Consider the following 57,394-nt stretch of genomic DNA (forward strand, 5'->3'; position numbering starts at 1 on the left):
AAACGCTCAGCGACCGTCTCCTGGTGCACCGAAGCGCGATGGTCGGCCTGCTGGACGAACTCGAGTCCCGCGGCTACCTCTCCCGCGAAAGAAATCTCGAGAACCGGCGCGAACACTCCCTCGTTCTGTCCGAGGACGGCCGCGACCTGCTCGACTCCCTGCGCGAGACTGCCGCCACGTTCGAAAAGGACTTCCTCTCCAGCCTCACCAACGCCGAAGCGAAAAAACTCAAATCACTCCTGCAAACCGTCGCCACCGCACACGGCATCGAAACAACCACACCCAACCACGAACTGGTTGTGGTGAAGGAATGACCGTACACGTGGGGTTCCCTGCATTTTTATTGCAGAATTTCAGACGGGCATGGCGGTCCTAGGGCGTTACGCGGTCGTGTCCAAAGGGTCGGCCCGGCCGCTGCCCGGGCGAAGGGCGGATGTGGGTTCTTTGCGGGTCTGCAGTCGATTAATTTGGGGCACTCAGTAATTTATCCGCATCCAATCTCCTGAACATCCGAGGAAGTCGGCTGACCCTAACGTGCCACCTGTTTTTCCCCTGCGCATCCCGGCGGAGCGGAGTAACGTGGGAGCGTCATTGCCCGGGTGGGTTCCTCAGATTGAAGGAGAAGCGTCGTGTCCATCGTCGTTATCAACGCACTGAAGGTCCCGGAGGGTTCGGGTGCGGAGCTGGAGTCCCGCTTTGCTGCACGCAAGCATGCGGTTGATTCCGCTCCCGGATTCGAGGGTTTCCAACTGCTTCGTCCCGTGGCGGGGGAGGACCGCTACTTCGTGTACACGCAGTGGGCCACGCGCGAGGACTTTGAGAACTGGCGCGACAACCGGGCGCCGCGGGACCACAACAGTGACCAGCGGCCGGTGGCCAGCGGCGCGGAGCTGCTTGAGTTCGAGGTTGTCGAACTCGCAGATTAGGTTGCGGACCGCCGTCTACGGATCAGTCCGATAAGGCCGCCGAGGACGAGGATGCCGGCGGCCAGGGTTGCGAGGACAACGGGTGGCGTGGTGCCGCGGGTCAGTCCGAAACCGGCGGACCCTAGTGCTTGGCCGGTTGCCAATGCAATGAACAGCATGGACGTGCCGGCTCCCGCGCTGCCAGGCCACAGGTTGCGGGCCCACAGGATGAGCACGCCGGACAAACCCATGTACCCGGCGCCGAAGACGGCCATGCTGGCATAAGCGATCCAAGCGCTGACTGTCAGCACGGACACTGCAACGCCTGCGCTGGCGAGGGCCAGCACACCGGCGAAGAAGCACCATCCGCCCCGCGTGCCCAGATGTCGGACCAGCGCTCCGGTTAAAATGCCGAGGAGACCGCCCAAGCCTAGGGCGATCCACAGCACTCCGGCCCGCTCGGGTGCAACGGCTCCGGCGTCGGTGAGCAGCAGCGGTCCGAACGTCCAGATCAAAGCCGAGCCGGCGCCGGCAATGACCGCCGCTACACCGGGGACCGCCAGAAGACGCCACGGCCCGATGCGGGCTTGGAGTATCGACGCGGGTCCCCTGTCCCTGCTGGCCGGGAGCCCCGCCGTCGGTCCCGCAGTAGCGCGGGCGGCGGCTCCGAGTTCTCTACGTGACTTGGCGTAATGCCAGACGGCCACCGCCGTCGTCGCACACATCACCGCCATGAATACCCAGGCTGGACCGACCGATGCTGCTGCCGATGCCACCAGCCCGGCTCCGATCACTCCGACAGCTGTTCCCGAATTCACCAGCGACTGCGCCGTAGCGGAGGTGCGAGGTGGAACCGCCGCGTCTATCACGGGCACCAAGGCCGGGGAGGCGAAGCCCCCGCCCATGCCGCCGATAAAGACGGCCAGCACAAACATGGAGGGCGACGGCGCCGCCGCGACCCCTAGACATCCAAGGGCAGCGGTGGCGCCGGCGAGCAGCAGGCCGGCACGAGGCGCGCGGTCAACGAACCGTGCGGCGGCCAGCGCAGCCAGCGAATAAGAGGTGAACTGCGCTGCGGCCGCCCATCCGAGGACCTCGGCTAGTTCCGGCCGCTGCACTGCCAAGAGCGGAGCGAAGAGGCCGACTCCAAAGCGTGCCATGCCGTAGGTTGCAGCGATCAACAGCATCCCGGCGAACGCCACCCCGAGCCCGGGCGTCCGGGTCTTGCGCCCGATAGTGTCCCTGCTCATCGCGCCTCCGAACGTATAACGACCGTTACACCATAACGAGCGTTATACTAGTCCCATGGCTGCCCGTTTGAATACCCGCGACCGCATCCTGAATGCGGCCGAGGAGCTGTTCTTCCAGCAAGGCATCAGTGTGACCGGCGTGGACCGAGTGGCGGCAACGGCCGGAGTGGCGATCGTGACGCTCTACAAGCACTTCGGCTCCAAGGACAACCTGCTGCGCGAAGTGCTTGCTCGGCGGCTGGAGAACTGGACCTGGCACTGGGACGAAGCGATCGCGCAAGCAACCACCCCTGAGGAGCGGTTGCTGGCGGTCTTCGATGCCATTGATAGCTTCCGGGCCTCGGCCAATCCGACCCAGTGGTGCAGCTTTCTGGCCACGGCGTCGGAACGCCCCGCGCCGACCGAGGGCCAGGATGACCCGGTGTTCGAGCTCATCCGGCAGGATACGCAGATGATCACCGATCGGCTGGCGAGGCTGGCGAAGGAGGCTGGCTGCCCGGATGCGGCCTCGGTTGCCGCGGTCCTGTTGCTGCTCTACAACGGCGTGCTCGCCAGCCTGCTCCGCGGCGAACCCAGCAACCCCGTGGCGCACGCGCGCAATGCGTCGCGCGCGATCATCCAGGCCAGCGCCGAAGCGCCCCGCACGGCGCGGTCCTAGCGGCGCCGAACAACCAACGCCGGGCAGCGGCACCCGTCTCAACCACGCACTGGAAAACAAGCGGCCACGCGCCGAGAAAGCCTAAACGCTCCTCCCGATCAGGTTTTGTTCGGTATAGGGTCGGGCGGTATGGCGCTGCGATTGGTTCAGGTGAATTTCAAGGCGGGGGACGCCTCGGCCCTCGGCAGGTTTTGGGCGGAGGCGCTCGGCTGGGGTGTCTCCAGCGAGGGGCCCGGGGTGACCAATGTTGAGCCGGTGGGGTTCGACTGGCCGGACCCGTCCGCCGTCTGCCTCGACGTGGTCAAAGTCCCGGATCCGGAGACGGTGGACTACCGCGCACATCTCGATCTCGCCACCACGTCGGAGGCCCATCAGGCGGAACTGGTCGCACGCCTGCGGGGGTTAGGCGCGACGCCCGCCGACATCGGCCAAGGTGACGTGCCGTGGACGGTGATGGCCGATCCGGAGGGCAATTTGTTCTGTGTGCTGGAGCCGCGGCCGATCTACCGGGACACCGGGCCGATAGCCGCGGTGATGGTCAGCTGCTCGGATCCCCGGGCGATGGCCCGGTTCTGGGGCGAGGCTATGGACTGGACCCTGCACAGGGTGACCGACAATCATGCGCGGCTCCGCTCGAGCGAGGGCGTCGGCCCGTATCTGGAATTCCTTCGCACGCCTGATGGTGCGGCGTGCGGCCGGGTCCACTTGGACCTGAAGCCGTATACCGGTGACGACCAGGCGGCCGAGGTGGCCCGGCTGCGCGCGCTGGGCGCTACCGAGGCCGGCCTCGGCCAAGGCGATGTGCCGTGGGAGTGCCTCGCCGATCCCGAGGGCAACGAGTTCTGCGTCCTCACCCCCGGCTGAGCCAAGGGCGGGAAGGGCCGCCTACTTCCGGGACTTCGCCAGTACGCGCAGTGCCACAGCGGCGGCGGCAGTGCCGGCGAGTAGCCAGGGGCCCGCGACGATCACCGGGTCCAGCCATTCGTGCTTGACGTCGGCGCGGTTGCGGCCGAAACGCGAGCTGAAGGCTTTGCTCCCGATTTCGCCCAGTACGCCGGTCTCGGTGACTGGGTTGTCCGGACGGAGCGAAGCGAAGGACCGGAGGTGGCTTTCCCAAGCATCCACCCGGTCGGCGGCGATCAGGGCCAGCCAGTGGGCAGCGCGTCCTTCGCTGTAGCGGCGGTAGGCGTACTTGCGCATGGCCCCGGAGAGCAGCTTTGGGGGAGCGGACGTGCCGAACACCGGCGTGAGTTGCTGGTGTTCGATGGAGCGTTCGCGCGGCCATTTCTCTTCCTGCCGCTCCGGGAAGTCCCAGTGCGCGCCGGACGCGCCCGGGTCGAACCGCTCGCGGGGTACGGCCGGCCGGTCCTTGGGGTCCAGGTCCGCGCCCCAGCCGGGAATGCGGGCGCGGAGTTCATCGCTGCTGGGTCGGGTGCCGGGTTTCTCGGCGCGGTAAGGCATCGCGTCTTCCTTTCCTTAGCCCGCGTTCGGGACGATGACGGGTTTGATGCAGTTATCCAGCTTGGCGGAGAAGATGTGGTATCCCTCGGCGATGTGTTCCAGCGGGATGCGGTGCGTGATGATGTCGCTGGGCTTGAGGTAGCCGTTCCGGATGTGCTCGAGCAGCCGCGGCCACTGGCGTTTGACCGGGGCCTGGTTCATCCGCAGCGTCAGCCCCTTGTTGAAGGCGTCGCCGAACTTCACCGCGCTGAACATCGGACCGTAGGCGCCCATGACTGAAATGGTGCCACCCTTCCGCACCGAGTCGATGGCCCAGTTCAGCGCGATGGGCGAGCCGCCCTGCAGCTTCAGCTTGGCGGACGTGACGTGCTGGAGGAAGTTGCCGTCGGCCTCCGCGCCCACGGCGTCGATCACCACGTCCGCGCCCAAGTAGTCGGTGGTCTTTTTCATATGTACGACGACGTCGTCGTGCTCGGCGAAGTTGACCGTCTCGGCGTGGGCAAAAGTTTTCGCCTTCTCCAGCCGGTAGTCCAGGTGGTCGATCACGATGACCCGCCCGGCACCCATCAGCCAGGCCGACTTGGCCGCGAACAGACCCACCGGTCCGGCACCGAAGACCGCCACCGTGTCGCCCTCCGCAATGTCGCCGAGCTGGGCACCGAAGTAGCCGGTGGCCAGCGCATCGGTCATCAGCAGGGCATCCTCGTCGTCGAGCCCTTCGGGGATGATGGAGGGCCCGACGTCGGCGAAGGGCACGCGCACAAACTCGGCCTGGCCGCCGTCGTACCCGCCGCAGGTATGGGAGTAGCCGTAGATTCCGCCCACGGCGGTGGCGTTCGGGTTGACGTTGTGGCAGTTGGAGTAGAGGCCGCGGGCACAGAAATAGCAGGATCCGCAGTACACGTTGAAGGGCACCATCACCCGGTCCCCGGCCTTGAGGTTCTGTACCGATGGGCCCACCTGCTCCACCTCGCCGATGAACTCGTGCCCGAATGTCATCCCCACCCGGGTGTCCGGCATCATGCCGTGGTAGAGGTGCAGGTCCGACCCGCAAATCGCCGCCCGCTGGACCCGCACGATCGCATCGTTGGGATGCTCGATCGGGGGCATGTCCTTCTCTTCAACGCGAACCTTATACGGTCCGCGGTACACCATTGCTTTCACTATCGCCGCCTAGGAGTGGGTCGCCGGTGACGGCAGGCCCTTCGGCAGATTCCCTCTGCCCGGCCTGCATGCCCTAAATACTAAGCATGCTTGCCTCTTGCCGTCGAGGCTTGAGGGGCCGAGGGGCGGGTGCGGCCGTCAACAGGTGAGGAGCCGGGGTATGCGGTTCGCAGACAGGCGGGCGACTGGACGAGGGATGGGGAGCGCGGCCAACGCCCGTCGAAGGCTACGTCTACGAATGTCGTAAGCCGCCGGTCAGCGACTTAGGGCCCGGCAGCCACCTGCCGGTCGCGCAGGCAATCTGGGCGCCAACATCCTTGACGCGGTCGGCTTTGACCAACTCGCCGCCGAAGCGGACGCGATCATCGTGGGCGAAGGCCAGTTGGACTCGCAGACCGGACAGGGCAAGATCATCTCCGCCATCCTGGCCCGCAACCTTGGCAAGCCGGTGCATGCGGTGGTGGGCTCGGTCAGCCCGGATCTGGGCAGCTACTCGGAGAACTTCGCCAGCATCGTTGTTGCTTCTGACTCGGATGCCATGCGCGTGGCCCGAGCGGCATCGGCTTCGTGAACTTCGGCGCCATCGACCTGCTCGAGGTCAGGGACACCATCCGCACCACAGGCAAGGGCGCGAGAGGGTTCAACCTCTACGATGGGTCGCTGCGCGAGGCCCGCTTCGCCTCGATCGAAACTACCGGCGACGGGTCGGTCGGCGTCCAGGTCAGTAAGCCGCTCGGATCCCTCAGTATCTCCGGTGACGTGACCACGACCGGGGGAGAGGGTATGAGTCTGGTCAAGGGAGTCCAGCTGCCGCTCAAGGCCGTCGCGCTGAGCATCAAGGCCGGCGGCAAGGTGGAGCGCATCGAGGTCGGCGGGCTGGCCACGCAGGGCGATAACGTCACCACCACCCTCGAAGTCGAAGGAGAGCTCTCAGCGCTCCGGGTAGCGGGCTGGATCCATGCGGCCGGGCGCGGCTCGGATGCCGCCCGGGTGGCTGGCGGGCCGCTCGACGCTACGGATGCCGCCCATGGTGAAGTCATCCGTCTTCAGCTGCGGCGTTCAGGGGCCGCAGTCTCTGGAGGCGTGGAACGTGGGAGGTGTTCCTTAATTGGTTCCCGAGTCTTCCCACTTATACGTGAGGTCAAGGCGAGCACCAGCAGCAGCAGGACCGCATTGCCTGCGACGCCGACCCAACTGCTCCACCCACCCCAGCCCTCGGGGAGCGGACCCGTGAGCCGCAGCAGTGTAGGCTCGCCCTCACGGAGCAGATAGGCACCGGCATTCCATCCGGCGTGCAGTCCCAGCCCCAGCCACAACGAGCCGGTGCGCACGTAGGCGATGGCGAAGGCCAGCCCCGCCAACACCAGGTGCAGCGCGTACGGACCGCTCGCCAGTTCCTGCCACCGAGGGGCATGGAAGAGCACGAACACCCCGGTGGAAACGACGACCGCCGTCCGGATGGGCACGGACCGGGGCAACAGAGTGAAGACTGCCCCGCGGAAGACAACCTCCTCGGAGAATGCCTGGTATCCGGCGACGAGCAGGGCGGTCGCCACGACGAGGGGCACATCGGCGCCGTGCACTCCGGCCGCGAGTCCGCCCCCGCCCAGCCAACGGACGCTGAAAACGGCCAGATAGGTCAGCGAACCGGCAGCGAAACCGGTCAGAAGCAGGCGGCCCGCGGGGCGGGCCAGGGACAACCCCCACGAGGACCGGCGGTCCGGTGGTGTCCGCCGGACCGCCCAACACAACACGGCAATGAAAAGCACCACCCCGGCAACCGTTGCGGCCGGGCCGCCGGCCAGGCCTGCGAGCATCCACGGGGCCCACTGCGTGACGGCCAGCGCCGCGAAGAGGATGAGGCGTTGCACGCTGCCGGTCTCCGTTCGAATCGTCCTGCTGCGGTGCAGCCGCCGACCTGCGCATTTGAGGTTCCGAAGGGGACGGGTCTGCTTGACTGTTGGTGCTTGTTCTCACCGAGGGGAGGGCCGGTGCCTGGGCGGGACGGCGGGGTGTCCGTCCTTGCCCGGGCAGTGGGAAGGCAGAGGTGGAAGCCTGCCTGGAACGGTGCCGCTGAACCGTACCGCTGGCGAGATCGGCGGTACGGTCATTCCGGCAAAGAGTCATGACGGATGGTGCATTTTTTCAACCTTAATACACCGGCAGCATCGGCTACGCGAAGGCACGCCCGGTCCCGAGACGGACTCCCGCCCATGTTCACTCTTTCAAACTTTGCACGCCGCGAAGACACGGGCGGGGCAGTGGCGCAGACGGACCGGCTTCACGGGTGGGGGGAGCGGTCGCGGGCCGGGTGGTTCACGCCGGCTACGAAAGAATTGCGGAAGGAGCGTGCTGGGGCAGCCGGCGCCTGTCAGGCGCAGGTCGTTGGCTTCGCCGGCCTCCAGCCGATGGTTGGGTTGTATCCGCCAAGCCGGCGGTCACGCGGGCGACGGTACCTGGGCGGGGGCCGGGTTGGCCAAGCGGCGCAGTTTGGGGATGGGGATGCGGTAATTGAGCGCGACGGCGGTGCTGGTGCCGTCCGGGTGCGTCCAGCGCATGAGCGCGGGGCCGCCGTCGGGGCCGCCCTCAAGGTACTCGGGTGCGCCCTCGAGGGGGAGATGGCCGATGGCTTTGAGGCTGAGCCCGAACTGCTCGGTCCAGAAGTAGGGGTTGAAGTTGAGTTCGGGTGCGTCGTTGCCGTTGAGCAGGGCGAGGGCGGCGGCCTTGCTCTGCTCGATGGCGCTGGTCCAGAGCGGGATCCGGGCGATGCCACGAGAGGTGGGGAAGGCGGCCACGTCGCCGGCGGCAACGATGTCCGGGCCCAGGCGGCCGCGGCTGTCGACTTCCAGCCGGCCGCCGGTCAGGAGTCCGCTGTCCGCCAGCCACTCGGTGTTCGGGATGTCGCCAATGGCGCTGACCACCAGGTCGGCAGCAAGGTTGAAGCCGTCGGCCAACTCCACCAGTGGATGTCCGTCTGTTTCGCGCAATCCGACGGCCTTGGACGGGGCGAGCTTGAGCCCGTGGTCCAAGCCTGCGGCGAGGAAGACCTCGGAAAGGTGCGGGCCCAGTTGCTGGGCCATCGGAAGATGGTGCGAGGCGAGCGTGACGTCGCAGCCCGCGGCCAGGCAGCCGGAGGCGATCTCCATGCCGAGCGCGCCGCCGCCGACCACCACCACCGACGGCCGGTCGGCGATCCGGCGCCGCAGTTCCAGCGCGTCCTCCAGGGTGCGCAGGGTCAGTTCATGCCGGCGGGCAGCCGGGTCGGCGCTGGCCAAGCGGCGTGCCCGTGATCCGGTGGCGATGACCAGACCGTCGTACGGAAGGATGCTGCCGTCGTCGAGCACTACGGTTTTGAGGTTCGGGTCCAGCTGCAGGGCCCGGCGGCCCAGGAGTTCGCGGGCCTCGTGGGTGGACGGCGGCAGCTGGTGGGAAGTCATCTCCTCCGCGTCCAGCAGCGCTGCCTTGGAGAGCGCCGGCCGGCTGTAGGGTGCGTGGTGCTCGTCGCCGACAATGGTCAGCTCGCCGTCGAACCCCGCGGCGCGCAGGGAGTCGCTGGCCGTCAGGCCGGCAATGCCGTTGCCGACGACGACGATGCGTTCCAGCTGCACGGTCACGCCAAGCGGAGCGCGGCGACGGGGCAGACCCGGGCGGCTTGTTTCGCTGCGTCGAGCTGGTCCTCGCTGACGTGCACCACGTCCAGCACCAGTTCGCCTTCATCGTCCAGGTGCATCAGCTGCGGTGCGACTTCCTCACACAGGCCGTGCCCTTCGCAGCGCGGCCGATCCAGGATGATTTCCATTGTGTCCTCCACTCGAATCTGTGTGGCTTGCTTCACAAACCGGGTTATTGAAATCTTGGCAGCCTCGCTAGTGTTCGGCAAATGAATAGTTTTTATCCGTGGTGTGCATCGGATGAATAGGTGGCTAGACTGGTGCGACAGCGCCGGAGGTGCCCGCGCTCACCCCTGAAGGAGGTTGCGATGTCCTCACTCGATCTGTCGGCGGATGCCCGGCCGGAGACTGCGATGGATGCCGATCTGGCGCGGCTGGCCTCCATCGACCTGAACCTGCTGGTGCCGCTGCTGGCGCTGCTGGAGGAGCGGTCCGTCACCAAGGCCGCCGGCAAGGTGGGGCTGTCCCAGCCGGCCATGAGCCACGGGCTGAACCGGACCCGGCGCCTGCTCAACGACGAACTGCTGGTGCGGCAGGGCCGGGGGATGGTGCTCACGCCTCGCGCCGCGGAGCTAATCGCACCGCTGCGACAGGCGCTGCACCAGGCGGCGCGGATTGTCAGCGCCTCCTCCTTCGACCCCGCCGTAGACACCCGTCTGATTACGGTGGCGATGACCAACAGCACCGCCTTCGTGATCGGCAGCGAACTCAGCCGGCTGTTGGCGGAACGAGCGCCGAACACCGTGCTGAAGTTGCGCACCACCAGCGTGGCCACCAGCGCACCGTTTGTGGAGGACGCGGCCGACGTGGTGCTGTTGCCCGAGGCGTTTCCCACGCCCCATCCGCGGGAGCGGCTGTACGACGACCGGTGGGTGGTGGTGGCGTCGTGGAACGAGCCGCGGGACGCCGACGCCCTGCAACTGCTGGAGCAGGTGCCGCATGTGTTTCCCGATTCGCCCTCGGAGCGGCTGCGCCCGTATGAAATCCTGGACGAGAAGAGCATCCCGTACCGGGTGCGCCAGCGGGTGTCCGACCACCTGTTCGTGCCGCACCTGATTGCGCAGTCCGGCAGGGGCGTGGCGATCCACCGGTACCAGGTGGGGCTGGAATTCGAAGGCCGGTTCGACCTGCGGGTGGAGGAGTTCCCGTTCCCGGTGGAGCCGCTGGGCATCGACATGGTCTGGAATCCCTGGCTTGCCGACGGCGCCTTCAAGACCTGGCTGCGGGAAATCCTGCTCGAGGCGGCCGAGCCGCTGCGGGCCCGCTACAAGTTGCCCAGCTAGCCCCTTCCTTCCCCGGGGCGCACTGACAACGACGACGGCGGCGCCCACCCAGGTGCGCAGAAACGCCGGCGGCGGTGCTCGTCAAGGCGAGCACCGCCGTCGTTGTCCCTCTGGGGTTAGCGCGTGGTGAAGGGCAGGACCAGCCGGGACTGGTGCTCGGCGTCGCGGTAGATCTTGTGCGTGACCGGGCGGCCCACCGGCAGGTGGAAGGCGTCCGGCGGGAGCAGCGCGTTGTGCTCGTCGGCCAGCGGCTCGGCGTTGGACAGCTCCACGGTCAGCTTGTGGCCCGGCTTGAACGTGTTGGCGAACGGGTAGAGGCGCACCACGTACTCCTCGATCTTGCCCGGTTCCACCGGCACGGAGCGGGTGTGCGGGTGGTACGGGTTGCCCTCGGTGGTCCGCTCGTCGAGCTCGCGGTGCGAGGCCTTGAGGTAGCCGCTGGTGATCAGCTGGCGCTTGCCGTTGGGTGCGTAATCCCAGAGGCGCAGGATGAAGTTCGTGTCCGGCTGGTCGATCTCGGCGAAGATGTGGGCGGCACCGGTGCCGATCATCTCCGTGGCCTCTTCGAAGGTGTCGGTGCTCCAGTTGATGATCTGGACCTTGTCCGTCACGGTCAGCGGGGCCTGGTAGAAACCGTCCGGGGCGGCGTACTCGGCACCCATCAGCTCCGGCTCGGTGGAGAGCTTGTGGCGCGGGCGCAGGTACAGGGACTTGTACTCGATTTCCTTCGGCGGCCACGCCTCGGCGGTGACCACCTCGCGCGAGCCCTCGACGAACACGCTCACCGCGGGCTCGTCCATCACGCCGTTGTCGATGCCCTTGATCCAGTAGTCGTACCAGCGGAACATCTTGTCGTGTTCCTCGATGAACGGGCGCGACTGCATGGGCGGGTAGGGGCCGATGTCCAGCTTCTTGGGGCCCTTGAGCGCGTTGTAGAGCTCGATGGTGCCGTCCAGCGTCCAGCCGCGGCCCTGGTCCAGCTGCAGCCAGACCGGGATGTCGATGTTCGGGGCCAGCGTGATCGGGTTGCGTTCCTCGTACCATTCGCCGTCGAGCTCGTTCATCACGATGTCGAACCAGGCCTCGTGGTTCTTCGGGTAGTTCAGTACGTGCACCAGGTTGGGCCAGGCGGCCACGTCTGGATCCTGCAGGCGCTGGGCGACGAGCTTCTTCAGCTCTTCGGGGGAGTATTTCTCGATCATCCGGGACTTCACGCCGTCGGTGAAGGCCCAGCCAGAGTCACCGCCGCGGCCTTCGCGGGCGGCCCGCGGCATGAACCACATGACGCCGCCGTGGTAGGTGGTCTCGTAGAAGTCGTAGTGGCCGCCGGAGACGAAGATGGCCTTCAGGTGCGGCGGGCGTTCGGCCGCGGCCAGCACCTGCATGGAGCCGAAGTAGGAGATGCCGACCATGCCGACGTTGCCGTCGCACCACGGCTGTTCGGCGACCCACTCGATGAAGTCGTAGGCGTCCTGGCCCAGCGAGACGCCGCCGGCGTTGTAGTTGCCGATGTGCTCGCCGCCGGAGTCGCCGGAGCCGCGCAGGTCGCCGATGACGTGGACGTAGTCTTCCTTGACGATGCGGGCGATGTCGCCGGCCTCGATGCAGCCGTCCCACATGGGGCTGGGGCGCCGCTGCGGCGGGGTGGTCAGCGCCAGGGCCTGCAGTTCCTTGCCGTAGGGGCTCAGGGCCACCAGTGCCGGCCGCGGCTTCTCGTCGATGCCCTGGTAGGCGTCCGCGGCGAGCTCAACGCCGTCGCGCATCGGGACCCGGAGGTCCTTGCGGATGGCGATCTTTTCCCCACCGGCATTCCACGTCGTGAAATCAGTCATGTGTGCAACTCCTTGTCAGCGGCCGAGTGCCCTCAAGACTCTTCGGGCGGGCATTCGCTCTGATCGATCATATTATTATAATAAAGTGCTTGTGGGCAAGGGCACAAGCCTAGGGCGCCGGTTCACGGGCCCACAATGGTTGAGAACCACCCAGCCGGTTTCGGAGTTGAGGAGATCAAGTTGACTAACGAAGTGAAGGTCCATCCGCTGGTGTCGCCGTGGGGGCGGTTCGGCCTCTACAGTTTCTTCATCGACGCCCCCGAGCCGGCCATTGTGGATACCGGGATCGCCTCGTCGCCGGTGGAGGGAATGATCCCCGAACTCGAGAAGCTCGGCCGCCGCATCGAAGACGTGCGCTGGATCCTGCTGACCCACGGCCACATCGACCACCTGGGCGGGGCCCAGGCGCTATGGGAGCTCACCGGCCGCAAGGCGCAGGTGGTGATCCATGAGGGCGACGCCCCGCTGCTGCGCTCCCGGCGCGCGCACGTGGACAACTACGTTCAGGTGCGCCAGCAATACCTGGACAACCCGAACGCCATTGAGGAACAGACGCAGGCGGCGGAAAAGGTTATCTCCGGCGAGATGGAGCCCACCCTGTTGGTGAAGGGCGGCGAGAAGCTGGACCTCGGCGGCGGTGTGACCGTTTCTGTGCACCACATTCCCGGCCACACCGCCGGCTCAGTGGCCTACGTGATCGGCGGGCAGAACGACGTTTTCGTGGGCGACGCGGTGCAGGCCCACGGTGCCGCCAACGGCTTCCCGGGCTACGAGGAGCCGGCCGCCTACCGGAAGAGCCTGGAGTACCTGCGCGATGAGGTCCGGCCGAACCGCCTCTTCCTGGGCCACCCGTACCGCGACGCGAACGGTGAGCCCTACGAGATCGGCCTCGACGCCGAGCGCGCCCGGGAGGCTCTGCAGTTCAGCATCGATCTGGAATCCCGCATCGCCGGCGCCGCCCTGGACTGCCTGCAGGCCGGGCTGCAGACAACCGACTCCGCGTACTCGCCGTTCCAGCCGGTGGCCGAAGCGATCGGCTACACCGGGAATCCGGCGCTGGAGCCCTCCCCGTTCTTCACTACACTGCACGGCTACCGCCAGGAGTTTGAAGCGGCCCGCTGACCGTGTGGGTGCGGGGACTCGACGCTTGCACGGCTCGCACGGCCCCCATCCCGATCCCACGGCCCCCGTCCCCACCCAGCTCCTGCAGCCCCACCGCCAAAAGCACTGTGCAGATATAACCCCTTTTCGCGTCGGCGAGGGGCCATATCCGCACAGTCGTTTCGGCCATGAGGTGGAAGGACAGCGGGCGCACCTTTGCGTGGTCGCGCCGCTTTTGGTGCCGGGCGCCGGGAGGCGGGCACCGCCGTCGTGGTGTTCATAATGGTGCGCGGATGGCGACAAAACACGAAAGCGGCGGCACCGTCCGAAGACGCGTGCCGCCGCTTTGTATACCGGAGGAGTCCTGAGTAGGGGTCAGCCCTTGTTCAGGAACTCCGCTGTCTCCTGGAAGGCCCGGTAGAACTCCGGGATCCAGAAGAAGTTCTGGACGAAGCCGTGGTTCGCCCCGGCGTAGCGGCTGACCGTGGTGTCCACGCCGGCGTCCTTCAGGCGCTGGCCGTAGAGTTCACCCTCGTCGCGCAGGGGATCGTACTCGGCGGTGATGACCAGGGCCTTGGGCAGGCCGGAGAGGTCCTCGCGCTTGATCGGCGAGACCAGCGGATCGGCGGGATCCGCGCCGCTCTCAAGGTAGAAGGAGTTCCACGGCTTCAGCGCCGGAGTCTCCAGACCGTAGCCGGTGGCGTTCTCGCGCAGCGAGGCGTAGCGGTCCTCGTCGAAGTCCAGGTCCACGGAGGGGTAGTACAGCACCTGGTGCGTGATCCGGTCGAATCCCTCGTCATGCGCCATCGCGGTCACCGCTGCCACGAAGTTGGCCCCGGAGCTGTCACCGGCCAGGGCCAGGTTCTTGCCGTCCCAAACCAGGTCCCCGCCCTGCTCGGCGGCCCAGCGGACCACGCCGTAGCACTCCTGCAGGCTGGTGGGGAAGGGCGCCTCCGGTGCCAGCTGGAAGCCGACGGAGATGACCTTGTAACCGCTCTCCTTGGCCAGGGCCCGCGCGACGTGGTCGTGCGTCTCCAGGCTGCCGGAGAAGAACGCGCCGCCGTGGACGTACACCAGCAGGCCGTAGGACTCGGTCTCGGCCGGGGTGTAGATCCGCACCGGGACGTCGCCCGCCGACGTGGCTGCAACCGAATCCTCGACGGCGTGCAGCGGCAGCCGGTCTTCGAGCGGGGCGACGAACTGCAGGTCACCCGCGCGCTTGCCCTCCGGGTCCGGCCGCGTGCTGTGGTCGAACGGCGGCAGCGTGGCGAGGAGTTTGCCGATCTCGGGGTGGATGCTCACTCGACGCCCGCTCCCTTCTCGAAGGACGTGGTCTCCGGGAAGGAGTCACCGATGTCGAACGGCTTGCGGGAGATGTCCTGCAGCACATCGGTGATCGGCTTGCGCTTGGCCTGGTAGGTGCGCAGGGCATCCTGCAGGTCGGCGCCGTCCTTGATCGCGTCGGCCAGCCAGGCGGCGTCCTGCATGGCGGAGTTGGCTCCCTGGCCCTGGTGGTGCAGCATGGCGTGCGCGGCATCGCCGACCAGGGCAACGCTGTTGGTGTGCCAGTTCGGCTGCTTGTCGATGTCGTAGACGCCGCGGTTGGTCATCGAGGCGATGTCCAGTTCCTGGCCGATCTTCTGCAGCCGCTCGTCGAAGCCCTCCAGCAGCTGGCCGATGTACTCGTGCGTGACCTCCGGCGCCCAGGCGGTGTCGTTGCTCGGGGCGGTGATGTCGAAGGACACCTGGTTGCGGTGGCGCAGCGGCAGGAAGTACACGGTGGTGCCGTTGCGGCCCACGTACACGCGGAAGTTGTCGTTCTCCACCAGGCCGTAGGCGTCGTCGGCGGAGATCACCGCGCGCATGGCGATGGTGTGCGAGAACACCGGCTGGACTTCGCCGAAGATCTGGTTGCGGACGCTGGAGCGGATGCCGTCGGCGCCCAGCACCAGGTCGGCGGTGACCTCCACGCCGTTCTCGAACTTCACGGTGGCGGAGTCGCCGTTGTCGGTGACGGTGATCATCTTGTGGCCGATGTGCACGCGTTCGGCCGGCAGCAGCCGCAGCAGGGTCTCGATGACGTCGCCGCGGTGGACCATGCGGCAGTGGTTGGTTTGGGCATATTCGTTGATGCCCGGCCACGGATCGCGGGCAATCAGCTCGCCGTTGGCCTGGTAGACCTCGATGGCGTCGGAGGGGGCGGAGACCTTGGCGAACTCCTCGAACACGCCCCACTTGCGCAGCACCTCGACGGTCGGCGGGCGCAGGCCGATGCCGGCTCCCACTTCGCCCAGCTCGGGGGCCTGCTCGTACACGTGGACGTCGGCGCCGAGCTGCAGCAGGGCCAGGGCCGCGGAAGCGCCGGCGTAGCCGCCGCCGACGACGGCAACCTTCAGGTTCTGGATGTCGGAAGTCTTCATGATTCTGGTTCCTTCACTGGACGCCGCGGGGGCGACCTCGGGGGTGAAATTAGTGGTGGGGTCCCGCCGTCGTCGTCTGTGGCGTGGCGGGGGTCATGGATGGTTGCGGCTAGGCCTTGATGGACAGGAAGTCGGCCGGGTTGTCTTCCAGCAGCAGCTTGATGGTGGCGTCGTCGATGCCGGCGGCGCGCATGTCGGGCAGCATGTCCTCGAAGATGTAGTTGATGGTGTGGCCCTTCACGCCGGGCCAGCCCAGCGGGCTGCAGTTGGCGTCGGCCGAGACCAGCAGCTTGTCCGCGTAGCCCTTGTTCACCAGGTTGACGAAGTGCTCCATCCGCTCGGCACGCTTACGGCCCCAGAACGGCGGGTCCGGCAGCTCGAGGTCGTAGCCGAACGTGTCGAAACCGATCCGGCCACCCTGCTCGTAGATCCAGTCGTGCGGGGTGATCGGCGCGTTCAGGCCGTCGTCGGCGTGGCCGAAGAGCACGCGGTCCAGCGGCAGGCCCTCTTCGTTGAAGATGTTCACCGCCGGCTCGGGGTCAATCGCCAGGTGGGTCAGGATCGGCACCCCGGTGAGGACGGCGGCGCGCGCCGCGGCCCGGTAGATCCGCTTGTCCAGCTCGGTCATCTTGCCGCCGCGGCTGACGCCCACCTTGATCACGCCGGCCTTGGCACCGGTGTCGCCGATGCCCACGGTGATCTCGTGGATGAACACCTTCGCCAGGTAGTCCACCGACGCGCGCGAGAAATGCGGTAGCGCGGTGTCGCCGCCGACAAAGCCGGTGCAGGCCACAATGTGGACGCCGGTCTTGCGGGACAGCGAGCGGTAGTAATCGATGTCGCGGCCGTTGCAGATGCCGGTGGCGTCCACGAACGTGCCGCCGCCGTACTCGCGGAACTTCCGCAGCTTCGGCACGGTTTCCTCGTAGGCCTGCTCCGGCGACTTCCACCACTTGGTGTCCAGCTCGGATCCGGGCATGCCGTAGCCGATGTGTTCGTGGACCGCCACGATTTCCAGTTCTTCAGCCGGGATGGTCCCCAGCACGGTGTTTACTTTGGTCAAGACCCTCACCTTGTGATTAGAGAAGCTTTGTTGATGTACGACGGCGGTGCGCGCCCAGGCGCTCAGCGCACCGTCAGCAGGCGGCGCGGGTTGTCCACCAGGATGCGCTGCGCGTCGTCGTCGCTCAGGCCTTGGTCCTTGAGGAAAGGCACGAAGGTGGCCAACACGTGGCTGTACGGCAGGTTGTACTCCGGCAGCCCCTTGGCCACGCCGATGGAGTTGCCGGAGAGGATGATCTTGTCCGCATGCCCGGTTCTGGCGAGTTCAAGCACCAGATCGGCGCGCTCGCGGTCGGTGAGGTAGTCCTCGTCGTCGTCCAGGCCCACGTGGTCGATGCCGAGGAAGGCCCCGCGGCCGGCGACCTCAAGGGCGAACTTGGCGGCGTCCTTGCGATCCACGTCGCCCACCAGCACACGGTCGGCGCCGATCTGCTCGTCCAAAACGATGTCCAGGTCGTGCAGGACGTCGGCGCCAAAGCGGATGGAGACCGGCACGCCGGTGTCCTTGGCGGCGCGGGCGGAGCCGCGGAACAGGCTTTCCTCGGTGGGAGTCATGCCGGAGCGGTCGGCCGTGGTGGTGACGATCCCGGCGGCGGCGCGGCGTTCAACCCGGGGGACCACCATGCCTTCGGTGACCTCCTTACCGAACAGATCCGCGAACTTCTCGGCCGGCCACGGTGTGGGCGGGTTGGTCTGCGGGGTCAGGAAGTAGCCGCCGAGTTCCTCCTCGGGGCCCAGACCGGTGGAGGCGACGATGTGCACGCCGGTGGAGCGAGACAGCGCCTCGTAGAGCTTGAGGTCGCGACCGTGGAACATCCCGGTGCTGTCCACGATGGTCTTGCCGCCCTTGTCGCGGAAGTCGGTGAGTTTCGCGGCCAGCGCCTCGAAGATTTCGGCCCGGTCCATCGAGATGTCCGGGGCGTACTGCGCGCCCGGCAGGACGGAGAGCAGTGCTTCGTGGACCGCGACCACGCCCAACTCGTGAGCGGGAACGGGTCCAAGGACCGTGTTGACGGTTTCGGTGGGGGAAGTCGTTGTATCCGTCATCGGGACAACCTTTCGTTCTACGTCACGCCGGGGCGCCACGCGTTGGGAAGGATCATGCACCGCGACCTGAAGGACTGATTCCTCGCCGAACTCGGTGCAAGCGGCGGTAAGCGGAGGATGCCGGTGCAGCCGGTTGGATTGCCGGCTTCTTAAGGATGTGACCCCGATTACCTGTAAACTAGGTTTACACGATGTCAGGTGAAAGTCAATGCCAATACTGACCGATTGTTCTGGGCACCTCGTTGATATGTGAACGGCGGGGATCTATCAGTGCAGCTGTCGTATGATCGGCGTGCACCATCGCTCAAGATGCGACCGTCCACCACCTGACGTCGCGAAAAGGGAGACCACCATGACTGCGAGTTCGATCAGCGAGTACATCGACGGGTACGACGGTGATGTGCGGGATCGGCTGCTCTCCGTGTATGAACTGATCCGGTCGGCTGTGCCCGAGGAAGCGGAAGAATCGATCAGTTGGCGTATGCCGACCTTCAAACTCGGCACCGAGCCGTTGTTCTTCTTCACCGGAACAAAGCGCCACATCGGGTTCTATCCCACTCCAGACGCGATCGCGCATTTCTCGGCAGAGCTGGCCCCATTTGGAACCACGGAGCACCTTATACAGCTGCGCCATGATGCCCCGCTCCCGACTGAGCTCATCCGCGAGATCATCGCGTGGCGGCTACAGCAGCTGCCTTCAGACACGGTTTGAGTCAGTCTCCTCGACACACCGCTCCGCACCCCCTCCGGTTTAGCTGAATGACTCGTGGGGATGGAGTTCCAGGCGAAGACCGCCGGAAGCTACTGCGTGAAGCGGTATTTGAAGTTTTCGGCGTGGTGCAGGGCAGAGCGCCAGCCGATCGGGCGCCCGCCAGCGGTGCGGAAGATCGTGTCGATGACAAGCAGCGGACTTCCCACGCTGACACCCAACGTGGCAGCGTGGTCGGCGGTCGCCGCCGTTGCCCAGGCTTCGTGCTCCGAGCGGCCCAGTGTGATGCCGTAGCCCTCCTCCAGCAGTTCGAAGGCCGAGCCGCTCTCTTCCAATTCCTGCACCGTGGGGTTGAAGTCCCTCGGCGCGCGGATGTACACGTTCGCCTCGGCCAACGGCGCGCCCTCAACCGAAATCAGCCGGGTGAAATGCAAGAGCCGCTCGTGCTCGTCCGTGCCCAGCAGCTGGCCGACTTCCGCGGGCGGTTCCACCCATTCGGGTGCGGAGACTTTCGACGACGGGCGCATCCCGCTGTCCACCAGGAACTGGTAAAAACGGCCGGACCTGACATCGGCCGGCCGGTGTACCCGCAGCCCCTTAGCCGGGAAGGTGCCTTTGCCCTGTTTGCGGTAGACGTACCCGTCATTGGTTAATTCCTGCAGCGCCTGCCGGATGGGCGCCCGGCTGACCTCGAACCGGCTGAGCAGTTGCGCCTCGGTGATCGGTTTCTGGAGATCTACGATGCCCTCGGCGACCTCCCGGCGCAGGATCTCCTTAATCTGCCGGTACAGCGGGACCCCGGACGAGTAGTCGAGTTCGCCAGAAGCCATCGGTGGTCGGTCCTCCAGTTCATGTGGTTCTCAAGCAACCCTATGCGGTGGACCAGAAGGCGCAACTTCGGCAGGCGGCGGTGTCTATTTGGTCAGCGAGCGGCTGGCTTCGGGCAACTGCACTTTCTTCTCGCCCTTGAGCGCGCCGTCCATGGTCTCCTTCCACACCGGGGCTGCGACTTCGGAACCGGTCAGGTCTCTGTAGGTCTTGCCGTAGGCCGTGAGTTTGGTCAGCGGATACTGGGCCCCGCCGCGGGGGTCACCAAGCCACACGGCGGTCATGAGCTGGGGCGTTCCGCCGACAATCCAGTTGGCTGTGAAGTCGTTGGTGGTTCCGGTCTTTGCTCCGGCCTCCCGGTTGCCCTTGAGTTCAATGCGCGGTCCCAGGGTGCCTCTGGGGTTGAAGGGTTCCTTGAGCACAGCCGCGACGGTATCCGCGACAGCGGGTTTGATGGCGCGGTGACAATCTGGGTCCGGAACGGGCAGCTTCTTTTGTGTGTCGGTAGCGACTGCCTTAATCACCATGACCGGTTTGCAAACCGTGCCGTTGCTCATGAACGCGGCGTAGGCGCTGGCCATTTGCAGCGGCGTGACTTCGTAGGCGCCGAGGGCGAGGGATCCTTCCCTGCCGCTCAGCTTGTCGGGGTCGATAGAGGTGATGCCCAGCTTGTTGGCCATTTTCGCCGCGTTGATGACGCCGACGCGCTCCACAAGTTTGATGAAATAGATATTCACCGAGGCGCGGATGGCCTCCTTCGCGTTGATGACTCCATAGTCGACGTTGTCGTAGTTGATGTAGCCGCCCTTTGGATTGTCCAGTTTGGGTGATCGGTAGGGGCCGTCGGCACGGAACTCCGTGGAGGTATGGATGCCCTGCGTGAGCGCGGTGGCCAGCACAATCGGCTTCATCGCCGAGCCGACCTGGAAGGCATGGCGGACGTAGACCACCTGGGTCTTGCCCTTACCCTTGCCCCAGGCGCGGTTCTGCGCGATGGCGGCCACGTGCCCCGTTCCCGGCACCACGACGGCGGTGCCGAGCGCGGCGCGGTTGCCGTTGCCGAGCGCTTTCTCAACCGCTTTTTGCGCTGCGTCGGCCGCCTTCCGGTCCAAGGCGGTAGTCAGGGTCAGCCCGCCCGTGGTGAAGCGCTGCTCTCGGATTTTTGCGGTTTTTCCGAAAGCCGGGTTGGCGAGTAGTTCTTCCCGGACCGCCTCACAGTAGAACGGATACTTGGACCCGGCGCAGCCGGACTGTTCGGAACCGCGCTTAACGCCAAGCGGTGCCCGGCGGGCGGCCTGTGCCTTGTCGGCCGGCAGTACCCCCTGCCTTTCCAGCACATCCAGTACGGTGTTGCGACGTTCCGTCGCGGCGTCGGGGTGGGTGAACGGGTCGAAGGCGGTCGGGGCCTTGAGCAGCCCCACCAGCAGGGCCGACTGTTCATAGTTGAGTTTCGATGCCGAGGTGCTGAAGTAGAAGCGGGCCGCGGCTTCCACCCCATAGGCGCGGTTCCCAAAATAGACGGCGTTCATGTAGCGCCGCAGGATCTCATCCTTGGGCAGCTGTTTTTCCAGAGCGACGGCGTACTTCATCTCGCGGATCTTGGCGTTGTAGGTGTCGCCGACAGCCACCTTGTCTTCCTCTGCGTTCCGCGCATTGTTGACCAGGATGTTCTGGACCAGCTGCTGGGTGAGGGTGGATGCTCCTTGGACATCGCTGCTGGCGATGTTGTGGAACAGGGCCCTGGTGATGCCAAGCGGGTCCACGCCGCCGTGTTCGTAGAAGCGGGCGTCCTCGGTGCTGATCAGCGTCTTCTTGAAGGCCTCCGACACCTGGTCCAGCTCAACATCAACCCGGTTCTCGCTGTAGAACCGGGCGAATTCCTTGCCGTCCTTGTCCAGCAGGACGGTGTGCTGCGCCAACGGGCGATTCACCGGCAGATCGGTGGGCAGGTTTTGCCACATATCCAAGACGGAGTTTCCGACGACGGAGACCCCGACTGCCGCCGGTGCCACGAGTGCGCCCGCGGCAAAGGCCGCGACTGCCACGCTGACCAGCCACAAGTCGAGGCGACGGCGCCGGAGCTTTTGTTTCGGCCGCCGGGCGGTCGCCATCAGCTCATCAAACTCGACCTCTTCAGGCCTGTTGCGTCGAAAAGGCCACATGATTCGTTGTGCGGAAACGGCCGACGGATCCGTGTGAAATCCGTCCGGCGGAGCGTCGGACAGGCATGCCAGACGCCGGCGGTTCCCACACCCCTCCTTCCACACAGACGGAGCAGTAAAGAAAAGGGTAGAAGCCTTCGGGGCCCTGCGATAGGGGTTCGGGCACCCTGATTTGCCCATTCGGTTCCCCTCCCTGAAAGCCCGGGTTTGCCGGTGGAAAGTTGGTCCGGGCAGGGGTGTCAAACGCCGCCGTCGTACTCCGCGCAGAGGGCAAGAAAGGCGGGGGGTCGGCCATACGCGACCCCCCCCCATCCCCCCCCCCCGAGGGAAACCGCACGGACCAAACCGCCCCCCCCCCCAGCCCCCCCCGTCGTTGGTTCACCCGCCTGGCGGCCGCGGATCAGGTCGGCGCAGCGCTCGCCGATCATCATCACGGTGAGGTTGGGGTTGACGGTCACGTGCTCGGGCATCACCGAGGCGTCGGCAACCCGGAGCCCGGTGACGCCCTTGACCCGCAGCTCGGGGTCCAGCGGCGACATCACGTCGTCTACCGGGCCCATCCGGACGGTGCCGACCGGGTGGTAGACGGTGTTGTGCGTTTTCCGGATGTAGTCCTGCAGCTCCTCGTCGGTCTGCGCCTCGACGCCCGGGGACAGCTCGCGGCCGGCCCATTCGGCCATCGCCGGCTGGGCGGCGATTTCGCGGGCCTTGCGGATGCCGGCCACCATGACGCGCATATCGTGGCCTTCCGGGTCGGTGAAGTACCGCGGGTCCACCATCGGCTTGTCCCGGAAGTCGCGGCTGCGCAGCCGGACGGTGCCGCGCGAGCGGGCGTGCGTGACGTTGGGCGTGAGGCTGAAGCCGTTCTCGGTGGTCGGGTAGCCGTGCCGGAGCGTGTTCATGTCGAACGGCACCGAGCCGTAGTGCATCATCAGGTCCGGGCGGTCCAAGCCCTCCTCGGTGGGCGTGAAGATGCCGATCTCCCACCACTGGGTGGATTCGGTGACCATCGGCTGCTTCGCCTCGAACTGGACCAGGCCCTCGGGGTGGTCCTGCAGGTGCTCGCCGACGCCGGGGGAGTCCACCACCACGTCGATGCCGTGCTCGGCCAGGTGCGCGGCCGGGCCGATGCCGGAGAGCATCAGCAGTTTCGGCGAATCGATCGCGCCGGTGGACAGCACCACCTCCCGCCGGGCGGAGAGCGTGTGCGTGCGGCCGAAGGCGTTGTCCACGATCTCGACGCCGGTGCAGCGCTTGTCCGCGTCGAACACCAGCCGGCGGGCGCGCAGCCCGGTCAGCAGGGTGAAGTTTTCCCGCTCGATGATCGGGTGGATGTAGGACACGGAACTGGAGGAACGGGTGCCGTCGGCGCGCCGGTTGATCTGGAAGAAGTTGGCGCCGTTGACCACGGTGCTGCCGTCGTTGAACTTGGCGCGCGGAATGCCCACCTGCTCGCAGGCATCCAGCAGTGCGACGCCGGTCGGGTCCACCGGGGGAACGTTCATCACGTGCACCGGGCCGGAGTCGCCGTGGTGCGGGGCATCCGGGCCGGCATCCTCGTTGGTCTCCAGCCGCTGGTACAGCGGCCAGGCGGCGTCCGCGTTCCAACCGGTGGCGCCGTGCTTGGACTCCCATTCGTCCAGGTCCTCGCGCGGGGCCCAGAAGGCGATGCAGGAGTTGTGGCTGGAGCAGCCGCCCATCACCTTGGCGCGGGAGTGGCGCATGAAAGAGTTGCCGTTCTCCTGCGGCTCAATCGGGTAGTCCCAGTCGTAGCCGGACTCCAAGAGTTCCATCCAGCGGTCCAGCTGCAGCACTTCGGGCACGCCGCGGTCGTCCGGGCCGGCCTCCACCAGTGCCACGGAGACGGCGGGGTCTTCGCTCAGCCGGGCGGCGACGGCGGCCCCGGCGGAACCGCCGCCGACCACAATGTAGTCAAACTCCCGGTCGGTCAGGTTCTCGATGTTGTCGGTGTGCATTCAGTTCTCCTTGCCGCGGTCAGCGAACCAGCCGGTTACCTGCGGGCTGGTGTTCTGGTAGATGTGCTTGGCCTCCTGGTACTCGGCCAGGCCGGTGGGGCCGAGTTCGCGGCCGACGCCGGACTGGCCGAAGCCGCCCCACTCGGCCTGCGGGAGGTAGGGATGGAAATCGTTGATCCAGACGGTGCCGTGCCGCAGCCGGCCCGCCACGCGCTGGGCCTTGCCGGCGTCCTGGGTCCAGACCGCTCCGGCCAGGCCGTAAACCGTGTCGTTGGCGGTGGCCACTGCCTCGTCCTCGGTGCGGAAGGTTTCCACCGTCACCACCGGGCCGAAGGCTTCGTCTACTACAACGGACATGCCGCGTTCGACGCGGTCCAGGACGGTCGGCAGGTAGTAGAAGCCGTCGTCGTACTCAGAGCCCTGCGGTGCGGCGCCGCCGCAGCGCAGCCGTGCGCCCTCCTGCACGCCGCGCTGGACGTAGTCGTCCACCTTCTCCCGGTGCGCGGCGGAGATCAGCGGACCGGTTTCCGCGGCCTCGTCGAAGGGGCCGCCCAGGCGGATGCCTTCGGCGCGGCGGACCAGCTCGTCGACGAAGCGCTCCGCGATGGACTCCTCGACCACCAGCCGTGCGCCGGCGGAGCAGACCTGGCCCGAGTGGACAAAGGCGCCGTTCAGCGCGTTGTCGACGGCGGCGTCGAAGTCCGCGTCGGCGAACACCACGTTGGGGTTCTTGCCGCCGAGTTCCAGCGCCACCTTCTTCACCGTGCCGGCCGCGGCTGCCGCGACCACCCGGCCGGTCACCAGTCCGCCGGTGAAGGAGACCAGGTCGACGTCCGGGTGCTCGGAGAGCGGTGCGCCCGCCTCGGCGCCGGGGCCGGTGACCAGGTTGGCGACGCCGTCGGGCAAGCCCAGGTCCTGGAGCAGCTTCATGGTCAGGATGGCCGTGGAGGGGGTCAGCTCGGCGGGCTTGAGCACAAAGGTGCAGCCGGCGGCCAGCGCGGGCGCGATCTTCCAGGCCGCCTGCAGCAGCGGGTAGTTCCAGGGCGTGATCATGCCGCAGACGCCCACCGGTTCGTGCACTATGCGGCTGACGACGGCGGAGTCTCCCGCATCGACCATCCGGCCGGCCTGCTGCCCGGCGATCTTGCCGAAGTAGTCGAAGCAGGCGGCGATGTCGTCCATGTCCATCCGGCTTTCGACCAGCCGCTTACCGGTGTCCAGCGACTCGGCGCGGGCGAACTCTTCGCGGCGCTCGCGCAGCCCGGCGGCCACCTTGAGCAGGAAGTCCCCGCGCTCGGGCGCCGGGACGGATGCCCAGACGCCGGAGTCGAAGGCGGCGCGGGCGGCGGCGATAGCCCGTTCGGTGTCCGCGCGGCCGGCCTCGGACACTGTGGCGACCAGTTCGCCGTCGGCCGGATTGCGGATTTCGCGCACGTCGCCGGAAGCGGCCGGCTCCCACGAGCCGTTGATGAACAGGGTGGAGGCGGTGGTGGTCATGGTGTCTCCTTCGGAAGTGCGGCGACGGGTTCGTCAACCGTGTCGTAGTCGGTGTCCCAGTCCGCCTTGGCCGGGACGCTTTCGGCGGCCGTGGTGTACGGCAGGGTGGCGCGGTGCTGGTGCAGGAATTCCAGGTGTACCTCGTAGTGGTCCAGCACGTCGGCGATGACCTCGTCCTTGCTGTACCCCATCAGGTCGTAGCCGTGGCTGCCCTCCAGCGAGAACACCTCGAGCCGGTAGTACTTCCCGGCGGCCGCGGAGGAACGGGCGTAGGACGGGACGTCGTTCTGCACCGGGAAGACCTGGTACTTGAAGGTGCGTTCGCCGTCGAGCTCCACGCAGAGGTCGGCGCTGTCGATGCCGAAGGCCTCAACGGTGGTGGTTTTCAGCGTGGCCTCCAGCCCGCGGGCGGCCAGGTCGGCGCGCACGTCGGACAGCGCGGGCACCGCGACCTCGGACACAAAGCGCTGGGCCTGCCGGCGGCCCGGGTAGTTCATCGCCCGGGAGAGGCGCTGGCGCCAGCCGCGGCGGCTGTCCGCGCCGGCCGGCACGTTGGTGCGGGAGTTGAGCACGGCGTGCAGGCCGGCCTGGTAACTGTCGGCCAGGGCAGTCTCCAGCCGCAGCGCCTTGTAGAGGCCCAGCATGATGAACACCAGCACCACCGAGAACGGCAGGCCCATGATGACGGTGGCGCTCTGCAGCGTGGGCACTCCGCCCACCAGCAGCATGCCAAGGGTCAGCAGGCCGGTGGCCACGGACCAGAAGACGCGCAGCCACTTGGGGCCGTCCGAATCGGCGTCCTTGAGGTAGGAGGTGAAGTTGCTCATCACCAGGGCGCCGGAGTCGGCGCTGGTGACGTAGAACAGCAGCCCGGTGAAGGTGGCGATCGCGGCGCTGAGCGGGGCCATCGGGTACTGCTCCAGCAGCCCGTAGAAGGCGCGTTCCGGCTGGCTCATCGCCACTTCGCCGAAGGCCGCGTTGCCGCTCATCACGATTTCGAGCGCGCTGTTGCCGAAAATCGAGATCCACAGCAGGATGAACGCGAAGGGCACCACCAGCACGCCGATGACGAACTCGCGCAGCGTGCGTCCCCGCGAGATGCGTGCCAAGAACAGGCCCACGAAGGGTGCCCAGGCGATCCACCAGGCCCAGAAGAACAGTGTCCAGCCGTTGAGCCAGTCGTCGGGCCGGTCATAGGCGAAGGTGTCCAGCGCCATCGCCGGGAAGCGGGACAGCGTATCGCCGATGTTGGTCACGATGCCGTCCAGCAGGAACCGGGTGGAACCGGTAATCAGGACGAAGACCATCAACGCGATTGCCAGGATCACGTTGAGTTCGGAGAGCCGGCGGATGCCCTTCTCGATCCCGGTGAGCACCGAGACCGTTGCCATGATCACGGCCACGGCGATCAGGGCGATCTGCACCATGGTGTTTTCCGGGATGCCGAACTGGAAGCTCAGTCCAAAGTTGAGCTGGGCGACGCCGATGCCCAGGCTGGTCGCGATGCCGAAGATGGTGCCCAGCATGGCCGCGATATCGACGGCGTGACCCAGCGGCCCGTGGATCCGCTTGCCCAGGATCGGGTACAGCGCCGAGCGGATGCTGAGCGGCAGGTTATGCCGGAAGGCGAAGTAGCCCAGTGCCATTCCCATCAGGGCGTAGAGGCCCCAGCCGAGAATGCCGTAGTGGAACAGGGTCCAGACCACGGCTTGGCGCGCGGCCTCCACGGTGGAGCCGTCACCGGTGGGCGGTGCCAGATACTGGGTCACCGGTTCCGCCACCGAGAAGAACATCAGGTCGATCCCGATGCCGGCGGCGAAGAGCATTGCCGTCCAGGTGAAAAGGTTGAACGTGGGGCGCGAGTGGTCCGGCCCCAGCCGGGTCTTGCCTACTCGAGAGACGGCCACGAAGAGGACGAAGACGAGGACCGAGACCACAATCAGCGAGTACCACCAGCCGAAGGTCGACCCCACCCAGGTGACGGCGGCACCGATGACGGCGTCCGCCGATTCCCGATCAAGAATGGCCCACAAAGCGATGCCCAGCACGCCAACAGCGGAGCCGATGAAAACGGTCTTGTTGACTCTGGTGCGCGGCTCCGGCTCGGGTGGGACCTCGCCCGTGGGCAGGACGGTCTCCGGCTCCGGGTGCCGAATGGTCCCGCTGTCGGGCCCGGGCGCGGCGGGCTTGGGCGGCGTGCTCATATCGGTCTCGTACCTCGCATCGATGGTTCTGCTGGTCGCGGTCTCGCTGGTTGCAACGGCCCCTCGGGGCCAACCCTCGACGCTAGCAACGGCAGGAATTAACTCAACTTCGCGCGAGTAACACACTTATTAAGTGGGCAGGATCACGCGTGTCTTTGAGCAGTATCACCATGGAAAACCCTTGACGCGTGGTTCAATACCGGGCCGCGGTGGAGCAGGAGGGAAGGAAAGGGGAGCAGTTTCCGGGCCCGGTACGCCCTTTTTTGCGTTACCGTGAGGGCATGCCGGAGATGCCTGAGGTGCAGGGACTGGTTGATTTCCTGCGGTCCAAGCTACTGCCGCCGGACGGGCCGGCGGCCCGGATCGCCGACGTCGAGGTGCTGTCGTTCTCGGTCCTGAAGACCGCAGACCTTCCGCTCGACGTTCTGGGGGCCGAACCGGTGTTTGGAGTGACCCGCTACGGCAAGTTCATCGCCATCACCGCCGGCAGCGCGCACTTGGTGATGCATTTGGCCAAGGCCGGCTGGCTCCGCTGGTCCGATGCGCTCAAGCCCGGCCGGCTCCGTCCCGGCAAGGGGGCGATGGCGTTGCGGGTCCGGTTCGCGGCCGACGACGAAGCGGCGCCCGGCTTCGACCTGACCGAGGCCGGGACCAAGAAGTCGCTGGCGGTTTACGTGGTCAAGGATCCCCTCGATGTGCCGGGCATCGCCCGGCTGGGACCTGACGCGCTCGACGTCGATGCGGCCACTTTCGCGCACATCGTCGCCTCGCATAACGGCCAAATCAAGGGACTGCTGCGCGACCAGTCGGCAATCGCCGGCATCGGCAACGCCTACAGCGACGAAATCCTGCACGCTGCCAAGCTCTCCCCCTTCGCCAACGCCGCAAAGCTGGACCCCGAAGACATGGACCGGCTGTACTGGGCAATGCACCAGGTGCTCGAGTCCGCCATTGCCGCAGCTTCCGGCCGTCCGGCCAACGAACTGAAGGACTCCAAGCGCAAAGCCATGCACGTGCACGGCCGCGCCGGCGAGACCTGTCCCGTCTGCGGGGACACCGTACGCGAAGTCTCCTTCGCCGACTCCTCGCTCCAGTACTGCCCCACCTGCCAAACCGGCGGCAAGCTGCTGGCGGACCGGAGGATGTCCCGCTTACTTAAGTAGGCGACCTGATTCCCGGTGGCCCCGGCGGGCCGGTGCTTTCGCCTGAACGGGACGGCGTCCCTCCCGCGGAAGGGGAGGGACGCCGTCGTTGTTGAAGAGAGCGGGTATTAGTTGTAGAGCATGCCGCCGTCGACCAGCAGGACCTGGCCGGTGACGTAGTCGGAGTCGGGGCCGGCGAAGAAGGAGACGATCTTGGCGACGTCTTCCGGGGTTTCGATCCGGCCGAGCGCGATCCCCTCCACGTTCTCCTTGAGGTTCTGGCCGATCGGCTTGCCGTTGATCTTGCTGAGCTCCTTGTCGATGAGCTCCCACATGCCGGTTCCGACGATGCCGGGGGCGTAGGCGTTGACGGTGATGCCCTTGGGAGCCAGTTCCTGGGCCGCGGCTTGGGTGAAGCCACGTACGGCGAACTTGGAGGCCGAGTAGGCGCTAAGGATCGGGAAGCCTTGAATGGCAGCGATCGATGCGGCGGAGATGATCTTGCCGCCGTGGCCGAGTTCTTCGAACTTGGCGGCCGCTGCCTGGATACCCCAGACAACGCTGTTGGCGTTCACGCTGAAGATTTGGTTGAGCTCTTCCTCGGTGATCTCCAGGATGGGCTTGATCTGCGCAATGCCGGCGTTGTTCACGATCACGTCGAAGCCGCCGAGGGCTTCTGCGGCCGCGTCGACGGCGGCGACAACCTGGTCCTTCTTGGACACGTCGGCGGCCACGAAAACAGACTTGCGGCCGAGGGCTTGGATCTCGGCGACGACGCCTTCGCCCTTCTCACGCTGCGGCTCGATGTCCGCAATGGCGACGTTAAAGCCGTCGTTGGACAAACGAAGTGCGATGGCCCGGCCGATGCCCTGGCCTGCGCCGGTAACGAGTGCGACCTTGTCTTGAACAGTCATGTAGTTGTCTCCTTTTCACTGCTCCGGCGGTCTGTGCCCGGTTCGACGAGCGTGATAGACCGCCTGTTTGTACACCAGCCCTCAGAGGGGGTGTCACTTATTGGAACGGCAAGGAGCCTAGTTTCATTCCTTTGCATATAAATGACCGGGGTGGTAAGGGCGCGATGGTGCGCACTGGGAAGTTGGCGAAGCGACGGGCGCTCAGGCGCCGTCGTCGTAGTACCGGCTGTTCTTGCCGTACTCCGGATCCTGTTCGGAGCGGACCATGCGGTGGTCCTCGGGGTGGTCCAGGCACGGGCTGCTGAAGGAGAGGACGACGGCGTTAATGCCGCCGGCAACGTGGTGGGCGGCAGTGGCGCCGAGCTCGCCGTTGCGGAAGTAGAGGGTGCGGACGTTGCCGGATTGGGCGGTGGCCTCGTTCTTTTGCTCCCAGCCCGATCCGGTCAGGTAGCCGGCGGTAGCGTCGAGGGCGGCGTTCGCCTGCTCAACGTCGGCGACTTTGCCGGTGGCACGGCCGATCCAGGCCGTCTGGGTCTGCGGTTGCTCGTCCTCGGGGCGCAGGCAGGTTTCCTCGCGGAGCAGGTCCACCTTCAAGTCGGCGGCGGAGGACGCCTCCGCTATCGCCTGGGGCAGCAGCTGCTCGAGCTGGCGGCCGTAGTCCTGCGATGACGATTGGTTCTGTTGCGGCTGGTTCTCCTGCGGCACGGCGCAGCCTCCTAGGGTGGTGATGGCCAAAGCGGCAGCGGCGGTGAGGGGAGCAGCGTAGCCGCGCCTCCGCCGTCGTACTGTGCCGCGGTGCGGATGCGGAGCGTCTGCGGCGGGGCGAAAGCGGAGCCGGGCCCGCACGCTCATTTCTCCAGACTTTCCACCGTCACGGTTTCAAGATTGCCATAGGCATAGTCCTCGGGATTCTGCTCGAGCAGGCTGACGATGCGCGGACCAGAGGGGGAGTAGGTCTGGTGGACCTGGTCCTCGACGTACGGACTGACCTCGGTGCCTTCGATAACGCCCTGGATGTTGGTGGCGGAGGTGGAGTCCTGCCGGAAGTAGTCGGTGTGCCCGCCCATCAGCGAGTCTGGATCATTGGGGGAGAGGAAACCGGTCTCCAGCCGGACCGGATTCATCACCGTGGGGCTGCCGCCTCGCCAGAACGAAGGCCCGTGGTAGCCGCCGCCGAGGAGCTGCGCGGCGGAGATCGGGTCGTCGCGGGTCTGCAGCCAGTAGCGGTGGGCGTTGGGGTTGGCCGTGTCCTCGGGACTGCCCACGTTGTGCCCCGTGCCGGCGGGAGCCACGTAGACGATGTTGGTGGAATCCAGGCCTTCGCGCTCGCCGGTGCCCAGCAACGAGCCGCCGGCGCTGTAGCCGATGTAGGTGGTGCGGGCATCGGGCCTGACTTCCAGGTCCAGGGCATGGTCGAACGCCGCGAGCAGGGGGCCGCCGTTTTCGTTGAACGAGGTGGTGATGTTGTCGCTAATCTCATCCGGCAGGTCGGTGCCTTGCCAGTAGAAAGAGACCGCGTCCGTGGCGCGCTCGCCGTTCACCGCGTCCAGGCGGCGCGTATACGCTTCCAGCTGGCCCAGGTCCGCGCCGGTGCCCGGCACCAGCGTGGCGATGGTCCGGGTGCCCGGGCCCAGCGCGCCGTCCATGGTGACGATCCGGCCGTCGCCGTCCAGGCTGAGCATCACCACCTGCAGGTCATGGTCGACGGCGAAGTCCAGTCCCGTGCGCAGCGTCGCCAACCGGTTGTGCTCGGCCTGCCAATTTTCCAGCTCCTCGGTGTACTCCAGGTGGGCCCGCTGGTAATCCGCGCGGTGCTGGTTCCGGCCGGAGGGCAGGTAGTCGTTGAGGACCGGCTCCGCGCCGAGCCGCTCCTGCTGGGTAGCCACCGTTTCGCGGTAGCCGGCGGCGGTGATGGTGTTGGCACGCACCCGGCCGGCGAACGGGATACCGTTCAGGGCGCCGAACACCGCCGGATAGAGCAGCAGCAGGCGTTCCTGGTCTCCCGGCGCCAGCCCCTTCCAGGCGTCCCGGATGTTGCTGATCCCGGCTTCGGTCAGCGCTGCATCGTTGGCCATCGCCCGCGCCAGCACTGCCTCGGCTGAGCCGGGCATCCGCCAGGCCGGCAGCTTGTTGGCGGCCAGCACGGCGGCGCCCTCGGGGTTTGCCGCCGCCCAGTCGCGCAGTTCCTGGTCGGTGAGCCCGGTCAGCGAGGCCAGATATGCCTCAGGGGTCAGCGGACCGAAACGCTCGTTCAGGCCGCTGGTGAAGCCGGCCCACGGCGGCGCGGCCGGGAGCGCTGCCGATGCGGCCAGCAGCGGGGTGGCCGGCAGCGAGTCGAGGGTGCCGCCGCTGATGGCCTGGAGCGCGGCAGCGGTTTCGGAGCTCAGCGCCTGCCAGTCCGCCCGCAGCGACGCTACCCGGCCGTTGAAGGCTTGGGCCCGGCGGATGGCACGCTCCGCTTGATTGTCGTCCAGCGGTTCGTCGCCGCCCAGCGCGGCGTTCAGAGCCGCCATCAGGCCGGGCCGTACCGCACGGAGTTCTTCCGCTTCCGCTTGGAGCGGCCGTCCTGCGGCGACGAAGGCAGCCACGGCATCGCGGGCGGCGGCCAGAGCCGCGGTCCATTCCTGCATCGGGCCATCCAGCTCATCCAGCGCGGCGTGGACTTCCAGCTCGGTCTCTGGCTGCCGGTACGCGTCCTTCAGCCCCGACCACGCGGCTTGGGCATCCACCAGGTAGCTGGCCGTGGCAGCAGCTCGGCGCGACATTTCCTCCACCGCGTCCGACAGCTGGTCCCAGGGCACATCGAGCTCCGGGACACTTGCTAGCCTGACGGTCACGGCTGCGGCACCGGGCCGAAACCGCGGGCGGCGAGGACCGGCGCGTCACCGGCGTTCAGGGTCTCGGCGAAGTCAGTGGCGGCAGCGGACATCTCCCCGTCCGCGTCGATGAACAGCTCGGCCGTCTCCGCGACTACCCGGGACTTGCCGTAAACCAGTCCGGCGATCCGCTGGCCGACGTCGCTCCGCGGCGACCAGAACCCGGCGAACGCCTCCGCCACATCGGCGGCGCTGCCAAACAACGACGACGCCGCCTCACCTGCCGCTGCCGCGTCGCCTGCCGCCTTGTCCAGCGATTGCCCGTCCGCGGCCACATCCACCAGAACCGCATGGAGCTGCCTGGGACTGATCCGCCAGCTGCCCATGCCTGCCCCGCCCTTCGTGGTTAACCGTTCCTGGGTTACTGTCCCACGGGAAGCTGCGGAACTGAATGGGGAGCACTCCCCATCGGGAGATGGCTCCCCAGTCACTCCCCATCGCAAAATTGCTCGCTCATCAATCCCGAACTGAGGAATGCTACACAGCATTCCCATGGGGGATGAGGACGGCGCCGCTAGCTGGCCGGCGGCGAGGCGGCAGCCAGGATGCGGTGCAGCACGTCGCTGCGGGACCCGTCCGCGTCGACGACCTGCCAGTCCAGCGACCCGGCCATTCGCAGGTAGGCGCAGCGGGCCGCCCGGAGATAGTCCACGGACTCGGAATCCTCCCCCCGCGCCGTGATCCGGGCGTGCGCCGTCTCCGCAGGCACATCCAGCAGCACCACCGCGTCGGGCCTCGGCAGGATGCGGACCAGCCGAGGCAGGACGCGTCCCGGTGGCAGGCCGCGCACAGTGCGGAGGACCTGCTGGCAGTGCAGGTGCCGGTCCATCACCGTAGTCCCGTGGAATGTCGCGGCACGGATCTCGGATACCAACACGTTGAGCGTGCGCACGTGGACTCGAACCGGTCCGCCCAGTGCGGTGCCACAGTGATGCCAAGGCGTGCACTGGCCCGAGCCAGCCAGCGCCGCCCGGCCGGATTGCGCAGCACCCGCGCCGGCCGGCCCGCTGCCCGCTCGGCGGCGACCAGCGACGCGGCTGCCGTCGTCTTTCCAGCCCCGTCGATGCCGAGGACGAGGACAGTGCGCCCCGCTCTCCGCCGCGGTCGGCCGGTCTCAGCGGACAAGGTTCCCTGCTTTCGGTCGGTGATCTCGCTTGGCACAACGAACACCAGGCCGGAATCGGTGCCCCGGTTCAGCTGTGACTTTGCTGAACTACCGCAATCCTTGCGGCGCCTTGCCCGCCCGGATCCGGCAGCAGCTCGCCATGCTTGCCAAACAGAAGGACGACGGCGGCCCGTAGGTCGTCGTCGTCCTTCCTCTGCAGTGGTGGTGCCGCGATTCTCAAACAGCTGCGTGCGGATACTCCGCCGAGCGGTGCTGGAACGCAAGGACCGCCGGGTTGACGATGACGCCGTCACGGATTTCAATGGCGCGGCTGATTGTGTTGTCCGCGGTCCAACTGCCGGGTCCGCTCATGACAGTGCGCAGGAACGGGATGAGGGCGGTGCTGATTTCCCAGGTCGCGGAATTCCACAGGTAGGACGGCGTGTGGTCCACGGCGTAGTAGCTCACGTGGTCGCCCACCTCGAAGGTGGGCTCGGCGAAGGTCGTCATCTTGGCCCAGCTGAAGCCCATGCCTTCGTCGCAGGAGACATCGACGATCAGGCTGCCCGGCCGAAAGCCGTCCAGGTCCGCTTCATCCAGGTAGATCAACGGGTTGTTCGGATCCTGCAGCGTGCAGTTGACCACAATGTCGCGCTCCGCGAGGAACGGCGCCAGCGGCACCCGTCCGTCGTCGGTGATGACATGGCTGAGATGCGGGGCCGCAGCGTCGTGATCGAACTGGGTGATGCGCGCGGAGTGGATCGGCGATCCCACGGCGGCCGCCGCGCGGTTGGTCAGCACCTGAACATCATGGATGCCGTGCGCGTTCAGGGCCGTGACCGCGCCGCGGGCGGTGGCGCCGAAACCAATGACGACGGCGGTGAGCGGGCGGCCGTAGTCGCCGGTAGATCCTGCCAGTTCCAGCGCATGCAGCACTGAACAGTAGCCGGCCATCTCGTTGTTCTTGTGGAAAACGTGGAGTGCGAATCTGCCGTCCTCAGCCCAATGGTTCATGGCCTCGAAGGCGATCAGGGTCAGCCGCTTGTCGATGGCCAATTGGGTAATGGCACGGTCCTGGACACAGTGCGGCCAACCCCAGAGGATCTGGCCGTCCCGGAACTCGGCAAGGTCTTCCGGCTGCGGCTTCGGCAGCAGCACCATATCCGCTGCTTCAATGAGCTCCTGGCGCGAGGCGATCCGCCCCACCAGTTGCGCCAGGTGCTCGTCGGACACACCGAAGCGCTCGCCGTAACCCTGCTCAAGGATGATCCGCTCGCGGAGGTCGGCGTCAAGGCGCTCGATGTGCGCAGGATGAATGGCCAGCCTGCGCTCATCGGCCTTGCGCGTCGTCGCCAGGACTCCGAGCGACAGCAGCGTCAAGCGGCTCAGCGCTTCTTGATGGTGGTCAGTGTCTCCGAGGCTGCCGCGCCGGCCGCCTTGGCCTTCTTGTCGCTGCGCTTTTCCTTGATGGACTTGCCCGATTTTTTGGATGCAGATTGTCGGGGAGATTTGTCGGCCATGAGTGCCTCCTCAGCGCCAGCAGAGAATGCTGCGCTTTAACGGGAACAAAAGATTTTGTTCCGTACCCCTGACCATACGGCATGGCACCTCCGCCGGGACATCGCGCCCGGCAAACGGGTGCGAACGGTTGACTTGAGCCACAAGCAGAGGGCCGCCAGGACGACGACGGGTGAGCACCGCCGTCGTCGTCCTCTGAAACAGTCCGTGGCGGCCCATATGCTGGAGGCTGACGTGAATGACCGGGAGGGTGAGATGTCCGAGGCGACGGTGGCCGAGGTGATGGCCGAACTGGCCGGGCTTGAGGATCCGAAGGTGCGCGAGGCGAATGAGAAGCGCGGCGACGACCACGGTGTAAACCTGTCCAAGCTGCGCGCGGTTGCGAAGCGGCTGAAGACCCAGCAGGAGTTGGCGCGCGAGCTGTGGGCAACAGGCGATACAGCGGCGCGGCTGCTGGCACTGCTGATCTGCCGTCCGAAGGCCTTCGAGCGCGACGAACTGGACACCATGCTGCGCGAGTCGCGTGCGCCCAAGGTGCACGACTGGCTGGTGAACTACGTGGTCAAGAAGAGCCCGCATGTCGAGGAGCTGCGCGTGGCCTGGACCGCGGATGCGGATCCGGTGGTGGCCAGTGCCGGCTGGGCGCTGACCACCGAACGGGTGGCGAAAAAGCCCGAGGGGCTGGACCTGCCGGGGCTGCTGGACACCGTCGAGGCGGAGATGAAAAACGCGCCGGACCGGTTGCAGTGGGCGATGAACCACACCTTGGCCCAGATCGGGATTGAGCATGCCGAGCACCGCGCCCGCGCAATTGACATCGGCGAACGCCTGGAAGTGCTCAAGGACTACCCCACGCCGCCGAACTGTACGTCCCCCTTCGCGCCCATCTGGATTAGCGAAATGGTGAGCCGGCAGGGTTGAGGCCTGAGGGAGTCAAGTCTTAGATGAAATCCATGGGCTGCCAGCAATGCATCCACCGAGACGCAGGTTAGTCATCGTCTCAGCCTCGACAGCAACGTCCACCGCGCAGGTGGTAGCCCTTTACGTTGCAGGTGGCTTAAGGTGCGCACCGTCGCTGCTCCAGTAGCCGAGGAACGCCCTCTGCTGTGCCCGCATCTTGAGCCCGAAGCCTGCAAAAAGGGCAAGCTGAGACTAGAGCTCAGACCCCCAGGTATGTGGCCGCCAGTTCCCGGTGCTGATTCGGCGTGCCGAAAAGCAGCTCGTTGCTTTTAGCACGGCGGAAGTACAGATGTGCCGGATGCTCCCACGTGAAGCCGATGCCGCCGTGAATCTGGATGTTGTCATAAGCGGCCTTGACGTAGGCTTCGGCGGTCAGGGCATGGGCCATGGCGGCCTCGGCTGGCAGTTGGGCGTCGCCGTCGTCGGCGGCTTGGGCGACCCGGTGGGTCGCGGCGCGGGCAAGCTCGACGTCCAGGAGCATGTCGGAAATCTTCTGCTTGATGGCCTGGTAGCTGCCGATGACCTTGCCAAACTGTTCCCGCGTTCGGGCATAGTCGGCGGACTGCTCGATCAGGCGCAGCGCGCCGCCGGCATTTTCAGAGCACAGGGCCACCGAGGCGTAACGGAGCATGGTTTCGAGAGCCGTCCAGCCGTCGCCTTCTGCACCGAGCAGCCGGGCCGGGGCTGCATCCAAGATGACTCTGGCCTGCCGCCGGGTAATGTCTAGAGTCTCCTGGTTTTCGACGGTCAAGCCGCGGGCGTTGGCGTCGACGAGGAAAATCGATACGCCCCGCGGGCTGCGGGCGGCCACGAGGATGACGTCGGCGGCGGCGCCGTCCAGGACGTTAATCTTGGTGCCGGTCAGGTGCCATTGGCCGTCGGTGGCGATGGCCGTTGCCGTGATCCCTTCGGGGCTGAAGAGGGCGGAGTAGGGTTCGAGGAACGCCACGGTGGCGATAGTGCTGCCGTCGGCGATACCGGTGAGCAGTTCCTCCTTGGCTTCGTCGTCGCCGGCGGCAAGTACCAGGTTGGCGGCCAGAACCACGGTGGCGAAGAACGGGGTACCGGCCAAGGCCCGGCCCAGCTCTTCGATGACGACATTCAGTTCGACCTGGCCAGCCCCCGATCCACCGTATTCCTCTGGGATGGCGATGCCCTGGAGGCCCAATTCCTCGGCCATTCGGGTCCAGACGGCAGGATCGTAACCGCTATCCGTGTTCATCAGCCGCCGGACGTCCGCTTCCTGGAAATTCTCCTCGCAGAACTGGCGCACCATCTGGCGCAAATCGGATTGCTCTTCCGTGAAAACCGTAGCCATCGGGACCTGCTTCCTTCGGGTGGCGGGCATCCTCGCACCGGCCATCCCTAGCGTTCGATTAGGGTTCGATCACAATCTAGACACCCATTTCCCGGGAGGGGGACGCAGTTTTCGATGAGCGAAAACAGGGGCTGACTGCCAGACTCTCCTATGAACATATTGGTCAAACCAATCGTATTAGGAGGTTGACCATGGTCGAGATGACCCTGTCCACGCCGCACCTCGCGAACCCGGAACTGGTGTTGCCGGAATCGCCGGAGCACAGCGTCCTGGCCGAATACGCAGCCGAGGTCTGCCGTCGGATCTCAGCAGGGCTCCTGGGGACCACCGGCGAGGAGCTGGTGGAGCTGCTTGCAGCCGAGACGGACAGCCTGCGCGCCGCGCTGGCCGATCCGGCCGTCCTGCAGGACCGCCCGCCCGCAGCCAATCCGCCGGCCTTCGACCGCAAGGGCCGGGTCATTGTCGCCACCAACCCGGTGGTCAGCCACCGCAACCCGCTCGCTCCTCCGATGACCCTGCTCCGGAGCGGCGAAGAGTGCGAGTTCAGCGTCGTGCTGCCGCTGCAGTACCAGGGCCCGCGCGGCAAACTCCACGGCGGCTACTTCGCAGTGCTGCTGGATGAGGCGCTGTGGCAGGCGGTCCGGGACAACGTCCCAGGCATCAGCTTCACCCGCGAACTGACCGTCTCCTACGAGCGGCCGGTGCCGCTCTTCGAGGAAGTCACAGTCACCGGCAGGGTCACCCGTATCGACGGGCGCAAGACGTTTGCCGAGGGGGAAATCCTTGCCGGGGGCGAGGTCTGCGCCCGTGCGCACGGCCTCTGGATCTCCCCGAAACCCCGGGACTGACGAGGAAGCATTCGGTCCTTTCGCTGAGCGAAAGCGGCCAATGTGGCCCAGGTCATATCTGTCAGCATGACTGGGTACGGCCACCCAACGACGCGGCAAGGATGTCGCCTAAGTTCGAAGGAAAGTTGCAATGTCTGAGGAAACCATTCTCATCATCGGTGCCGGCCACGCCGGGGTGCAGGCAGCTGTCCGGCTCCGCGAGCTGGAGTGGGCGGGCCGCGTGGTCCTAGTGGATCCGGACGGGCAGGTGCCCTACGAACGCCCGCCGCTGTCCAAGGATTTCCTCAAGCCCGGCGCCCCCGATGACGCTCCGCCGCTGCGCAAGGACGGCTTCTACGGGGACAAGGGCATCGAGCGGATCAGTGGCCGAGCCACCCGGATACTGCCGGCCGACCGCCGCGTGGTGCTGGCCGACGGCGTTGAGCTCGGCTACGCCAAGCTGATCATCGCCCCCGGCTCCTCCGCCCGCCGGCTGAACATTCCCGGGGGCAACCTGCCGGGGATCCACCTGCTCAAGACCCACGACGACGCGCTTGCGCTGAAGCAGGCGCTGGTGCCCGGGACGCGTGTGGCGATCATCGGCGCAGGCTACATCGGCCTCGAGGTGGCCGCCGCGGCCGCCGTGCTGGGCTGTGACACGACCGTGCTGGAATTCCAGGACCGGGTGATGAGCCGGGTCACTGCCGAACCGGTTTCCCGATACTTCGAGCAGCTGCACCGCGGGCACGGGACCCGGTTTGTTTTCGGCGCCGCCGTCACCGAAATCCAAGCCGACGGCAAGGCAAAGAAAATCCTCATCGCCGACGGCGCCACCTACCCGGCCGACGTCGTCGTTGCCGGCATCGGCGTCGTTCCCCTGCAGGAACTGGCAGCCCAGGCGGGGCTGCGCACCGATGACGGCATCGTGGTAGATGCTGACAGCCGGACATCGGACCCGCACATCTACGCCGCCGGGGACGCCACCCGCCTCGTCTCGGAGGAGCAGGGCATCAACCGGCGTCTGGAGAGCATCCAAAGCGCCGTCGCTCAGGCCGTCAACGCCGCCAACCACATCATGAACGCCCCCGCCGCCAAGCGGGAGGTGCCCTGGTTCTGGACCGTGCAGCACGGCGTGCGGCTGCAGACTGCCGGGCTGCGCCAGCCGGACGACGACGTCCTGGTCCGCGGCGACGCCGGCACCGCGCCGTTCTCCGTGCTCTACCTCCGCGACGGCCGGCTTGCCGCCATCGACACCATCGGGTCCCTCAAGGACTTCACTCAGGGCAAGAAGTTGATCGCCGCCGGCGCCGCCGTCGACCCCCGGCTTGCCGCCGATCCCACCACCAAACTGGCCGACGCAGTCCGCGACCTGGTCGCCCACCGAAGCTGAAGGAGCTGAACCATCATGTCCGACACCACCACGATCACCAAGCTCAATGTCACCGACCGCGACGGCGCCGAGCGCCAGATTGACTGGGAGCCGCAGCAGTCCCTCATGGAGGCGCTGCGCGACAACGATTTCCCGATCCTGGCCTCCTGCGGCGGCACCGCCTCCTGCGCCACCTGCCATGTCTTCCTGCCCAAGGAGGTCTGCAACAGTCTGGGCGAGCGCAGCGAGGATGAGCTCGAACTGCTTGAAGAGGTGTCTTGCTACGACGCGGGAACGTCCCGCCTGGCCTGCCAGGTCTCGCAGGACGAGTCGCTCGACGGCATCAGCGTCACCATCGCGCCCGAAGAGGACTGAGGGCGCGGCGGCCAACCGGCCGCCGTCGTCCGCATTCATCAGGACGTCCGCAGCAGGCGGCCGCCCCGGACAGGGCCGTCCCCGTACAGCTGCCAGGAAGCAACACCACCGCGCAGCAAAATGACAAGGAGTTGAACAGCAATGGGTTTGCTTGAAGGAAAGGTTGCCCTGGTCACCGGGGCTAGCCGCGGCATCGGCGCGGAAATCGCCGCCGCGTTTGCCCGAGAGGGCGCATCCGTGGTGGTCACCGCCCGGTCCACCACAGAGGCCCCCGGCCGGCTAGACGGAACCCTGGAGGAGACCGTCGCCGCCGTCGAGGCTGCCGGGGGTGCAGGACTGGCCGTGCCGGGCGACCTGACCAAGCCCGAGGACCGCGAGCACATCGTGCGCGCCGCACAGGAACGCTTTGGCAAGGTCGACATCCTCGTGAACAACGCGGCCCTGACCTACTTCACCCCCGCCGCCGACATTTCCCTCAAACGCACCTCCCTGATGTTCGACATCCAAGTCCACGCCCCGCTGCACCTGAGCCAACTGGTCCTGCCGGGCATGCGCGAACGCGGCGAAGGCTGGATCCTGAACATCACCTCCCTCGAGGCAGAAGATCCGGCGCTGCCGCCGTCACGCTTCAACGCCAAGGGCACCACCACGGTCTACGGCATGTGCAAGGCGGCTATGGAACGGATGACCAGCGGCCTGGCCGCTGAGGGCTACAACGACGGCGTCTCCGTCACCGCCCTGCGCCCGGGCGGGCTGGTGCCCACGCCAGGCATCGTGTTCCACGGCGTCATCAAGGCCGACGACCCGAATGCCGAGTCGCCGGAGTACATGGCGAAAGCCGCGCTGATCCTGGCCAGCTCGGCGCCGACCGAACTCACCGGCCACGTGTACGAGTCCACCTCCTTGGTGGAGGCCTACGAATCCCGTCTGACTGTCAGGAGTGCCCGTGTTTAACACAACATCACCGGAAAGGACAGGCCTAGGTGCGCACCCGGTCATCGGCGAAGTCGGCTGGCTGCGCGGCCTCAAGATCGTGGAGGTCACGACGGCGGTCTCCGCACCGCTGATCGGCCGGGTCCTGTCCGAGCTGGGCGCCGAGGTTGTCAAGGTCGAGTCCCGGGCCAAGGTGGACGTCAACCGCGCCCGGGTGCCCCGCCCCACGGACCCGGAGGGATTCCCCGCGCACGAGGCGTTCCAGCTGCTGCACGAGGCCAACGCCGGCAAGCACAGCGTCACGCTGAACTTGAAGACCCAGCGCGGCAAGGAGCTGCTGCTGGACCTGCTCGGCGACGCCGACGTCTTCATCGAGAACTTCGTGCCGGGCTGGCTGGACCGGCTGGACCTGCCCATCGCCGAGCTGCGCGAGCGCTGCCCGCGCCTGATCATCCTCTCCGCCAGCGGCTACGGGCAGACCGGCCCGCTGCGCACGCAGCGCTCCTACGCCCCGGTCATGACCGCGCTCGCCGGGGTCGAGGGACTCATCGGCTACGAGGACGGGCAGGTGATGGGCTGTTCAGCCCTGGCCCTGGCCGACCTGAACTGCACGTTTAGCGGTGTCCTGCTGGTCATGTCCGCGCTGGCCGGCCGCCAGGCGACCGGGCAGGGCACGCACATCGACCTGTCCCAGATCGAGGCCGCCGCCATCCTGGCCGGCGAGGCCTTCGTCGAGCAGCAGCTCGGCGGCGGGATTCCCGGCCCGGCCGGCAACATCGACGCCGACGGCACCCGCTGGACACTCCAGCGCACCGCGGACGAGGATTCCTGGATTGCCGCCAAGGGCGCCGGCGCGGCGGACGAGGACGCACGCCCGGAAACCCGTGAACTGCTTGGACGGCTGCGCGAGCGGGGCATCGAGGCCTCGCCGGTGCTCACACCCTTGGAAGTGGCGGCCGACGAACACTTCACCTCCCGGGGGTTCACCCAGTCGGTGCAGCACCCCCACCCCATGATCGGGGCGCTGCAGATCACCAGCGTGCCGTGGCGGCTGGAGGGCGTGGTGCCCAGGGTTGCCGCGTCCGCGCCGCTGATCGGCTCGTCCAACGCCGAGGTGCTGGGCCGCTACGTCCCTGCCAACGACCTGACTGAACTGGAACGTGAAGGGGTGCTCAAATGAGCAACGGAATGCTAGGCGGCAAGCTCGTCGTCGAAATCGGCCGGACCCGGGCCGCGGCCTTCGCCGGCAAGCAGCTGCGCGACACCGGCGCCGACGTCGTCGTCCTCCAGGGCGGCCGCCGGGCGGAGGAGCTGCCGGAGGCCGCGCGCCTGTACATGGACGCCGGCAAGGACGTCGTCACGTGGCGGCCCGAAGACGACGCCGTCCTGGTCGACGAGCTCATTGCGCACGCCGACGCCGTCGTCACCGACCTGCCCGCCGCCGAACTGGCCGCCCGCGGCCTGGACTGGGCGAGCCTGCACGCCCGGTTCCCGCGCCTGGCCTACGTGGCACTGTCCGCCGTCGGTTGGGAAGTGCCCGGCCAGGAGGACGCCGGTGAGCTGACCATGCAGGCCCTCAGCGGACTCATGCACATGGTCGGGCATCCGGACCGCGAGCCGCTTGCCCTGCCGTACGGCATGGGATCGCTGCAGCTGGGCCTGCACGGCGCCGGTGCTGCGGCCACTGCCATGTACACGGCAACCGAAACCGGCACCGGCCGGCTGGTGGAGGTCTCCGGCGCCGACGTGCTTGCCTCCTACGTGCGGATCTACGGCGCCGTGGCCAACTACTACGAGATCCCGCTGCGCCGCGACGGCCGGCGGGCCCCCGGCTCCGGGGGGCGCTACCCGTTCGGGCTGTTCCCGTGCAAGGACGGCTACGTGGCCATGATCTGCCGCAGCGACCGTGAGTGGGCAAGCCTGCTGGCCATGATGGGCAACCCCGAGTGGTCGAAGCAGGAGCGCTACACCGATCTCTACGCCATCGCCATGGAGTACCCGGACGAGATTGATGCGCTGATCGACCCCTGGCTGCGCGAACACACCCGCGACGAACTGCTGGCTTTGGCCCAGGAGTTCGCCGTGCCCGTTGCGCCGGTGCGCACCGTCGAGGAAGTTGCCGCCGATACGCAGCTTCGCGACCACCGGCACTTCTTCGACCTGCTGGTCACTGAGGACGGCCGGTCGCTGCGTGTGCCCGGACGGCCATGGGCCACACCGGAACGCCGGGCCGTGGTCCGGCCCGCCGGCTCCCTCGCCGACGTGGTCAACAACCTGCCGGTACGCCTGCCCGGCAACGAATCCCAACCCACACCCCTGGAGGTTTCATGACCACCGCCGAAGCACCCGTGCTCATCGAACGCAGCGGACCCATCGGCCGACTGGTATTCAACCGGGCGGAGAAGAGCAATGCGCTGACCTTCGACGACGCGCAGTACCTCGTCCGCTGCCTGCGCGAGCTCGAGGAGGATGACAGCATCAAGGTCATCATCCTCAAGGGTAACGGCAAGTCCTTCTGCGCCGGACACGATTTCGACGACGTCGTCAGGTCCTACGGCCTGGACAAGAAGGGCCCCGACGGCCGCCCTCACAAGATGAGCGTCCGCGACCGGCTAATCATCGACCGCCGCCTCGCCGACGAGTACATGGCGTTCCAGTACGCGCTCAAGCCGGTGATCGCGCAAGTGCAGGGAGCTGCAGTCGGTTTCGGAATGTATTTGACCGAGCTTGTGGACCTGGTGATCTGCGCCGATGAAGCACGCTTCAGCCACGCTGAGCAGCGGCTCGGATTCGCGGGAAATACCTGGCACCTTAATATGCAGATTCTCACCTACGGGCCGAAGAAAGTCCGTGAGATGCTGCTGCTTGGTTCGCAGTTCGATGGACGGGACGCCGTCCGCATCGGCCTTGCCAACGCTTCGGTTCCGCTAGATGAGCTGGAAGAAACCACGGAGAAGTGGGCGGAGCGCATCGCGCGGAATCCCAAGGACGCGCTGGTCACCGGCAAGGCCGTGCACAACATGGCCATCGATTCGCTGGGCGGCACCCAGCAGTTCATGCGCGGCATCGCGGGGCATACCCTCGGCACGCTCCTGTCCTTCGAGAAGGACGAATACAACTTCTTCCGCGAGCGCCGGGACAACGGAACCAAGGCCGCGTACCAGAACCGCGATGCTGCCTACGAGGCCGCGCCGGCAGCCACCAACGTCTGAAGCAATTATTGGGACCCGCGCTGTCCGCGGCTGTCCCACACGAATCGTGAGGAACGAATAATGAGCGATATTTTGAACTACGAAGGCAAAGTCTGCGTCGTCACCGGTGCTGCCTCCGGAATGGGCAAGTCCACTGCCGCGCTGCTGACCGACCTCGGTGCGCGCGTCTACGCCCTGGACATCAACGAGCCGTCGATTCCGGTCGAGAAGTACGTCCGAATCAACCTGGGTGACAAGGCCTCCATCGACGCCGCCCTGGCCGAGCTGCCGGAGAAGGTCGACCATGTTTTCAGCTGCGCGGGCATTGCCGGAACGATCTACGGAGGCCGTACCTTCTCGGAGCTCGACGTCCTAACCATCAACTACATCGGCACCCGGTACTTTGTGGAGGGACTGCTCCCGCGACTCCCCGAGGGCGGGTCGGCCGCCGTCATCGCTTCCACCGGAGGCATGCGGTGGCAGCAGCGCCAGGACCTGCACCTGGACTTCGCCAAGACCGACGGATTCGAAGCAGGCCAGCAGTGGTATCAGGAGCACCGAGACGAACTGGAAGCCAACTTCACCGGGCTGAACTTCGCCTACATGATGTCGAAGGAAGCGCTGATCGTGTGGATGAAACACCGAGCGTTCTCCTTGTCGGGGGAACACATCCGCCTGAACTCGATTTCTCCGGCGGCCACCGACACACCGATGGCCGAGGACTTCAGCAAGAACGCCAATGGCCTCCGCGGCTCCCATGTCTCCAATGTCGGAGCCGCATCCACTCCGGATGACCAGGCACGGGCGCTGATCTTCCTCAACAGCGGCCTGGCAAGCTATGTCAGCGGCCAGGACCTGCAGGTCGACTACGCCTTCACCGTCAAGGGCCTGCACGGGCTCGACTAGGACGCTACCCCAACCCTTTCAACGTTCATCCCAGAAGGAGAACCGGTCACATGACAATCGAGATTGACCGCCAGGCCCCGGCACTGGAAGAAGCTGCCATCATCGAATCCGCAAAGCGCGAACTCTTCATCGGCGGCCAGTGGGTGCCGGCAACGCGCGGCAAGGTGTTCGACGTCTTCGATCCGGCGACGGAAGAGGCATTCGCCCAGGTCGCCGATGCTTCCGTCGAGGATGGCCGCCGGGCCCTTGACGCAGCGGTTGCAGCCCAGGCGGCTTTCGCCGCCACGACACCGCGCTTCCGGGCCGACATCCTCCGGCGCGTCGTAGAGATCCTCCGCAGGGACATGGAGACGAACATCCGCATCCTCTCCATGGAGGCGGGCAAGCCGCTGGCGGAGGGCCGAGCCGAGATCAACAGCGGTATCGACTTCCTCGAGCACTTCGCCGAGGAAGCCGTACGGACCGAAGGCAACTACCAGATGAATCCGGTCAGCGGCGGCAGGATGATCGTGGTGAAGCAGCCCATTGGCCCGTCCATCCTGATCACGCCATGGAACTTCCCGTTCTCACAGGCTGCCCGCAAGCTGGCACCGGCAATTGCAGCCGGCTGCACCGTCGTGGTCAAGCCGGCCAAGGAAACCCCGCTGATCCTCTTGGCCTTCGCCCGTGCCTTCCAGGAAGCGGGCCTGCCGGACGGCGTGATTAACGTGGTGACCACCAGCGACTCCAACGGCGTCATGGAACCGCTGATCCGGTCGGGGGACGCCCGCAAACTATCCTTCACCGGCTCCACTCCAGTCGGTGTCAAGCTGCTGGAACAGGCCGCCGAGCAAGTTCTCAGCTCGTCGATGGAGCTCGGAGGCAACGCTCCGTTCATCGTGTTCGAGGACGCGGACCTGCAAGTGGCCATTGACTCGCTGATCATGAACAAAATGTGGAACACCGGCCAGACCTGCACCTCGGCCAACCGGATCTACGTCCATTCTTCGATCATCGACAAGTTCCAGGACATGCTGGTGGAACGGATGTCCTCCTTCGTCCAAGGACGCGGCCAGGACGACGGCGTCAACCTCGGGCCGCTCATCAACGCCAAGCAGTTGGCTTCGGTCGAGGCGATGGTGCAGGACGCGGTCTCCAAGGGGGCCAAGCTTGTAATCGGTGGGGAACGTCTAGACCGGACAGGCTACTTTTACCAGCCCACCGTGCTGCGTGACGTGCCTGAAGACGCAGAACTGAACCGTGAAGAAATCTTCGGCCCCGTGGCGCCGCTGATCTCCTTCGAAACGGAGGCCGAGGTCGTGGCCAAGGCCAACGACACCCACTACGGCCTGGTGTCTTACCTCTTCACCGAGGACCTGCGCCGGGCGATCCGCGTTTCGGAGGCGCTGGAAGCCGGCAACGTCGGGTTGAACCGGGGCACCGTTGCGTATGCCGCTGCACCGTTCGGCGGGGTCAAGAAGTCCGGCTTGGGCCGCGAGGGCTCTCACGAGGGCCTGGACGAGTTCCTAGAGACGAAGTTCATCGCGCTGCAACTCTGAGAGGTGCCGATCAAACGGATGCATGAAGCAAGGCGGAGCCGCCCGGAGCTGTCCGGGTGCGGCTCCGCTTTGCTTTAAGTCGCGCCGATTTGGGGCTCTTCACGTCTTCCGCAAAACTCTGTGGGGACAAAAGCGCACCGACCTCCCACGGGTGCTCTCAGCAGGACATATTTGATGGCGCTTGCTTTTTTCAAATACGGGGCCGGCGCGTTTGATGAGAATCTCAATGTCGTGCCATCAGCGGTAGCAGCTTTGTCTGGGCCCGTCCGCCTCCGTACCGGGCACAGCGACAGGTCACCGAGATACCTCCAAAACCAGCGTGGTGTGCGCCGGTCTTGGAGTTGCCAGGATGCAGAAAAATGGGCATTTCTTGGCTTGTGCCCACCGCAGGCACCGGCGGTACCTCGACCACGGCTGGCAAGGACTGGAGGACCGCTCGACGGGCCACGCCCGGGCGCCACTTGCCCGGATGTGGTCAGGGACGTGCTGGATCAGTGGGAAAGCATCGGGAAGGACCGGCAGTTCTGGGCGCCCGCACAGGCGTAAATCCGCGGACGGTGTCCAGGAATCTAACCCGTGCCGCGTCCCGAAACTCTGGGAACTCGACCCGGTCACAGGGGAGCGGATCAGGGCCGGGCAGCCAGGGGCCCCGTTACAAACACGCTGCCCGGGACCTGCTGCCGTGAACGTAAAGAAACCCGGCAGTATCGCGACGGCGGCAGCTGGCGTGCCGACCCCGCCCAAGACGGGCGCACCGCCGCGTTCATGGCCGCCAACGGCGCACCGTTCCGACGCGTCATGACCGACAGTGCCTGAGCTTATCGGAAATCCAGCAAATTTCTGGCCACCCTTGGTGCAGTCGGGGTGTGAATCACAAGCTCCCCCTAGTCCAGACGCCCAAAGCCGAAGGAGTAGCATTCACCGGATGCCCCAATGAAGAAAGGGCCGGATCCCCGCCTCGGCGAGGACCCGGCCTTGTAGTGCAGGCTGGACTAGCGAACGGACACGACGGCCTCGTCCTCGGCGTGCCCCGGGTCGGTCCTGACGAGGTCCTCGGGGTCCGCAACTCCCTGATGACCCCACCGAGCCACGGTAAAGGCAGCAGCCACGGCCCCGAGCAGGCAGAGCCCGCCGGCATAAAGGGCCACCAAGTACCATCCTTTTGGATTGGCGACGATGATTGCCGAGGCCACCAGCGGACCGAAGCCGCTGATCGCGCCACCCAGTTGCTGGCCCAGGGAAACGGCGCTAGAGCGCACCTCAACCGGGAACAACTCAGTGAACAGTGCGGCCTGGATGCCGTTGACTACGCCGTGCCCGAAAACGAGAACCAGGGCCATGCCGAGAAGGATCAGCATCGGTTCGGCAGTACCCAGCAGTACGAAGTAGACGAAGATAAAGACGGCTTCGGCAATGAGTCCGATGATGATTAACCTGCGTCGGCCGACGCGGTCGGAGAGCCCGCCCCACAGCGGGACGGAGAAGGCCAGCACTGCTGATGACAGCGAGACCAGGGCTAGCATCGTTGTCTGGGCGACTCCGTAGGTGGCAACGGCGAAGGACAGGCCGAAGACGCTGACGGTGTAGTAGACCGTATTGGGGCCGGTGGCGATGATGGTCGCCAGCAGGACGTCCTTTTTGTGTTTGCGGGCTACCTGCAGGACAGGGAACCTTTCGGTCTTGCCTTCCGCACGAAGTCGCTCGGAGGCCGGCGGCTCGGGGATGTGGCGGCGGACGATGAAGGTGATGACCAGCAGCACACCGCTGAAGAGGAAAGGCAGGCGCCAGCCCCAGGCCATGAAATCCTCCCGTGGGAGCAGCGATACAAGCGCAAAGACGCCCGTTGCCAGCACCATGCCGGCGAAGCCCCCGGAGTAGGTGAAGGAACTATAGAAGCCCCGCCTACTTCGCGGCGAGCTCTCCATCGAGAGTGTCGCGGCGTTGCCCATTTCGCCGCCGAGGCCCAAACCCTGGACAAGTCGTAGGAGGACGAGCAGCACGGCTGCCCAGTCGCCTAGTATCGCGGTGGTGGGAAGGACTCCAATCAGGACCGTAGCGAAACCCATCGTGATCAGGGTACCCATCAGTGCCGTCCTGCGCCCGTACCTGTCGCCTACATGGCCGAAGACGATGGCACCCAAGGGCCGAACGATGTACCCGACGGCGAGGGTGGCGAAAGCGGCCAGGGTGCCGATTGCGGGCGATAGATCAGTAAAAAACAATGCGTTGAGCACGACGGCGGAGGCCGTGCCGTAGATGAAGAAGTCATAAAACTCGATGACCCCTCCGAAGAATCCTGCCGCCGCGGCACGTCGAGGCGACACCGTCGTCGTCTTGCTCATACTCACTCCTATGAGGATCGGTAACTGAACTAGCAACTGGAGAATCGGGTGTTGACTGGACCAATCCCAATGCCTACCGGTTCCATATTGGTCTAACCAATGGGAATATTAGTTGTAAGCTTCGTGACCGTAATCACGTTTTTCGCTGAGTGAAAACACACTTTCCCTGGAGCGGGCTGGCCCGTAACTCGCAGCGACTGATGGCAGGCGTCCATCGTCAGCACTTTATCGGCGGCGCTGGGTAGGAACGGAGAATTCGTGGTCGTAGAGGCGACCTACCCGCAGGGCTGTGAGGGCACCGGCGAAGTCGACGAGTCACATGAGGCCGATCCGGTTAGTCGGGTAGGAGTACCACGCTGAGTGCGGTGTGCACCTGTCGTTGGCGGCAGTCGACGACGGCGATCCTGCCTTGCAGGCGGCGGCATTCGCCTTTTCCATGACGCTGGGGGCCAAGGCTCGCCCGAAGTGATGGGTTCCCCTGCTGCCGCCGGGAGTAGATGATTTCGATGAGCGAAAAGCGCGGCTGTGTGCCCGGTCACCAGTGGCAAGCTGATGATGGCAGGCGGACGGAGCGGGGAACCGCGACGACGTCGACGACCAATCGATTAGCGAGGGCGGCTACGGGACGGTGAGCAGCCTAGCGCCCCCACATCCGTGAAAGGACGAAGATGTCAATCATCTCCGAGGAGAAGACGCAGCAGATCCCCTACTCTCATGAGCTGAAGTGGCCGGAAGGGCTGGAGCCGTGGACCGTTATTGATGAAACCGGCCTCCAAGCTGAGCCCTACGCGCATTTCGCATGGATGCGCAAGCACCACCCGGTCCTTCGCGTGTACCACCCTGAGTCGGATGTCTACTTCGTTTCCCGGTATGCAGATGTTCGGAAGGGCATGCGTACTCCGAAGATCTACCGCAGCCAGGTCAACGACGAAACCCCGTTCGCCTTCCCGACCCTGCTTGACGGGGCGGCCCACATGAAGATCCGCAAGGTAGTTGCCGCTGCGTTCATCCCCAAGGCCATCAATCAGGTGGCGGACCGCGTCCAGGACGTTGCCTCCGAGCTCGTGAAGAACTTCGTAGCCAAGGGAGGAGGCGAAGTCACCAGCGAACTGACCCGCCCGCTGACCATGGCCACCATCAGCGGTATTCTGGGCGTGCCCTACAAGGACGTTGCGGAATTCGATATGTGGACCGAATCCGTTTGGGCCTGGTTTGCCCGGGTTTCCCGCATGGCGCCCGGCCTGCCAGGAGACGAGGAGAATGCGCAGCAGCTATTCAATTATCTGGGGGGCATCCTGGACCGGCTCTACGAGGAGAAGAGCGAGTCCGTGGCCGGTCATATCGCCCGCGCATGGAAGGACGAAGGCGTGCTCACCCGCCAGGAGGCGATTGAACTGTGCGTGTTCGTCTTTATCGCCGGATTCGACACCACGACGCGCTTGATGGCCAATGCATTCCTGGTATTCAAGGACTACCCGGAGACCTTGGACCGGCTGAATGAGCGTCCCGAGGATGCCGAGGCGTTCGTGGAGGAACTGGTCCGCTTCCGTGGGCCCGTGCACAAGGCTCCGCGGCGTCTCGCGGAAGACGTCGAGATCGCCGGCGTCAAAATCCCGGCCGGCTCCATCGTGCGTCTACTGCTGGCCTCGGCCAACCGCGACGCGGAGCACTGGGGTGAGAACGCGGACAAGTTCGATCTGGACCGCGACGCCGAAGGACACTTCGGATTTGGGCACGGCGTCCATGCATGCCTCGGCGCTCCCCTGGCCCGGCTCGAGAGCAAGACCATGTTCCGGCTGCTCGCCGAGCGGATGGAGTCCGTCGACTTCGACCTGGGCAAGGACGCGGTGCTATTGAAGGGCAACAGCCTGACCAACGGCGTCGAAAGTCTGAACGTCAGGGTAGAGGCCCGTAAGGCATAGTCCCAGTCAGAAGAACGGCCGGGGGAATTTGTGAATTCCCCCGGCCGTTCCTCTGACTGCACATCCGTAGGATGCCGCTGATTCTGGCGCAGGTCAGCGCCGTGCTGGCGGCGTGGCGCCGAGGGCCATAGAAATGCCGAACGCGGCTGACTGCAGGGCCGGAATGGCGGCAGCGGGGTTTTCCCGGCCCTGTGGGTAGACGGCGCTGAGGGCGGCCACCACGGCGTTCTTAGTCCCGAAGACCGGCACGGCCATGCCGGTCCAGCCGGCGGTCCCGATCCCGGGAACTATTGAGTAGCGGCGCTGCCGGATGTCGGCGAGCATCCGGCGCAGGATTTTGGGGTCGGTAACTGTCCTTTCGGTGTACTGGGCCAGCGGCTTCTGCAGGAATTCGTCTTGGAACTCTGGCGGCGAGTAGGCCAGCAGGACCATGCCCGAGGACGCTGCGTGAAGCGGGTGCCGTTGCGCCACGAGCGCGCGGTCGAGCGTGAAATCCTCCGGGGCCAGGCGCTCCAGGTACAGTACGGTTCCGTGGTCCAGTACCGAGAGGGTCACCAGTTGTCCCAGGTGCTCGTGCAGATCCTCCAGATACGGCAATGCCGTGTCGCGCACCGAAAGGGTGTCGCTACCGCGGGTCGATAGCTCCCACAGTCGCAGCCCGATCTTGATTTCCTTGTCCGGGCCGCGCTCCAACAGTCCGTGCTGGATCAGTTCGGTTACCAGCCGGTAGGTGGTCGGCACGGGCAGGCCGGCGCGCTGGGCCAGCACAGTCAGCGGCATCGAGCGCCGCTGCCGGTCGAAGGCGGAGAGGATCCGTGCAACCCGCCCGATGACCGACCTGCGCGGGGCTTCGGGATCATGGGACACAGACGTTGCTCCTGGATGAACTGGGTGGGAGGCTGCCGACATGGTGGACATCTTAGCCTCCCGGCGGCGATGGCCCCGCCAAGCCGCACCTTGCAGGACGCGCCGCAGTGCTGTCCGGCGCGTGGCCGGACAGCACTGCGGGCGGAACCCTGCTGCGGATCAGTCGAAGGCGCTGACGGTCTCCCGTTCGGGACCGGCGTTCTGCCGGAGCGCCTGCACCTGCTCGGTGGTGACGGCCATTTCCCGGGCGTTCGGCAGGCCGAGCCAGGCCACGAAGACCCCAATCGCGGCAAAGACGACCACGTAGTATGCCGGCGCGACCGGACCGAAGTTAGCCGCGAACCAGGTGGCAATGAACGGAATCGTTCCGCCAAAGACCGAGAAAGCGGCAGAGTACGCCAGGCCGCTCGCGCTGGACCGCACATCGACGGGGAAAAGTTCGACGATGGCCATGCCGGCTGCCAGCATTGACGAGTACATGAAGGTGGCGTGAATGGCCAGGGCGATGACGGCAGCCACCGGGCCGAGTTCGAGCAGGAAGAAGGCCGGAAAGGTCCAGACCAGGAGGGCAACCGAGATCACCATGGCGAATTTCTTGCGGCTGATCTTGTCCGCCAACCGTCCCATGCCTGTCACCGTGAACATGACGATCGTGAGCGCGCCGACGAGGATGAGCAGTGCGGTGGTCATGGTGTATCCCTCGAACTGCACCAGATGCGAAACCATGTAGCCGATGATCAGATAGCCCGCCACGGCCTGCATGGCCACCCAGCTGAAGAGGATGAACATTTCCTTGGGTACGGTGCGGATGGCGCGCAGGAGCGGTGCCTCATGCTTGCCGGCGGCACGCTTGTCCGCGGCACCGGAGGTTTTGGCGGCCTCCTTGAACGCAGCGGAATCATCGATGCTCACCCGCAGCCAGAGGCCGACAAGGCCCAGCGGGACGGCGGCGAAGAAGGGCAGACGCCAACCCCAGGCGAGCAGTTGGTCCGGGCTGAGTGAGGTCGTGATGAACATGGCTAGGAGCGCGGCGCAGGCGGCGCCGGCGATCGTGAAAACGATCAACGGTGCGGTGTTTCGTCCACGGGTTCCGACCGGGGAGTGCTCAACGACGAGCACGAAGGCTCCGGTGGACTCGCCGCCGACCGAGAAGCCCTGCAGCAGCCGGCAGGCCATCAGCAGGGCCGGGGCCAGGAGGCCGACGGAGTCGTAGGTGGGCAGCAGACCGATGGCCGTAGTGGAAACGCTCATGAGAAGCAGTGCCAGGACCAACTGCAGCTTCCGGCCCCAGCGGTCCCCGATATGGCCGAAGACCACTCCGCCGAGGGGCCGGATGAAGAAGGCGACACCGAAAACGGCGAAGGTCGACAGCAGGCCGGCCACGGGATCGACTTTCGGGAAGAAAAGGGCCGCGATGGTCACGGCAAAGTACGCATACAGGGCGTTATCGAAATATTCGATGAAGTTGCCGATGGCTCCGGCCCGCCTGACCCTGCGGATCATGGCAGCGTCAGTCTTGCCTTCGGTCGATAGTGCAGTACTCACGTGGTACTCCCTTGGTGGAGGCGGGCCGGTTAGTCGGGTCCCCGCTGCTGACTCTCTTGGGGCAGTGCCGCCCCGGCTTCTAAATCCTGTGCGCGACGCGGCTCCTTGAGGGAGGGAGCCGGAGTATTGCGATTGGTATGACCTTTCTCACATTCAATAGATTTAGGGTTGCCTTGTCAAGGTTTTTTCTCAAGAACCCTTCGGAGGCTGTCAGTCAGCAGTGGAACGAGGCTACCTTCTGGAATAGATTGGTATAACCAATCATGTTTAAGGGCTGGGCTTGGGGAGGACGGGTGGAGACGGCGGCAGCGCCAGGACGACAGGCCGGCCCGTGGGCCATCATGAAGGCGGTGGCGCTGACGACAGTCACGGTCTCGCCCACTTTTCTGATCGGATCCCTCGCCGTGCAGATCAGGGACGACGTACAGCTCGGACCGGCGGGGATCGGAGCCGCCGCGGCGATCATGTTCGGCGTCGGGGCCCTGATGGCCAAGCCGTCGGGCATAGTCATCCAGCGCGTCGGGTCCCGCCGCGGCACGATTGCGGCGGCCGCAACCTCCGCGGTTGCACTGCTGGGCATCGCCTTGGCGCCGAACTTTGCCTGGCTGGCCGTTTGGCTCTCCCTGGCAGGAATCGGCAACGCGCTTGGCCAGCCGTCAACGAACCTCGGCATCTCGCAGGCGGTCGATCCGGGACGGCTGGCCCTTGCCTTCGGAATTAAGCAGGCCTCTATCCCCACGGCCACCCTACTCGGCGGATTAGCCGTTCCAGGCGTTGCATTGCTCTTCGGCTGGCGGTGGGCGTTCGCCGCCGCCGCAGTCCTGGCCTGCGCCGTGTCCCTGTGGGCTGTCTTGGCCCGAAGCCCGATCCCGGCCGCGCTGCAGGACGGCGAGCGGCCGCGGACGGATCCCGGGATACCGCGCTATGCACTGTTCCTGCTGTCGGCCGGCGGCGGGATCGCGGCCGCCGCCGCGACCACGCTCGGAATCTTCCTGGTCGATTCCGCGGTGGACTCCGGGATTGAACCGGCGGCTGCCGGTTTCCTGTTTTCCGCGGCTGCCGTCATAGGCCTGTCCTCGCGGGTGGGACTGGGGGCCCTGATGGACAGTCGCCGGCACTGGAGCCCCTACGCGCTCATCTGCTGCCTGCTGATCCTTGGAGCCGTCGGGCTCGCCCTTCTCGGCCTCGGCAAGACCTGGGCCATCATCCTCGGCGCGGCACTGGCCAGCGGGGCAGGCTGGGCCTGGCCCGGCCTGCTTCATTTTGCAGTGGTGCGCGACCGCCTCAATTCCGCGGCGACCGCCACCGGCTCGCTGCAGATCGGGCTCTCACTCGGCGCCGCGGCCGGGCCGCTGGCTTTCGGCATCCTGGCCCAGCACTCGTCGTACACGGTTTCCTGGACTGCCGCTGCCGGCGGCCTGGCGGTGGCAGCCATTATTATCCGCGCAGCGCACGCCCTGGTCCGGCGCGACCGCCGCAGGAAGGACGCGCTTGTCCTCTCGGCGGATTGACCGGCCCGCCAAACCTCAGGAAGGGTGCTGCGGCACGGGCTCCAAGTCGGGGGACGGGGGCCGGCCCGTTCCGCTCCGGTCGCCGTCCACCGGCAGCTCTTGGCGCTGGCCCCAACGCTGCAGGACGACCAGGGCGCACAGCGACAGGGCGGCACCGGCCACGGTGGGCCAGGAAACCGCGGCATTGGTTGCCGGCCAGTACAAATCCAGCAGGATCGAGCCGATGAGCTGGCCGGTCACGATGCCCAGGGCAAAGAGCAGGACGCCGACGCGGCGCACGATGACGGCCCCGATCAGGACCACCACGGGACCGACAATGCCCAGGGCGAGATACCACGCCTTGACGTTGGCCAAGGTGTCCAGCCTGCCCAGGCCGCCGGCCGCCAGGGCTGCGATGACCAGCGCCACCGCCGCCGTGCCGAAAATGTAGGTGGCGAGCGCGGCCGGTTCCGGGCGTCCGACGGCTGCGGTAATCCTGCCGTTGAAGGCCATGTGGGTCGACACCGCCATGCCCGCGGCGAAGACGAAGGCGAAGGCGGCCCAGACCGAGGCCCCGGCCGCATCCAGCCGGGGAACCGAGGCGGTGACCACACCGGCCATGGCGAGGGCGAGGGCAACACCGCCGATGATATTGAGCCGCCGCCGCATGCCCAGGGACCAGCCGAAGTGATCGATCGAGGTGCTGGCGACCATCTGTCCGAGGATGAAGGAGAGCGAGAACAAGGCGACGCCGATGATCTCGACGGTCGTGGTCTGGGCCAGGACTCCGACGATTCCGGCGGGTCCGGCGAGCAGCAGGTACCGGGGGAGTTCACGCCGGCGCAGCTGGCCCCATATGGCCCGGACGCTCCTGCGTGCACCGCGGCTGAGCAAAGTGACCGCTGCCATGGTCACGAATCCGGCGGCAAACACCACGGCGGCGGCGGTGATGCTGTCGCCAAGGTCGGTGGCCACGAAGGAATTGATCCTGGCCTGGGCGGCCAACAGGCCGCCCGCGGCCAGGGCCAGGAGGATGAATGTCGTGCGTCCCATCGGTGCAGCCTCAGTTCATGGTGACGACGGCGCGGCCGCTGATGCGCCCGGCCGCCAGGTCGTCGAAGGCATTCAGCGCGTCCTCGAACGCATAGGTCCGCAGGCCGATGCCAATGCGTCCCTCCCGGGCCAGGGCCACGACTTCCTGCAGGTCCTTCATGGTGCCGCTGTACGGGCGGTTGATGGTGACTCCGCGCGGGATCGACGTGGTGGTGCGGATGGTCTCGAACCGGAAGGTCCCGTTGCCCTGCCCGGGAACCCGGACGGTCCCGTACGGGGCGACCACGGAGGTGGCCAGCTGCAGGGTCTTCGTGGTGCCGACCAGATCGAGGACGAAGTCGGGGCCGTAACCGCCGGCGGCGTCGAGCACCTGGCGCGCTATGTCGTCGTCGGCACCGTCCAGGACGACGTCGGCCTGCCCGCGCACGGTCTCCCGCGCCGCCTCCCGCACGTCGACGGCGATGATGCGCGCAGGGCTGATGGCGTGCAGGATGGAGACGGCGAACTGGCCCAGCCCGCCGACCCCGATGACCAGCGCCGCCGAGCCGGGCGTGAGCAGGCCGAGGGCGTCCCGGATCGAATGGTAGGGAACAAGGGCGGCATCGGGCAGCACCGCAGCGGCCGCGGGATCCAGCCCCAGTGCGGGGATCAGCGACCTGGCCGGCGCGACGACGTATTCGGCCATGCCGCCGTCGTACCTGGTGCCGGGACCGTGGGCCGGCTTCTGCCGGCCGCCGGTGTCCAGGCAGGCGTTCTGCCGCCCGGCGACGCACTGCCGGCAGCGGCCGCAGGACCAAACGGTGTGCACGACGACGGGCATGCCTTCTGCCAGCCCGGCGACGCCGTCGCCGGTGGCGGCCACCGTCCCGGCGATCTCGTGCCCCAGGGTCAGGCCGGCCGGCAGGGCCGGCCCCGGATCAGCCCGGAACGCGACGTCGGTGTGACAGACGCCGCAGGCCGACACCTTGAGCAAGACCTGTCCGGGGCCGGGCTCGGGCACCGGAACTTCCCGAAATGCAACGTTTCCCGGACCGAGGTACTTCAACGCCCTCATGGTTTTCTCTCCTAACGGGCGTTGCCGTGCACTGCGGGGTTCCGCTGTGCACGGCAACGATCATCCAGCGAACCTTATTTGGCCGCGGCCATTCGGGCCTGTGCCTTCTCGACATACGAGGTGTCCACGATGTCTTCGATCTTCAGGTCCTTCTTCTCGATCAGGCCATCCTTGCGGAACGTGTCGAGGTCGTTGCCGAGCCCCTCGATGTTCATTGATCCGTCCTCGCTGATGTCCGGGAAGTACGCTGATTTCAGCACAGCCTCGTCTATGTCGGTGTGCTTCGCGACGATCTTGACGATCTCGTCCGAGCCCTCGCCCTTCAGCTGGCCGTCAACGATGGCCGCATTGAAGTCCTTGGTGCCGCGCAGCCAGCCGTTCATGAAGGCGACGGCTTTGTCGGGGGCCTTCTGGGTGAACGCGGTGCCGTACATCAAGGTGCCCAGCTGCAGTTCGGGATAGAAGTCCGCACCGACGGCGACCCGCACCGCGGCGCCGCTGTTGATGACCTTCGAAGCGAACGGTTCGGCCAGCGTGGCGGCATCGATGGAGCCGTTTTGCAGCCCGACGGCCTGGTCCGGCCCGCCGAGGTAGTTCGGAGTGATGTCGGCGCGGGTCAGCCCCGCCTTGGCCAGGGCACGGTCGAACCACAGTGTGGTCGAGGTGCCATCGGCGTACAGGCCCATGCGCAAGCCCTTGAGGTCCTTGAGAGAGGAGAACTTGCCGCTGTCCACGAGTTCCTTGCGAACAATCAGCGACGAGTACTTGTTGCCCTCGTCGAGGTGGCCGGTGTCGCCGACGAGCCGGACGCCGAGTCCGCGGCCGACGGCGTTGAAGATGCCGGCACCGGGGGCGCCCGTTCCGGCGTCGAGGCTGCCCGAGGACAGCGGGGCCACCATGTCGCCTCCGGACTTGAACG

The 57,394-nt window shown here is 66.3% G+C and carries 50 protein-coding genes and 1 pseudogene (1 of these 51 cut by a window edge); 21 read left to right on the forward strand and 30 right to left on the reverse strand.

The window, feature by feature from the left end; genetic code table 11:
* On the forward strand, window positions 1-314 hold a 314-nt coding region (locus AC5RW2_RS30750), incomplete at its 5' end, for a MarR family winged helix-turn-helix transcriptional regulator (RefSeq protein ID WP_494074875.1).
* Between the two features lie 315 nt (window positions 315-629).
* Window positions 630-926, forward strand: coding sequence for an antibiotic biosynthesis monooxygenase family protein (locus AC5RW2_RS30755; protein ID WP_493964413.1), 297 nt, complete (start codon window positions 630-632; stop codon window positions 924-926).
* Here the strand turns inward: AC5RW2_RS30755 and AC5RW2_RS30760 are convergent.
* On the reverse strand, window positions 923-2,155 hold the full coding sequence (locus tag AC5RW2_RS30760) for an MFS transporter (protein ID WP_493964414.1): 1,233 nt from the start codon (window positions 2,153-2,155) through the stop codon (window positions 923-925). The genes AC5RW2_RS30755 and AC5RW2_RS30760 overlap by 4 nt on opposite strands.
* Window positions 2,156-2,210: 55 nt before the next feature.
* Here AC5RW2_RS30760 and AC5RW2_RS30765 point away from each other — a divergent pair, with 55 nt between their 5' ends.
* Both AC5RW2_RS30765 and AC5RW2_RS30770 read left to right on the forward strand, forming a co-directional pair.
* A complete protein-coding gene (locus tag AC5RW2_RS30765) occupies window positions 2,211-2,813 on the forward strand; it encodes a TetR/AcrR family transcriptional regulator (RefSeq protein WP_493964415.1) in 603 nt (200 codons plus the stop codon).
* 129 nt (window positions 2,814-2,942) lie between these two features.
* The gene (locus AC5RW2_RS30770; protein ID WP_493964416.1) at window positions 2,943-3,677 is read left to right on the forward strand and encodes a VOC family protein; all 735 of its coding nucleotides are present in this window, start codon (window positions 2,943-2,945) and stop codon (window positions 3,675-3,677) included.
* Window positions 3,678-3,698: 21 nt separating this feature from the next.
* Here the strand turns inward: AC5RW2_RS30770 and AC5RW2_RS30775 are convergent, their stop codons facing one another.
* Both AC5RW2_RS30775 and AC5RW2_RS30780 read right to left on the reverse strand, forming a co-directional pair.
* Entirely contained in the window at window positions 3,699-4,274 is a 576-nt protein-coding gene (locus AC5RW2_RS30775) for a hypothetical protein (protein ID WP_493964417.1), read from the reverse strand.
* A 15-nt stretch (window positions 4,275-4,289) separates the two neighbouring features.
* Entirely contained in the window at window positions 4,290-5,438 is a 1,149-nt protein-coding gene (locus tag AC5RW2_RS30780; protein ID WP_493952143.1) for a zinc-dependent alcohol dehydrogenase, read from the reverse strand.
* A gap of 313 nt (window positions 5,439-5,751) precedes the next feature.
* On the opposite strand from AC5RW2_RS30780, the gene AC5RW2_RS30785 reads away from it, so the two are divergent.
* Window positions 5,752-6,009: a glycerate kinase gene (locus AC5RW2_RS30785; protein ID WP_493964496.1), complete on the forward strand. Its 258-nt coding sequence runs from the start codon at window positions 5,752-5,754 to the stop codon at window positions 6,007-6,009.
* Between the two features lie 475 nt (window positions 6,010-6,484).
* Here the strand turns inward: AC5RW2_RS30785 and AC5RW2_RS30790 are convergent, their stop codons facing one another.
* The 3 genes from AC5RW2_RS30790 to AC5RW2_RS30800 form a co-directional block, all read right to left on the reverse strand.
* Entirely contained in the window at window positions 6,485-7,309 is an 825-nt protein-coding gene (locus tag AC5RW2_RS30790) for a CPBP family intramembrane glutamic endopeptidase (RefSeq protein ID WP_493964418.1), read from the reverse strand.
* A 567-nt stretch (window positions 7,310-7,876) separates the two neighbouring features.
* The gene (locus AC5RW2_RS30795; protein ID WP_493964419.1) at window positions 7,877-9,052 is read right to left on the reverse strand and encodes an NAD(P)/FAD-dependent oxidoreductase; all 1,176 of its coding nucleotides are present in this window, start codon (window positions 9,050-9,052) and stop codon (window positions 7,877-7,879) included.
* Complete coding sequence (locus tag AC5RW2_RS30800; protein ID WP_493964420.1) at window positions 9,049-9,237, reverse strand: ferredoxin; 189 nt, start codon at window positions 9,235-9,237, stop codon at window positions 9,049-9,051. Before AC5RW2_RS30800 ends, AC5RW2_RS30795 begins: the two co-directional genes overlap by 4 nt.
* 180 nt (window positions 9,238-9,417) lie before the next feature.
* Here AC5RW2_RS30800 and AC5RW2_RS30805 point away from each other — a divergent pair, with 180 nt between their 5' ends.
* Entirely contained in the window at window positions 9,418-10,392 is a 975-nt protein-coding gene (locus tag AC5RW2_RS30805) for a LysR family transcriptional regulator (protein ID WP_493964421.1), read from the forward strand.
* Window positions 10,393-10,508: 116 nt separating this feature from the next.
* Here the strand turns inward: AC5RW2_RS30805 and AC5RW2_RS30810 are convergent, their stop codons facing one another.
* Window positions 10,509-12,224: a CocE/NonD family hydrolase gene (locus tag AC5RW2_RS30810; protein WP_493964422.1), complete on the reverse strand. Its 1,716-nt coding sequence runs from the start codon at window positions 12,222-12,224 to the stop codon at window positions 10,509-10,511.
* 180 nt (window positions 12,225-12,404) lie between these two features.
* Between AC5RW2_RS30810 and AC5RW2_RS30815 the strand changes: the two genes are divergently transcribed.
* A complete protein-coding gene (locus AC5RW2_RS30815; protein ID WP_493964423.1) occupies window positions 12,405-13,346 on the forward strand; it encodes an MBL fold metallo-hydrolase in 942 nt (313 codons plus the stop codon).
* Window positions 13,347-13,700: 354 nt separating this feature from the next.
* Here the strand turns inward: AC5RW2_RS30815 and AC5RW2_RS30820 are convergent, their stop codons facing one another.
* From AC5RW2_RS30820 to AC5RW2_RS30835, 4 genes are all read right to left on the reverse strand, one after another.
* Window positions 13,701-14,627 carry an alpha/beta hydrolase gene (locus tag AC5RW2_RS30820; RefSeq protein WP_493964424.1) on the reverse strand — a complete coding sequence of 309 codons (927 nt, stop codon included), beginning with the start codon at window positions 14,625-14,627 and terminating at the stop codon, window positions 13,701-13,703.
* Entirely contained in the window at window positions 14,624-15,745 is a 1,122-nt protein-coding gene (locus tag AC5RW2_RS30825) for an FAD-dependent oxidoreductase (RefSeq protein ID WP_493964425.1), read from the reverse strand. The genes AC5RW2_RS30820 and AC5RW2_RS30825 overlap by 4 nt, the downstream gene beginning before the upstream one ends.
* A 109-nt stretch (window positions 15,746-15,854) precedes the next feature.
* Window positions 15,855-16,817, reverse strand: a complete 963-nt coding sequence (locus tag AC5RW2_RS30830) for a phosphotriesterase family protein (RefSeq protein ID WP_493964426.1) — start codon at window positions 16,815-16,817, stop codon at window positions 15,855-15,857.
* A 53-nt stretch (window positions 16,818-16,870) separates the two neighbouring features.
* Window positions 16,871-17,854: a phosphotriesterase family protein gene (locus tag AC5RW2_RS30835; protein ID WP_493964427.1), complete on the reverse strand. Its 984-nt coding sequence runs from the start codon at window positions 17,852-17,854 to the stop codon at window positions 16,871-16,873.
* Window positions 17,855-18,206: 352 nt separating this feature from the next.
* Here AC5RW2_RS30835 and AC5RW2_RS30840 point away from each other — a divergent pair, with 352 nt between their 5' ends.
* Window positions 18,207-18,566, forward strand: coding sequence for an iron chaperone (locus AC5RW2_RS30840; protein ID WP_493964428.1), 360 nt, complete (start codon window positions 18,207-18,209; stop codon window positions 18,564-18,566).
* Between the two features lie 89 nt (window positions 18,567-18,655).
* Here the strand turns inward: AC5RW2_RS30840 and AC5RW2_RS30845 are convergent, their stop codons facing one another.
* The 5 genes and pseudogenes from AC5RW2_RS30845 to betT all read right to left on the reverse strand — a co-directional run bounded on the left by AC5RW2_RS30845 (window position 18,656) and on the right by betT (window position 27,230).
* Window positions 18,656-19,393, reverse strand: a complete 738-nt coding sequence (locus AC5RW2_RS30845; protein ID WP_493952132.1) for a GntR family transcriptional regulator — start codon at window positions 19,391-19,393, stop codon at window positions 18,656-18,658.
* An 84-nt stretch (window positions 19,394-19,477) separates the two neighbouring features.
* Window positions 19,478-21,502: a transglycosylase domain-containing protein gene (locus AC5RW2_RS30850; RefSeq protein WP_493964429.1), complete on the reverse strand. Its 2,025-nt coding sequence runs from the start codon at window positions 21,500-21,502 to the stop codon at window positions 19,478-19,480.
* Window positions 21,503-21,930: 428 nt separating this feature from the next.
* A pseudogene (locus AC5RW2_RS30855) lies at window positions 21,931-23,529 on the reverse strand (GMC family oxidoreductase); the annotation flags it as partial.
* Window positions 23,530-25,026, reverse strand: coding sequence for an aldehyde dehydrogenase family protein (locus tag AC5RW2_RS30860; RefSeq protein WP_493964431.1), 1,497 nt, complete (start codon window positions 25,024-25,026; stop codon window positions 23,530-23,532).
* Window positions 25,023-27,230, reverse strand: coding sequence for a choline BCCT transporter BetT (betT, locus tag AC5RW2_RS30865; RefSeq protein ID WP_493964432.1), 2,208 nt, complete (start codon window positions 27,228-27,230; stop codon window positions 25,023-25,025). The genes AC5RW2_RS30860 and betT overlap by 4 nt, the downstream gene beginning before the upstream one ends.
* Window positions 27,231-27,511: 281 nt before the next feature.
* Between betT and AC5RW2_RS30870 the strand changes: the two genes are divergently transcribed.
* Window positions 27,512-28,393 (forward strand): DNA-formamidopyrimidine glycosylase family protein, encoded by an 882-nt coding sequence (locus AC5RW2_RS30870; protein ID WP_493964433.1) that lies wholly within the window; start codon window positions 27,512-27,514, stop codon window positions 28,391-28,393.
* Window positions 28,394-28,500: 107 nt separating this feature from the next.
* On the opposite strand, the gene AC5RW2_RS30875 is transcribed toward AC5RW2_RS30870, so the two are convergent.
* The 7 genes from AC5RW2_RS30875 to AC5RW2_RS30905 all read right to left on the reverse strand — a co-directional run bounded on the left by AC5RW2_RS30875 (window position 28,501) and on the right by AC5RW2_RS30905 (window position 34,787).
* Entirely contained in the window at window positions 28,501-29,286 is a 786-nt protein-coding gene (locus AC5RW2_RS30875) for an acetoin reductase (protein WP_493964434.1), read from the reverse strand.
* Window positions 29,287-29,487: 201 nt separating this feature from the next.
* Window positions 29,488-30,138 (reverse strand): hypothetical protein, encoded by a 651-nt coding sequence (locus AC5RW2_RS30880; RefSeq protein WP_493964435.1) that lies wholly within the window; start codon window positions 30,136-30,138, stop codon window positions 29,488-29,490.
* Window positions 30,135-32,123: a hypothetical protein gene (locus tag AC5RW2_RS30885; protein WP_494074876.1), complete on the reverse strand. Its 1,989-nt coding sequence runs from the start codon at window positions 32,121-32,123 to the stop codon at window positions 30,135-30,137. Before AC5RW2_RS30885 ends, AC5RW2_RS30880 begins: the two co-directional genes overlap by 4 nt.
* On the reverse strand, window positions 32,120-32,488 hold the full coding sequence (locus tag AC5RW2_RS30890; protein ID WP_493964437.1) for a DUF6507 family protein: 369 nt from the start codon (window positions 32,486-32,488) through the stop codon (window positions 32,120-32,122). The genes AC5RW2_RS30885 and AC5RW2_RS30890 overlap by 4 nt, the downstream gene beginning before the upstream one ends.
* 188 nt (window positions 32,489-32,676) lie before the next feature.
* Window positions 32,677-33,054: a dTMP kinase gene (locus AC5RW2_RS30895; RefSeq protein ID WP_493964438.1), complete on the reverse strand. Its 378-nt coding sequence runs from the start codon at window positions 33,052-33,054 to the stop codon at window positions 32,677-32,679.
* A gap of 450 nt (window positions 33,055-33,504) precedes the next feature.
* Complete coding sequence (locus AC5RW2_RS30900; RefSeq protein WP_493964439.1) at window positions 33,505-34,647, reverse strand: N(5)-(carboxyethyl)ornithine synthase; 1,143 nt, start codon at window positions 34,645-34,647, stop codon at window positions 33,505-33,507.
* A gap of 5 nt (window positions 34,648-34,652) precedes the next feature.
* Window positions 34,653-34,787 carry a hypothetical protein gene (locus tag AC5RW2_RS30905; RefSeq protein ID WP_277883565.1) on the reverse strand — a complete coding sequence of 45 codons (135 nt, stop codon included), beginning with the start codon at window positions 34,785-34,787 and terminating at the stop codon, window positions 34,653-34,655.
* A 253-nt stretch (window positions 34,788-35,040) separates the two neighbouring features.
* Between AC5RW2_RS30905 and AC5RW2_RS30910 the strand changes: the two genes are divergently transcribed.
* The gene (locus tag AC5RW2_RS30910) at window positions 35,041-35,706 is read left to right on the forward strand and encodes a DNA alkylation repair protein (protein WP_493964497.1); all 666 of its coding nucleotides are present in this window, start codon (window positions 35,041-35,043) and stop codon (window positions 35,704-35,706) included.
* 238 nt (window positions 35,707-35,944) lie between these two features.
* On the opposite strand, the gene AC5RW2_RS30915 is transcribed toward AC5RW2_RS30910, so the two are convergent.
* Entirely contained in the window at window positions 35,945-37,063 is a 1,119-nt protein-coding gene (locus tag AC5RW2_RS30915) for an acyl-CoA dehydrogenase family protein (RefSeq protein ID WP_493964440.1), read from the reverse strand.
* Window positions 37,064-37,254: 191 nt separating this feature from the next.
* Between AC5RW2_RS30915 and AC5RW2_RS30920 the strand changes: the two genes are divergently transcribed.
* The 9 genes from AC5RW2_RS30920 (at window position 37,255) to AC5RW2_RS30960 (ending at window position 46,202) form a co-directional block, all read left to right on the forward strand.
* A complete protein-coding gene (locus tag AC5RW2_RS30920) occupies window positions 37,255-37,911 on the forward strand; it encodes a PaaI family thioesterase (protein ID WP_493964441.1) in 657 nt (218 codons plus the stop codon).
* Window positions 37,912-38,041: 130 nt separating this feature from the next.
* Window positions 38,042-39,280 (forward strand): NAD(P)/FAD-dependent oxidoreductase, encoded by a 1,239-nt coding sequence (locus tag AC5RW2_RS30925; protein ID WP_493964442.1) that lies wholly within the window; start codon window positions 38,042-38,044, stop codon window positions 39,278-39,280.
* A 15-nt stretch (window positions 39,281-39,295) separates the two neighbouring features.
* Window positions 39,296-39,634: a 2Fe-2S iron-sulfur cluster-binding protein gene (locus AC5RW2_RS30930; RefSeq protein ID WP_493964443.1), complete on the forward strand. Its 339-nt coding sequence runs from the start codon at window positions 39,296-39,298 to the stop codon at window positions 39,632-39,634.
* 141 nt (window positions 39,635-39,775) lie between these two features.
* Window positions 39,776-40,588, forward strand: a complete 813-nt coding sequence (locus tag AC5RW2_RS30935) for an SDR family NAD(P)-dependent oxidoreductase (protein WP_493964444.1) — start codon at window positions 39,776-39,778, stop codon at window positions 40,586-40,588.
* Entirely contained in the window at window positions 40,581-41,747 is a 1,167-nt protein-coding gene (locus AC5RW2_RS30940) for a CoA transferase (RefSeq protein WP_493964445.1), read from the forward strand. The genes AC5RW2_RS30935 and AC5RW2_RS30940 overlap by 8 nt, the downstream gene beginning before the upstream one ends.
* On the forward strand, window positions 41,744-42,898 hold the full coding sequence (locus AC5RW2_RS30945) for a CoA transferase (protein ID WP_493964446.1): 1,155 nt from the start codon (window positions 41,744-41,746) through the stop codon (window positions 42,896-42,898). Before AC5RW2_RS30940 ends, AC5RW2_RS30945 begins: the two co-directional genes overlap by 4 nt.
* Complete coding sequence (locus AC5RW2_RS30950; protein ID WP_493964447.1) at window positions 42,895-43,779, forward strand: enoyl-CoA hydratase/isomerase family protein; 885 nt, start codon at window positions 42,895-42,897, stop codon at window positions 43,777-43,779. Before AC5RW2_RS30945 ends, AC5RW2_RS30950 begins: the two co-directional genes overlap by 4 nt.
* A gap of 60 nt (window positions 43,780-43,839) precedes the next feature.
* A complete protein-coding gene (locus tag AC5RW2_RS30955; RefSeq protein ID WP_493964448.1) occupies window positions 43,840-44,664 on the forward strand; it encodes an SDR family oxidoreductase in 825 nt (274 codons plus the stop codon).
* Between the two features lie 50 nt (window positions 44,665-44,714).
* Complete coding sequence (locus tag AC5RW2_RS30960) at window positions 44,715-46,202, forward strand: NAD-dependent succinate-semialdehyde dehydrogenase (protein WP_493964449.1); 1,488 nt, start codon at window positions 44,715-44,717, stop codon at window positions 46,200-46,202.
* A 992-nt stretch (window positions 46,203-47,194) separates the two neighbouring features.
* Here AC5RW2_RS30960 and AC5RW2_RS30965 read toward each other — a convergent pair.
* Complete coding sequence (locus AC5RW2_RS30965) at window positions 47,195-48,544, reverse strand: MFS transporter (RefSeq protein ID WP_493964450.1); 1,350 nt, start codon at window positions 48,542-48,544, stop codon at window positions 47,195-47,197.
* A gap of 668 nt (window positions 48,545-49,212) precedes the next feature.
* Here AC5RW2_RS30965 and AC5RW2_RS30970 point away from each other — a divergent pair.
* Window positions 49,213-50,466 (forward strand): cytochrome P450, encoded by a 1,254-nt coding sequence (locus AC5RW2_RS30970; RefSeq protein ID WP_493964451.1) that lies wholly within the window; start codon window positions 49,213-49,215, stop codon window positions 50,464-50,466.
* 93 nt (window positions 50,467-50,559) lie between these two features.
* On the opposite strand, the gene AC5RW2_RS30975 is transcribed toward AC5RW2_RS30970, so the two are convergent.
* A complete protein-coding gene (locus tag AC5RW2_RS30975; RefSeq protein ID WP_493964452.1) occupies window positions 50,560-51,333 on the reverse strand; it encodes an IclR family transcriptional regulator in 774 nt (257 codons plus the stop codon).
* 159 nt (window positions 51,334-51,492) lie between these two features.
* Window positions 51,493-52,878 (reverse strand): MFS transporter, encoded by a 1,386-nt coding sequence (locus tag AC5RW2_RS30980; protein WP_493964453.1) that lies wholly within the window; start codon window positions 52,876-52,878, stop codon window positions 51,493-51,495.
* 350 nt (window positions 52,879-53,228) lie between these two features.
* Between AC5RW2_RS30980 and AC5RW2_RS30985 the strand changes: the two genes are divergently transcribed.
* On the forward strand, window positions 53,229-54,389 hold the full coding sequence (locus tag AC5RW2_RS30985; RefSeq protein ID WP_494074877.1) for an MFS transporter: 1,161 nt from the start codon (window positions 53,229-53,231) through the stop codon (window positions 54,387-54,389).
* Between the two features lie 15 nt (window positions 54,390-54,404).
* Here AC5RW2_RS30985 and AC5RW2_RS30990 read toward each other — a convergent pair whose 3' ends face one another.
* From AC5RW2_RS30990 to AC5RW2_RS31000, 3 genes are all read right to left on the reverse strand, one after another.
* Window positions 54,405-55,421 carry a DMT family transporter gene (locus AC5RW2_RS30990; RefSeq protein ID WP_493964455.1) on the reverse strand — a complete coding sequence of 339 codons (1,017 nt, stop codon included), beginning with the start codon at window positions 55,419-55,421 and terminating at the stop codon, window positions 54,405-54,407.
* Between the two features lie 10 nt (window positions 55,422-55,431).
* Window positions 55,432-56,475 carry an alcohol dehydrogenase catalytic domain-containing protein gene (locus AC5RW2_RS30995; protein WP_493964456.1) on the reverse strand — a complete coding sequence of 348 codons (1,044 nt, stop codon included), beginning with the start codon at window positions 56,473-56,475 and terminating at the stop codon, window positions 55,432-55,434.
* Window positions 56,476-56,549: 74 nt separating this feature from the next.
* On the reverse strand, window positions 56,550-57,394 hold the 3' portion of the coding sequence (locus AC5RW2_RS31000) for an ABC transporter substrate-binding protein (RefSeq protein WP_493964457.1). 238 nt of this gene lie beyond the right edge of the window; 845 of the gene's 1,083 nt are visible here — the last part of the coding sequence; its start codon lies off the right edge, out of view; its stop codon occupies window positions 56,550-56,552.

The organism is Arthrobacter sp. B0316-1-20 (assembly GCF_059091865.1).

Bases quoted from the DNA above. Each gene is read 5' to 3' on its own strand.
- AC5RW2_RS30845 (WP_493952132.1), bottom strand. From the start codon at position 19,393: ATGGCTTCTGGCGAACTCGACTACTCGTCCGGGGTCCCGCTGTACCGG.
- AC5RW2_RS30995 (WP_493964456.1), bottom strand. From the start codon at position 56,475: ATGAGGGCGTTGAAGTACCTCGGTCCGGGAAACGTTGCATTTCGGGAA.
- AC5RW2_RS30770 (WP_493964416.1), top strand. From the start codon at position 2,943: ATGGCGCTGCGATTGGTTCAGGTGAATTTCAAGGCGGGGGACGCCTCG.
- AC5RW2_RS30920 (WP_493964441.1), top strand. From the start codon at position 37,255: ATGGTCGAGATGACCCTGTCCACGCCGCACCTCGCGAACCCGGAACTG.
- AC5RW2_RS30925 (WP_493964442.1), top strand. From the start codon at position 38,042: ATGTCTGAGGAAACCATTCTCATCATCGGTGCCGGCCACGCCGGGGTG.
- AC5RW2_RS30825 (WP_493964425.1), bottom strand. From the start codon at position 15,745: ATGAAGACTTCCGACATCCAGAACCTGAAGGTTGCCGTCGTCGGCGGC.
- AC5RW2_RS30875 (WP_493964434.1), bottom strand. From the start codon at position 29,286: ATGACTGTTCAAGACAAGGTCGCACTCGTTACCGGCGCAGGCCAGGGC.
- AC5RW2_RS30835 (WP_493964427.1), bottom strand. From the start codon at position 17,854: ATGACGGATACAACGACTTCCCCCACCGAAACCGTCAACACGGTCCTT.
- AC5RW2_RS30930 (WP_493964443.1), top strand. From the start codon at position 39,296: ATGTCCGACACCACCACGATCACCAAGCTCAATGTCACCGACCGCGAC.
- AC5RW2_RS30910 (WP_493964497.1), top strand. From the start codon at position 35,041: ATGTCCGAGGCGACGGTGGCCGAGGTGATGGCCGAACTGGCCGGGCTT.
- AC5RW2_RS30805 (WP_493964421.1), top strand. From the start codon at position 9,418: ATGTCCTCACTCGATCTGTCGGCGGATGCCCGGCCGGAGACTGCGATG.
- betT (WP_493964432.1), bottom strand. From the start codon at position 27,230: ATGAGCACGCCGCCCAAGCCCGCCGCGCCCGGGCCCGACAGCGGGACC.
- AC5RW2_RS30765 (WP_493964415.1), top strand. From the start codon at position 2,211: ATGGCTGCCCGTTTGAATACCCGCGACCGCATCCTGAATGCGGCCGAG.
- AC5RW2_RS30800 (WP_493964420.1), bottom strand. From the start codon at position 9,237: ATGGAAATCATCCTGGATCGGCCGCGCTGCGAAGGGCACGGCCTGTGT.
- AC5RW2_RS30840 (WP_493964428.1), top strand. From the start codon at position 18,207: ATGACTGCGAGTTCGATCAGCGAGTACATCGACGGGTACGACGGTGAT.
- AC5RW2_RS30905 (WP_277883565.1), bottom strand. From the start codon at position 34,787: ATGGCCGACAAATCTCCCCGACAATCTGCATCCAAAAAATCGGGCAAG.
- AC5RW2_RS30970 (WP_493964451.1), top strand. From the start codon at position 49,213: ATGTCAATCATCTCCGAGGAGAAGACGCAGCAGATCCCCTACTCTCAT.
- AC5RW2_RS30990 (WP_493964455.1), bottom strand. From the start codon at position 55,421: ATGGGACGCACGACATTCATCCTCCTGGCCCTGGCCGCGGGCGGCCTG.
- AC5RW2_RS30775 (WP_493964417.1), bottom strand. From the start codon at position 4,274: ATGCCTTACCGCGCCGAGAAACCCGGCACCCGACCCAGCAGCGATGAA.
- AC5RW2_RS30760 (WP_493964414.1), bottom strand. From the start codon at position 2,155: ATGAGCAGGGACACTATCGGGCGCAAGACCCGGACGCCCGGGCTCGGG.
- AC5RW2_RS30945 (WP_493964446.1), top strand. From the start codon at position 41,744: ATGAGCAACGGAATGCTAGGCGGCAAGCTCGTCGTCGAAATCGGCCGG.
- AC5RW2_RS30860 (WP_493964431.1), bottom strand. From the start codon at position 25,026: ATGACCACCACCGCCTCCACCCTGTTCATCAACGGCTCGTGGGAGCCG.
- AC5RW2_RS30965 (WP_493964450.1), bottom strand. From the start codon at position 48,544: ATGAGCAAGACGACGACGGTGTCGCCTCGACGTGCCGCGGCGGCAGGA.
- AC5RW2_RS30955 (WP_493964448.1), top strand. From the start codon at position 43,840: ATGAGCGATATTTTGAACTACGAAGGCAAAGTCTGCGTCGTCACCGGT.
- AC5RW2_RS30950 (WP_493964447.1), top strand. From the start codon at position 42,895: ATGACCACCGCCGAAGCACCCGTGCTCATCGAACGCAGCGGACCCATC.
- AC5RW2_RS30850 (WP_493964429.1), bottom strand. From the start codon at position 21,502: ATGGCGACCGCCCGGCGGCCGAAACAAAAGCTCCGGCGCCGTCGCCTC.
- AC5RW2_RS30810 (WP_493964422.1), bottom strand. From the start codon at position 12,224: ATGACTGATTTCACGACGTGGAATGCCGGTGGGGAAAAGATCGCCATC.
- AC5RW2_RS30915 (WP_493964440.1), bottom strand. From the start codon at position 37,063: ATGGCTACGGTTTTCACGGAAGAGCAATCCGATTTGCGCCAGATGGTG.
- AC5RW2_RS30890 (WP_493964437.1), bottom strand. From the start codon at position 32,488: ATGGGCAGCTGGCGGATCAGTCCCAGGCAGCTCCATGCGGTTCTGGTG.
- AC5RW2_RS30935 (WP_493964444.1), top strand. From the start codon at position 39,776: ATGGGTTTGCTTGAAGGAAAGGTTGCCCTGGTCACCGGGGCTAGCCGC.
- AC5RW2_RS30960 (WP_493964449.1), top strand. From the start codon at position 44,715: ATGACAATCGAGATTGACCGCCAGGCCCCGGCACTGGAAGAAGCTGCC.
- AC5RW2_RS30870 (WP_493964433.1), top strand. From the start codon at position 27,512: ATGCCGGAGATGCCTGAGGTGCAGGGACTGGTTGATTTCCTGCGGTCC.
- AC5RW2_RS30880 (WP_493964435.1), bottom strand. From the start codon at position 30,138: ATGAGCGTGCGGGCCCGGCTCCGCTTTCGCCCCGCCGCAGACGCTCCG.